A 54,727-nucleotide genomic window follows, 5' to 3' on the forward strand; every position below is an offset into this window, starting at 1 on the left:
GCTCTTCCGATCTGGGGCTGCGCAGCGCGGCACTAAGTAAGCATATGTGCTGATTTGATTTTAAAGTCGAGGCTTCTGGAGGAGCATGACCACAGTTGCTTCGCTGGTCTCCATGGCTGATTGCTTAAGTGATTATAAACAGGCGAATGGTGGCATTCCGCTACTGCGTGAAGAGGAAAAGGTTGAGCCTGGGCGAATGAATAGAAAATGGCGAGACTTTGACAACATCGCGAGCGTCAAACAGCGAAGGGGACGCCGTGCTTTCGTCCGGATAATGAATGGTAACCTTAGGCTCATTGTTAGTGTTGTCAAGCAATATAGTTTTCGGACAAGGGGTGACTAAATTGGCATGATTGATCTTGTTCAGGCAGGCAATAAGGGTCTTGTGCGAGCCGTGGAAAAATTTGATCCGACCAGGGGCTATCGCTTTCTGCCTATGGATATTGAGGGATTAAGCAATCTATAATTAGGTTTATTCAAGACAATGATAGATTCAGTAATGTCTGAGATTGCTTTCTGCAGATGAGCAAGAACTGATAGGCCACCGACTTTGTGTTAAAAAGCGAATGGCTTTTTGTCGATATTGCAAAATCAACGGGTAAGGCAAAGCAACATATTCAGCCTGTAGAGTGGCGAGCACCTAATAAGCTAAGGAGGGCTATTGAGCCAGCCCTGTACCTTGCGTAAGATGCTTGGCTGGAATTGCCGCATGCTCTACTGTCGTCGAGAAAATCCATTAGACACGGAATCACCGTTAAGCATCAACTTTTTACCGGCCAAACCATCCACTATATTGTCTCGACTGTGTATGCCTATCAGTTCTCTCTGATCCTTTAAAGCATCTTCAAGCAGGAATGCACAAAGGTTGGAAACAGAGCGGCCCTCTTCGTCTGATCTTTTTATCAAAGCCTCATGTACATTGTAGCTTAATGTAATTGAGATCCTGCGTGGTTGGCGCTGAAGAATTCGTAGTTTATCGTTCATTGCAGTACTTTATCGATCTGGGGGGGGGGGCAAAATTAAGCAGAAGCGGCACTCTTGCGAGTGGTGAAATAATCATATTCGTTTATCCCTGGGAGAATCTGCACTTATTTGGAGTATTTATGCTGCCCACGGCCTCAAGTTTATGCGGATTTTTGTAATCTGCTGCAGGGTGAGGCACAGCGCCGCAGTTTTTCCCGTGCATTGGCTAAAATCGTCTTAAGGCCTTGGCGCGCATCCAGGCTAGAGATCTTCCCCTGTCAAGTCATGTGGGTGCACATTAAAACTGCTTGTTTTTTCTATGATGCTCATCAAATTGCTGGAATTCAGCTTTATCAGCGGATCGGCAGCAGATGTGTGATCAGCCCTCTTTTAAATACCCACTAATCGAGCAGCCATAGCAACCTTGCACGAGCTGCCTCAGCAGGCCCGCAAGGTTGTATCAACCCGCAGATCACGCCTCCTAAGGCTCCTCAGCGTGCCTTGAATCGCCTTCCCTTCCACTCAACATGTCCTCGCTCGAGCTTGAAGATCGCGAGGATGAACACCCCTAGAAAGAACAGCACTGGAATCGGAAAGATCAGGTTGATCCAATGGAAGCGCCCTACCCGGCGGCTGAGCAGCAGCAACTGCACAGCAAAGGCGCCATAGATCAATGCATTTGGGCCGATCGCGGGGGGGCCCACCAGAGGCCAGCCCAGCAAGGCGGCAGGCAGACACCAGGCCGCCCAGAAGAGGCCCGAAAGCCACAGCAGCATCGCCAGCATCCAGGGCCAGCGAACTTCTCCGGCGGCCGTCGCAAAGTTCTTATCGAATCCGGCCACCATGTCGGCCAAACCGCCGGGATACATGCGATATGCGATCGAATCGCTGCCGAGCCAGGCGCTCACGGGCAGGCCGAGCTGCTCGTAGCGATGGGCTAGGAACCAATCCTCCACCACTTTGTCTGCCACTGCCTCATGGCCGCCGGCGCGCAGATAGTCGGCCCGACTGCTCACCATCGCTGGCCCGAAGGCAACCCCACAGCCCGGCCCCAGCCTTACCGCCATCAGCCCCACCAGGTTGAAGAGCAGAGAGAGCTGCTCGTAAGGCTTCTCTGTGCGGTGATAGGGCTGTACCGAGACCAGTCCTCCTTGCTGCTCGTGTTGGGCGAGTAGCCGCTGTAGGAACTGTGGGGCAGGCTCGGTGTCGGCGTCGAGAAAAACCAACACATCCCCTCGGCTGGCCTGCACCCCGTGGTGAAGAGCCCAGGTCTTGCCGCACCAGCCTTCGGGAAGAGGAGGTGGCTGAATCACCTTGATCGCAAGCGTGTCAGCACTCTGGCGGGCGATGGTGGCGGTACCGTCGCTGGAGTCATCGTCGACCACGATCACTTCAGCGGGCCTGAGAACCTGGTTGCTGAGGGCCGCCAGTAGATTCGGCAAGGTTGCTGCCTCATTTCGGGCAGGTATCAACACGGACACTGTTCGTTGGTGCAGCGGCATGGAGGCCGGAAGGGACGGCAGACTCAAGGCCAGAATCCAGCCCAGCAGCCAGCGCACCAGCAGCGACACCTCCAGCCAGCCAATTAACACTCAGTTACCTGAGGAGAATTTTCACCTTAGGGAGAGGGACTGGAACTATCAATCATTACCTCGGATTTGCAGCTGAATGACTTGGGCGGGTCTATCTGCTTGAGGAGCAGCACCTCTTAACCCTTCTCGTCCCGCTCCAATGCGCTGATGAGGCCGGTTCTGCTTGGATAGGATGGCGAAAACTAAATCAGCTACCACCGATGGATGGGAAATTATTTGTTGGTGGCTTGCTTTTGATCTTTCTGTTTTTGTATGTAGGAGTTTATCTGCTAACCAGAGGTCTAACCCCGCCGGTCTAGATTATCATTCGCTATCTTGTAAATAGCTTATGCGGTTAAGCTTGTCAAGTACAAGCATTTGATCTTTTGGCTGTTTCGGTAGTGATGTAGTTAATGGCAGCGCGGCATGGGGGATTCCCATGAAGGCCAAGCTTGATGCTGTCTTAATTGCGTAGTAGCGATTAATTCACTATCTCTGAAAGAGAGCTAAGCGCCTTTGCTGCTCCTGCCAGCATTAGCTTGGGCCGGTGCGGCGTTTACCCCATCGCCCACCATGGCGGCGCCGCATTCCCCCTGACGCTGCAGGCCTTAATAACTATTTGTGGCCTGGTGCTGCACAGGTTGATGTATCTGGTGCGCTCTCGGCCTTACCCGGAGGGGCGTGCAGCTCCACATGCTCTTGCTCGTTGGCATCGTTGCGGGCCACGATTGCAATGGCCGCCTCGCTGGCGCTGAGGTTTGCCGGCCTGTGGGTGGTGCCCGCTGGGATGAATAGAAAGTCGCCCGTTTGGTTGATCACCTACTTCGGCTTGGACACCGTTGAGCTTGGGCAATAGGTCCCCATTCCAGGAGCGATCGCTGCGGCTCAGGGTTTCTACCTTCACGCCAGGGCCAGAATCCCCAGCCTGGATTTTCTCTTCAAGGGTGCCGAAGTAGCTGATCGAAATCCTGGGTCCTTTCCAGCCTCAGATGTGAAGCGGCCTTCATGAAGTCTGATTGCCGCGGGTGAAGAGCCATTGCGGCAGCGGTATGGATGGTTGCCTTTTTGGTTTGGCGGAGAGATCGTGTGGACATCGGGATTCGGAGGCTCCACTGATGGAAGACACCCCCCCTGAGCATTTGCCAGGAGTGCGCTGACGATCCGGCCCCTGCTCCAACACTCTCGACGGATCTCTGACGTCTCTTGGCTGAAAAGCCTCCACTGCGCCGCCTTAGGTGCCCCGGATTAATCGAGACGTCCCACTGGTCACCTGGCCTCAGGTGCTTGCGTCAGCAGCTCCGCAGTACAACTGAAGACACCCAGATCTCACGATCTGATTGCTATCTAACTTGCGCCCAGCTGCGCCCCACCCCTCCGGGCAAACGCCACAGCTGGGTCAACAGAAGCCCGGGGCACGCGCTCCGGGCTTCCTAGTTTTTATGCCGCTTGGGAAAAGGCCATGACGGCGCCACCAGAGACTGATCAGCAGTCGATTGAGCGCCGGGCCCAAGAGCTGCTGGCCCAGCTCAGCGTTGCCGAGAAGCTTGCCCTGCTGGAGGGCGATACCGACTTCTGGCCCGGCATGGTGGAAATTGCCAGCCGCGACGCCTCCCACCTGCACCCCTGGCCAGCGGGAGTGTTGCCGCGCCTGGGGCTAGCCGGTCTGCAGTTTGTTGATGGCCCGCGGGGGGTGGTGCTCCAGGGCGGGGCGACTACCTTCCCCGCTCCGATTGCTCGCGGTGCCTGCTGGGACGTGGATCTGGAGGAGCGGATCGGCGTGGCCATGGCCCGCGAGGCCCGCAGTTTCGGGGCCAACTGGCTGGCGGCGGTGTGCGTCAATCTGCTGCGCCACCCCGGCTGGGGCCGGGCCCAGGAAACCTATGGCGAAGACCCGGTGCTGCTCGGCTGCTTGGGGGCGGCAATGACCCGCGGCATCCAGCGCCACGCCGTTGCCTGCGTCAAGCATTTCGCCCTCAACTCGATCGACAGCTCTCGCTTCCTGGTGGACGTGCAGGTGAGTGAACGGGTGCTGCACGAGCTTTACCTGCCCCACTTCCGCGCCTGCGTAGAGGCCGGGGCGGGCTCGCTGATGAGCGCCTACAACCAGGTGAATGGCGAGTGGTGCGGCCAGCACCCCGCGCTGCTCAACGAAATCCTCAAGCAGCGCTGGGGATTCAGGGGCTTCGTGGTGACCGATTTCATCTTCGGGATGCGCGATGGCGTTGCCGCGGTGCGGGCCGGCCAGGACTTGGAAATGCCCTTCCGCATGATCTTTGCCGGTTGCCTGGCGGCTGCCGTTGCTGATGGTCGGCTGCCGCAGCAGCGCGTGGATGACGCCGTGCTGCGCCAGCTGCGGGTGCAGCTCGCCGTGCCCCAGGGTCCCTATCCCACCAGCCTGCGCGGCTGCTCCGAGCACCGGGCCCTGGCCCGGGAGGCTGCCACCAAGTCGATCGTGCTGCTTCAAAACGAGGCCTTCCCCCATGGCCCCCCCCTGTTGCCCCTGGATCCGGCCCGCTCGCTGGCGGTGGTAGGCAGCCTGGCCGCCATCGCCAACCTGGGCGATCGCGGCTCCTCCGACACCCGGCCCGAGCCAGGCGTGGTGGTCACACCCTTGCAGGGGCTGCAGGCAGCGGCTGCGCCGGGGGCTGTGCGTTACGCCAGTGGCGAGCGGCTGGCTGAAGCCACTGCCCTGGCCGCCAGCTGTGAGGCGGCCCTGCTGGTAGTGGGCCTCGACTGGCGCCTGGAGGGGGAGCACATCCATCCCGGCGACATCGCGCCGATCCTGCGCCAGATACCGCCCCCCCATCCCCTGCTACGGCGCTGGTGGCCGCCGGTGGCCCGGGCCATTGCCGCCATCACCAGCTACGGCTCGGCGCGTCAGGGGGGCGATTTCGCCGCCGGCGACCGCACCAACCTGGAGCTGCCCGCTGAGCAGGTGGCCTTAATCGAGGCCGTGCTGGCGGCAAACCCCCGCACAGTGGTGGTGTTGATGGGAGGTGGGGCAATCTTGATCGAGGCCTGGCGCCGTGCTGTGCCGGCGATCCTGCTGCTCTGGTACCCGGGGGAGCGGGGCGGTGAGGCCTTGGCCGATGTTGTGTTCGGCCAGGTGTCGCCCAGTGGGCGCCTGCCCTTCGCCATTCCCACCAGCGCCGACCACCTGCCTGATTTCAAGCCCCGGGCTCCCCAGGTGCGCTACGACCTCTGGCACGGCTACCGCCGCCTGCAGCGAGAGGGCAATCCGGCCGCCTTCCCCTTCGGCTTTGGGCTCTCCTACGCAGAGCTGCGCCTCAGCCAGGCGGAGGCCGAGCTGCAGCCAGATCAAATTCGGCTGGCTGTAACTGCCCAAAATGCCGGCCTGCTGGCCAGTGAGTTTGTGGTGCAGGTGTACGCCGAACCGCCTGGGTTAGTGCTGGAGCGGCCCCAGCGCAGCCTGGTGGGCTTTGCTCGGGTGGCGCTGGAGCCAGGCAACTGCCGGCGGCTTCAGCTGCTCATTCCGCTGCGTCAACTGGCCTATTTCGATGAAGCCTCCAGCCACTTTTGGCTGGAGTCGGGTTGCCATCGCCTGCGGGTTGGCCAACACAGTGAAGATTGGGGGGTGCTGCTGGAGATCAATTGCGAGGCAACGGATCTGGGCCCCTGATCAGCCTTTGCCCAGCAGGCGCTGCAGCCGCAGGCGGTTGTAGCGCTGCACCCACAGGCAGGGCAGGTTGAAGGCGGTGGCAAAGGCGAGGTTGATCAGCACCCCCGCCGGCGGCAGCCACAGGGGGGTGATAGTCCAGAAAAGCCACAGGGCTAGATGCACTAGCTCGGCCCGGCGAGTTTCCAGCACCAGCCGCTCCAGCTTGATGCTCTCCCGGCCCACCAGGCTTGCCTTGGCGATCCCTTTGGGCAGGGCGTGGCCGGCATCGGGCAGCCAGGGCTTCCAGCTGCGGATCGCCAGCTGGCTCTCGAAGCCCTGACGGCTTTCGCTCCATGGCCGCCGCATAAACCAGTGCTCCCGCTCTAACCAAGCGGCTGGCAGCCTGTTGGCCAGGGAGCCCACGAGCAGGCTCCAGAGCAGCCAGCCCAGGGCGCTGGAGGTGGCTGTCATCAGCGGAGAAAGGTTTGTCATCAGGGCCGCAACAGCTCCTGGGCTAGTAGCTGCACCGATTTGGGAGCGCGCAGCAACTGGGGATGGGCCCACACCGGCAGCATCTGGGTGCGGCCCACAGGCAGCACGGCCCGCCAGCCGGGCAGTACGGCTAGGTCGATGGTCGAATAGAAGCTGCAGCAGTCGATCCCGGCCAGGGCGTCGAGGTTGCCGTTGAGCTCGGTGAGCAGGGGGCTGCCCGATTTGAGGTCGGCGATACCCGCCAGTAGGCGGCCCGGCCAGGGCTGGGCGGTGAGGGTGCCTTGCTGGGGACTTCCCACACTGGTGAAGCGCCTGGTGCGGTGTTGGCCGCCCAGCAGCTGGATCCAGGTCCGGGCGATTACGCCGCCGATCGAAAAGCCCAGCAGATCAATGGGTTGCTCCAGCCCGAAGGCCGCTTCGATATGACTACCGAGTAGTTCGGCCGCCTCGGAGATAGGGGTGAGGCCAAACCGCAGCGGTAGTTCGGGGATTAACAGCGGTTGGCGCTGGTTGCCCAGGCAGCGCTTAAGCGCATTGAAAACCGCGGGGCTGTCGAGCAGCCCGTGCACCAGAACCAGGGGGGTTGCATCGGCGATGGGACCACCATCCGATTCAATTACTCAATCTGACCTTTCCACCACGGTGCTGCGACCCAGCAGCAGATCCCGCGCCCCGTTAACCCGTTGCATTGTGTCGTGACTGCCACCGCGGTCTGGGTGGTGTTCGGCGGCGGCGCTCTTCCAAGCTCGGTTGACTTCGTCGGCGCCGATGCGCCCGGCCAGGGGCAGGTGTAATCGCTGACGCGCCACGATCGCATCAAGATCGGGATGCTTACCCAGAGGGCCCCAGTCGGCTTTGCTCAGCGCAGGGCTGCGCTTTTTGCCCCCTTTGCGTCGTGACTTGCTCTGGCCCGATCCGCCGAATCCCCGCTGGGACTGGCTTGTCTCTTCAGCTGGCGCGGCAGCGGCCCGTGGCGATCGGGTCGGTACCAGACCGGTCAAATTGGCTTGCATGGTCTGGGGCATCAGCTCTGCCGCGATATATCCACTGTCCTCCATGGCCGGCAAGCCCCGTGGTGGCCTAGGCGACGCTCATGGCTGGCTAGGGGCGAGATCTTTGTGCCTTGCGCTTCTGGAGCGTCTTATGACAAGGCTGCCGGGACCTCATCCTATCCAGTGTCAGATGGGTCTAAACTTAAGAAGAGGTGAGGCGCGCTTGCCGCGATCGGTCTTCTCTGGCCTGCGTAGTGGGGGTTTTATGAGATCGCTGACCAGATTTCGCCTGCGAAACAGGCCTCTGGCTGGGTTCGCCAACCTCCGCGAGGGTCAGCGTTGGCCAGTGGAGCAACCCATGGAGGGCTGGTTGCAGTGGGAGGGCAGGGTGCTGCCTGTAATTCCCGTTGATATCGCCAACTTCAGTGCTGGTGGCGTGGCGATATGGGTTGATCCGCAGCTCGATTTGTGTCCAGGCGGCCATGGCGTACTTATCACCCAGGCCCATGGCCGTGGCTGTGGCTACAGGCCGGTGAAGGGCTGCTGGCAAGTCAAGGGTGCCAATCGTTCTTTGGTGGGCCTTGCCTTCGAGCGCTGAGGCTGGCTTTCAGTTTTCAAGTAGTCGCTGAATCCGGCTGGATTGGGACCCGGCCACGCGCCCCTGGCCATCGGGGCTAAGGCTGGTTCTTGGCAGCTGGCGACTCGGTTTTACCTCTTTCACCCGTAGGGCATAAACGTGTAGGCCGATGGCCACCCCGAGCAGCAGCACCAGGCTGAAAGCTGTGCGGTGGCTGCCCTCGCTGCTTTGCATCGCCTGGGGTGCCGGATTGCTGATGACCCCAGTCTCTCAGGAGCAAGAGATGTGAAGACCTCCCCGATCCCAAACCAGGGCCAGCCAGCGCTCCTAGGATTTGCTTAAGAATTGAGCAGTGCAGAATTCGATGCGTGTGCCATCCCTGCTGGCTCTGGCGGCCCTTGTGGGCTTTGTGATCGTGGAGTTGGTGCTCTGACCGGCAGCCAAGAACACCGCCTTAAACAGTCAGGGCTTCTAGGGTCCGCTTTTACTGCGCCCCTGACCTGTGCAGGCACCCATGCTCCACTCCCTAGCCTTTCTCTTGACAAGGGTCCAGGAGTTGCCCGAAGAGGGCGTTGATTGGCAGGCTCTGGTTGCGGCCCAAGGCCACCAGGGTCCTGATCGCGGCCGGGGTCTGAGGCTGTTTCGGATGCCAGATCAATGGCAGGGCAGCCTCGATGAGTTGGTGGCTAATAGCTGCGCCACCATCGCCGGTGAAGATCCCCTCGGCTCAGCGCCAGAGCGGCGTTCCCTGATCTGCGATGCCGTTGTGACGCAGTTTGACGTGCCCTCCTTGTGGATCGGGGTCTACGCCGTTAGGGGCCCCGCCGAAGGCTCTTGGCTGCAAGTGCAGCAGGTGGAGCTGCTGGATCGCTTTCCGCTGGCTGAGGCAGCCAATGAGACCTGCTGGTTTTATCCCACCGATAACGGCTCTTACCTGTGCTGGGAAAATCAGACTGGCCTGACCCTCGCTCCGGGATGGTTGCCAGAGCAGGGCGGGCAGGAGCTTCCGATCGCCTATGACCGCGGCGAGGTGCACGTGCTCTGGTCGCTGATGGCCGATGACCAGGCGCTTACTTGTGTGGGCCTCACCTATCAGCGCCGGCGTATCGAATGGCCGTTGCTTGAGCGCAGCCCCGCACCCAGTGCCACCTGGACCAGCTTTGAGGTCGACACCATGGCCGACCCCAGCTACGTAGAACGCGCCCGCATCAGCGTTTTTCCGCAGTGAGCGGGCGCAGCCTGGCTCAACGCACGAACAGCATCTCCTGGTAGGTGGGTAGGGGCCAGAGGTTGTCGTCGACCAGGGCCTCCAAGCCGTCAACCGCCACGCGCAAGTCGGCCATCAACGGCACCAGGGTGTCGGCCGAGTAGCGCATGTGGGCTTCGGTGCCGTGGGGGGGATGGTCGATGGCGTTTTGCAGTTGGCCGCTGATGTCCATCAACGACTGGCACAGTCCAGCCACCTCCTTGGAGGTTTCCGGCGATACCTGGATGCCTAGGGAACTCTGCAGTTGCAGGGATTCAGCTAGTTCGCCGAGGTAGCGGATCGCCGCCGGATACACCTGGGTGCGGGCGATCTGGACGGCCAGCTTGGCTTCCACATCGATCGCCAGGATGTACTGCTCGGCGTAAACCTCGAAGCGGCTCTGCAGCTCCACGGCCGAGAGCACGCCGGTGCGCTCGAACAGCTCGCGCATTGATTGGCGCTCCAACACCGGCAGGGCATCGGCGGTAGTGCGCAGGTTTTCCAGGCCCCGCTCCTCCACGGCCATGCGGTGCCACTCATCGGAATAGCCGTTGCCGCCAAACACGACGGCGCCATGCTGTTCGATCAGGGTCTTGAGCACGGCCAGAGCCCCTTCCTCAAGGCCGTAGCCACTTCCCAGCTTTGCCTCCAGCTCGCTGGAGATCCAGGCGAGGGAATCGGCCAGGATGGTGTTCAGGGCCACAAGCGGGCCAGCCACCGATTGGTTGGAGCCGACGGCGCGAAACTCGAAGCGGTTGCCCGTGAAGGCAAAGGGCGAGGTGCGGTTGCGATCACCAGCGTCCTTGTCGAATTCCGGCAAGGTATCCACACCGAAGTCCATCACGCCGCCGAGGGCCGAACCGGAGAGCCGGCCCTCGCGGATCTGGTTGAACACATCCTCCAGCTGGCTGCCCAGATACACCGAGATAATTGCCGGGGGCGCTTCGTTGGCTCCGAGGCGGTGGTCGTTGCTGGCGGTGGCGATCACGGCCCTCAGCAGGGGGCCATACATGTGCACGCCGCGGATCACCGCTCCGCAGAACATCAGAAACTGCAGGTTTTTATGGGGCGTCTTGCCCGGATCGAGCAGGTTCCCCTGGGTGGCGTTGCCGATCGACCAGTTGACGTGCTTGCCAGAGCCGTTGATGCCGGCGAAGGGCTTCTCGTGCAGCAGGCAGGCCAGACCATGTTTCTTCGCCGTGCTGCGCAGCAGGGTCATGGTGAGCTGCTGGTGGTCGGTGGCTACGTTGGCGGCCTCGAAGAAAGGCGCAATCTCAAACTGGGATGGGGCCACCTCGTTGTGGCGGGTTTTGGCCGGAATCCCCAGGCGGTACATCTGCCGCTCCACCTCCTGCATGAAGACCTGCACCCGCTCGGGGATGGCGCCGAAGTAGTGGTCGTCAAACTGTTGGCCCTTGGCGGAGGGGCGACCGAACAGGGTGCGGCCGGCCAGCAGCAGGTCTGGCCGCAGGGGCACGTAGGCGCTGTCGATCAGGAAGTACTCCTGTTCGGCGCCGCAGCTGGAGTTGACCGGGGCAATGGTGGTTTCCCCCAGCAGGCTGAGCAGCCTGTGGGCCTGTTTGTTTACGGCTGCGATCGAGCGCAGCAGGGGGGTTTTTTTGTCGAGGGCCTCGCCGGTCCATGAGACGAAGACGGTGGGGATGCAGAGGGTGACACCGTTGGGCGTCTCCATCAGCCAGGCGGGGCTTGTGATGTCCCAGGCGGTGTAGCCGCGAGCTTCAAAGGTGGAGCGGATACCGCCATTGGGAAAGGAGGAGCCGTCGGGCTCGCCCTGCACCAGCACCTTGCCGGTGAATTCGGTGAAGACCGTGCCGTCGCCCTGGGGTGAGATGAAGCCGTCGTGCTTCTCGGCAGTGGAGTTGGTGAGCGGATAAAAAACGTGGGAGTAATACAGGGCACCGCGGGCGGTGGCCCACTCCTTCATCGCCTGGGCTACCACGTTGGCCACCGACACGTCGAGCTTGCTGCCCTCCTTGATGGTGCGCTGCACCGATTTGAAGATCTCCTTCGGCAGCGCCGCCTTCATCTTGTCGAGGGTGAATACGTCGCTAGCCCAGAGCTCATCGAGGGGCTGAATCGGAGCTGTAGGGGCGGCGGGGCGGCTGAGAATCTTTTCGAGGGCTTGAAGGCGTGGTTGGGAGGGCATGGGGAGTTCGCCACTGAACGTCATCCACCTACCCAAAGCTGTTCCCCCCGCCAAACTTTGCTGCGGTTGATACCAGCGGCGCGATTGGGCCTGGCTTTGCGTGTGCGGTAACCGTGACCACGCTGCTGCGAATTTGAGTCGCCAGCCCCAGACTTTCACTTTCCAGGTAGTCAGGGATGGCCTCAGCCGATAGCCAGGCTCTGAAGGAGTCGATGCAAGGGCATCTCTTCTTCAGTCAGGCCAAGTCCAGCTCCCTGGCCACCAGCCACGACCATTACCGCTGCCTGGCTTTGGCGGTGCGTGATCGCTTGCTCAAAAACTGGGTCGACACCGCCGACACATACACCCGCGAGCACGTCCGCACGGCCACCTACCTGTCGGCGGAATACCTACTGGGTCCGCACCTGGAAAACAACCTGGTGAATCTGGGCTTGGTGGAGGCAGCCCGGGAGGCCTGCACCAGCTTGGGCTTGAGCCTTGAGGAGCTGATCGCCGAGGAGCCCGAACCCGGTCTTGGTAACGGTGGCTTAGGGCGACTGGCCGCCTGCTTCCAGGAGTCGATGGCGACGCTGGAGCTGCCAGCGATCGGCTACGGCATCCGCTACGAGTTCGGCATCTTCCGCCAGCAGATCACCCCCCACGGCCAGGTGGAGAGCACCGATCCCTGGCTGGCCCATGGCAATCCCTGGGAGGTGATCCGGCCTGAGTGGAGCTATCCGGTGCAGATAGGTGAACACACCGTGATCGGCGTCGCCTACGACACCCCAATCCTCGGCTATGGCGTAAACACCGCCAATACCCTGCGGCTCTGGTCGGCGGTGGCTCCCGAGGCCTTCGACTTCGCCTCCTTTAACGCCGGCGATTACACCAGGGCGGTGCTGCGCAAAATGCAGGCGGAAACCCTTTCAAAGGTCCTCTACCCCAACGACGAGCTGGACCAGGGCAAGCGGCTGCGTCTGTCCCAGCAGATCTTCTTCGTCAGCTGCTCCCTGCAGGACATGTTCCGCATCCTGCGGGGCCAGGGGCTGGAGGTGACCGACTTCCACCGCAAGTTTGCGCTGCAGCTGAACGACACCCATCCAGCCATCGCCGTGGCTGAGTTGATGCGGCTGCTGATGGACGAGTACGGCATCGATTGGGATACCGCTTGGTCGATCACCACTGCCAGCATCAGTTACACCAACCACACCCTGCTGCCCGAGGCCCTGGAAACCTGGGGCGTGGAGCTGTTTGAGCAGCTTCTGCCCCGCCAGCTTGAGATCATCTACGAGATCAACACCCGCTTCCTGCGCATGGCCCGGATTCGCTATCCCGGCGATTCCCAGATCCTGCAGCGCATTTCCCTGATTGAGGAGGGCCCGCAGCGCCGGGTGCGCATGGCCCACTTGGCGGTGGTGGGCAGCCACCACGTCAATGGCGTGGCCGAGCTGCACAGCACCTTGATTAAGCAGCACCTGTTTGCTGATCTGGCCCGGATCTGGCCGGAGCGCTTCACCAATGTCACCAACGGCGTCACTCCGCGGCGCTGGCTGGCGGTGGCCAACCCACCGCTGTCGGCCCTGCTAGATGAGGCGATCGGCGATCGCTGGCGCACCCACCTCGAGGAGCTGCAAGGGCTTGCCGCCTATGCCGACGACCCTGCCTTCCTAGAGCGCTGGCAGGCGGTGCGCGACCTGGGCAAGCAGCGCCTCGCCCAGTACATGCGCCGCGAGCTGGGGGTGCTGGTTGATCACACCTCCCTGTTTGATGTGCAGGTCAAGCGCATCCACGAATACAAGCGCCAGCACTTGGCGGCCCTGCAGATTGTTGAGCGCTATCTGCGCATCCGCGCCGGTGAAGACCTGCCGCCGCGCACCTTTGTGTTCGGTGGCAAGGCGGCTCCGGGCTATGCCCTGGCCAAGTTGATCATCCGCCTGCTGGTCGGTATCGCCGACGTGGTCAACATGGATCCGGCCATGGATGGCCGCCTCAAGGTGGTGTTCCTGCCCAACTTCAGCGTCAGCTTGGGCCAGCTGGTGTATCCGGCGGTGGATCTCTCTGAGCAGATCTCCACCGCTGGTAAGGAGGCTTCCGGCACCGGCAATATGAAGATGGCTCTCAATGGTGCGGTCACGATTGGCACCCTCGATGGGGCCAACATCGAAATCCGCGATTGCGTTGGGGCTGAGAACTTCTTCCTCTTTGGCCACACCGCAGAGCAGATCGAGCAGCTGGGCCACAGCGGTTATCACCCGATGCCCTGGATCGAGCAGGACCCGGCCGTGCGCCAGGCCCTGGAGTTGATCGGCTCGGGCTATTTCAGCGAGGGTGATAGGGAGCTCTTCCACCCCTTGTTGGCCAGCCTCACCAGCCACGATCCCTTCCGGGTGATGGCTGATGTGGCCGACTACCGCCGCGCTCAAAACGCCGTAGATGAAGCCTGGCTCGACCGGGGCCGCTGGGCGCGGATGTCGCTGCACAACACGATGCGCTGTGGCTTCTTCAGCAGCGACCGCTCGATCGCTGACTACGCCGAGCGCATCTGGAAGGTGGGCCGGGTGCCGGTGCAGACCAGCGCCGGCGCCCCGGCGCCTTAGGCGCTCGGGGGCTCCGGCTTGTCGCTGTCCTTGAGCGAGGGGAAGCTTGAGCGGATCAGCTGGGCTACCTCCTGGTTCATCTGGGTGCGGAAGTTGGCAGCGGCGCCAGCTTCAAGCACCGGATAGGAGCGGGCCCCAACGTTGCGCAGGGGCTTCCAGCTGGTGGCTTCCTGCTGCTTGAGGGCGTCCAGCGGTGCGTCGAAGTCGAAGCTGAGCTCCCTTCCTTGGGCGGCGATGGCAGCGATCCAGTCCTCCCGGGCCGGCATCAGGGCCTTGGCCTTGAGGGTGTCAGGCAACCCCAGCACCGGCTCGTAGTGATCCAGGGCTCTTAACTCGGCCTCGAGCAGAATTACCCAAGCGGCCTCTTCGCCGGGCTGCAGGCCAAGGCCTTCGGCAGCGGCGAGCATGGCGTCTCGATAGAGACACAGCCAGCGGTAGTGAGATTTCTGCTGCAGTGTTTTTTTGAGCGAGCTCTTGCCATGGGCAACTCGCTTGGGCAGGGCCGCTTCAGCTCGCCGCAGCAACACCCGATCTTCCGGCTCCAGGTTGATGGCGCCCCACCGCTGCCGGTATTCCCACAGCTCCTCGTATTGGCGCACCTCCTCAGGCGTCCAGCCCAGGCCCTGCAGTTCGTCACCCCTGCTCGTTTCGTCCTTAGCCACCGGCACGCCTGTTGCTGTCGCAGGCAGCGTAGTGGCCGGAGCTCAACGCACAACCAGCACCGGGCAGCTGCTGTGGGTAAGAACCCGGTGGGTTTCGCTGCCCAGCAGCACCCCCTCCAGGCCGCGGCGGCCATGGGAGGCCATCACAATCAGATCAGCCCCATGGCGTTTGGCCGCCTCCACTATTGCCGCGTAGGGCATGGAGCTAACCACGGTGTCCTGGTCGCTGACCACCCCGGCGGCCTGGGCCACGGCTGCTGCTGCCGCCAGGATTTGCTCGGCGCCATGGCGAGCGGCTTGCACTAGGGCGGTCACCGTATTGGGGTCCACCAGCTCACCCACGCCCACAAGGGAGATGGGGAAGTTGGATTGGGCGTGGAAAAAGGTGATGCGAGCTCCCAGGTTGTGGCCCAGCGCCACCGCCTGCTGCACGGCCTTGTCTGAGAGCTCGGAGCCATCGGTTGGCACCAGCAGGTGGCTGTATGGCATTTACGGCGCAGGGGGGCGGTGGAGCTCCAGCCTGGGGCAGTTGGCGCCGCCTAGCAACTGCCTGAGCCCTTCCAGCCAGCCAGGTGGGCAGCGGCGCGGGAGCGGGCCAGAGCGCGGGCGCGGGGCAGGGCCGGTTCGAGTTGCTCGGAGCTGAAGGGCGGCAGGGGGCGGCTGCGCAGCCAGGCCCCCCAGCGGAATTCGTGGAAGGGAATCAGTGGGGCGGCGGCCAGCACCCCCTCCTGCTTCAGCTTCCACACCAAGCTGCGGTAAGGGTCGTCCTGCAGGCCTGTGAGCTGCTCTGGCAGGGCGCTGGGGGGCAGGGGCCCCAAGCCCCTGCCGTCATAGAGGTAGAGCCAGCCGCGTTGATGCAGGGCAGCAAGTACCTGCTGGGGGTCGGGGCTGTCGAGCTCGAGCACCACGTAGCCGAAGGCGGTGGCGCCGGGTTCGATCTCGATCAGGGCCCGTAGGCGGTGGTGGCGGTCGACCATCCACACGCTGCCATCAGCGCTGCGCACCAGCGGCACGGGCTTGCTGCCCAGGTAGGAGCGGCGTTCGCGGGCATTTTCGGCACCGAAATCGCGCAGCCTGCTGCGCACTTCAGCCAATCCCACGCAGAGCTGGGTGGGGCGCAGCTGGGCGATGGGTACCTCAAGCAGCTCACCCCCCGGGCGCGGGGCCGGCAATGGCTGGTATGGGGGAAGGCGCAGGGCCATGGCGGCTAGGCAGCCCGGATATCCCCATCCTGACCCGCTGCTTCCCGGAATAGGGTCGCCCTCAAGTGCGAGTGGCCATGGCTTCCCTCTCCCATCCCGAACTGAGTGCCGGTCCCCACGGCTCGATTGGGGTGCTGGTTTGCGGCCACGGCAGCCGCAATCGGCTGGCAGTGGCCGAATTTGCCGAGCTGGCCCAGGGGCTCCAAGAGCTGTTGCCCGAGGTGCCAGTGGAATACGGCTACCTGGAATTTGCCAGGCCGATCCTGCGCGATGGCCTGGAGGCGCTGCGGGCCCGGGGGGTAAGCCACGTGCTGGCCGTGCCGGCCATGCTGTTTGCAGCGGGCCACGCCAAAAACGACATCCCCTCGGTGCTCAATACCTACGCGGCAGAGACGGGTCTGCGCATCGACTACGGCCGTGAACTGGGGGTTGACCTCAAGATGATTCAGGCCGCCGGGGCCCGGATTCGCGAAGTCCTTGATGCGGCAGCCACAGAGGTGCCCCTGCACGAAACCATGTTGGTCGTGGTGGGCCGGGGCTCATCCGACCCAGATGCCAACTCCAATGTCGCCAAGGTGACGCGGATGTTGGTGGAGGGTTTTGGTTTTGGCTGGGGTGAAACGGTTTATTCCGGGGTCACCTTTCCTTTGGTGGAGCCTGGACTTCGCCAAGTGGTGAGACTTGGCTATCGCCGGGTTGTCGTTTTCCCCTATTTCCTGTTTTCCGGGGTGCTGGTGAGCCGGATCCAGCAGCACACCGAGCGGGTGGCCCAGGACCATCCTGAGGTGGAATTCCTGAAGGCCTCCTATCTGGCAGATCACCCCCTGGTGCTTGACACCTTTGTGGAGCGGGTGGCCGAGGTGGTGCGCGGTGACGCCAACATGAATTGTTCGCTGTGCAAATACCGGGCCCAGGTGCTGGGCTTTGAGACTGAGGTTGGGGCGCCCCAGCACAGCCACCACCACCACGTTGAAGGGCTCACCGACGGCTGTGACCTCTGTGAGCGCGAGTGCACAGGTGCCTGCCAACCCGATGGCGTGCCGATTCCAGTGGGCGGCCACACCCACGATCACGACCACTCCCCTGGGCACAGCCACGACCACGGTCACAGCCATCACCATCCGCCTTACCCCCACGCGGACCATCCACTTGGTCCCACAACCCTGCGCCAGGGCAGCAGCAGCTGAGCCTTCTCGGTTTGGCGTGGCTCAGTCTTCTCAGCTCGCTGGAAGTCTCGCGAGACTCCAGCTCATCAGTTCTGCTGATTGGTTATCCGTATTCCCCATTGTTGCCGTCTTTTCCCCGGTTTATTAGGGGTTTTCCCCAGAAACGAGGCTTTTAAGCCAGTTAAGGCCTGGCAGTTGGGGAATAACTGCTTTTGTTCAGTCTGGCCTTGACAGCACCACCAGCGGCCGCCCTTGCAGGCTTTGAAAATCCTCACTGCGCCGTTATGGAGCCGCCGGCACAGGCAATCTCAGTTGAGAACGGTGTGGTTTCGCCCTGGCTTTCAGGCTTTGACGGACCTGGCACCGATGTGGCCTACTGGGGCCTCCCCAAACTCTTATTTCGTAATGGCAGCCGAGCGCAGTTACCTCCAACGATGTATGGAGCAGCCCAGCTGCGCAGAAGGGTTAGTGGAGGCAGAAGCCGGCAGCATCAGCCTGGAGGCGGAGGTGCCAGAGGTGTTGTTCGATGGCATGCGCGAGTTCCTGCGCAGCCACCCCCAGTGGGATCAATACCGCTTGATCTCCTCAGCGCTGTCCAGCTTCCTGTTTCAGCACGGCTGCGCCGATCAGGGGGTGAGCCAGCACTACCTCAACGGCCTGTTCCTGCGCCGCTGAATTTTTCAAATCTGGTGGCAAATAACAAAAAAAAGGCGGAGGGGCCAACCTCCGCCTTAGACTCCCTTGCCCGACCCTTTGAGGTCGACGTTGCCATTGTGGGCAGGGTTGCTTAAGCCGGTTGTGGCGATAGACACCGGATCGCAACCGGGTTATGGGGCTCCTTGGCGCAACCTGGCGGCAGCGGCTTCGCAAGCGCGCCAGGTTATGGCCATTTCAGTGAGGGTTGGGCTCTGCCAGCCGGCCCGGGGCCAGCAGGCCCCATCGACTACCAGGACATTTGGGGCGCCCCAGCACTGGTTGAGGTGATTCACCACACCTGCCTCGGGCTGGCTTGCCATGCGGGCGCCGCCGAGTTCGTGGATGTAGTAGCCAGGTGGTGGCGCCTCGGGACTCACCGCCAGGCTGGTGCGGATCCAGGGCTCCAGCAGCGGCAGCACAAATAGCTCTTCGATGGGCCGGATCTGCCCCCCACCAGCTGCCACCACCGCCTCCATGCGCCGGTGCATGTGGGCCACCAGGCGCTGCTCGTTTGCACCCCAGCGGCAGTTGATGTGGGCGGTGGGTAGCCCCCAGGCATCGAGATGTTCGCCGTTCAAGGTCACCTGGTTGTCGGCGTTGGGTTGCACGTCGCCGTGACCGATCAGAAAACCCACCGCCTCGCCTCTGCGTCGCTGCAGCAGGGCGGGTGGATCAAAGCGCTGCAGGGCTGTCCAGAGGCCATAGCCGCCACTGAAATCAGCTTCGCTACCCGCATCCAGGTTGACCGTGTTGGGTATGAAGCAGCTACCGGCCCCAGAAAGTTCGCTGGGCCCATCAAGGGCTGGCACCCCGGGAATCGAAAAGAAGCGACTGCTGGAGATGTGGTCCATCAGATAGCGCCCGAGGCTGCCGGATGGATCGATTAGGCCGCCGCGTTGGTGGGCTTCGCTCGAGTGCAGCAGGATCCGCAGGGTCTCGATCGTTGAGGCGCAGAGCACCACCAAGGGCGCCTCAATGCGCTCGCGGGCTGCCGTTTTGCCATCTACCAGCACCACGCCCTGGGCCCGCTCGCCGTCGAGCAGTAGGTGGCTCACCACGGCGTTGCTGCGCACTTGGGTGCGCCCCGTTGCCAGGGCCCGTGCCAATGTGCGCCCCTGGCTGGCGGAGCGGGGCCAGCCCGCACCCCGGTGCAGGTTGAAGCCGCGCGAGTGGATCAGGGGCAAGCCAAGCTCGTTGCCGATGCGGCGCTGCAGGTGGCGCTCGCCTGGGGTGAAGGGCAGGGGCGCCTGGAAGTGGCCATCGGGCAGCTGGGGCAGGCCGTCGCAGGCTCCATGCACCTCCAGCAACTGCTCAAGGCGGGTGTAGTAAGGCGCTAGCTCGGCGCTGCCGATCGGCCAGCTTGCCCCCTGACCATCGCGCTCAGCCGCACCAAATTCGTAGTCGGAGAGGCGAAGGGTGATGCCTCCCCAGGTGAGGCTTTTGCCCCCCACCTGCCGGCCCCGGCTCCACAAAAACGGGGCGTCGTCTGGGGTGGAGTAGGGATTGAGCCGCTCATCGACGAACAGCTGGGGATTGTGTTTCCAGAAGCCCGGATGGTGGCGCTGCAGGCGTTGCTGGCCGCTGGCGATGCTGGCCACACGCCGGGCCGTATTAAGCGGTTCGCTGCCGAAGGCCTGGCGGGATGACAGCTCGGGACCGGCCTCCAGCACCAGCACCCTCAGCCCCGCCTCGGCCAGCACCATGGCAGCCACACCGCCGGTAGCGCCGGAGCCCACCACGATGGCGTCGGGCTGGGTCACGCTGGCGGGGATGGCCATTTTCTGGGCGGTGATCGCTGGGGCAGCGGAGGTGAATGTTCAAACAACAAAGCCCCGACAGGAGACTGCCGGGGCTTTGGGAAGTGGTGGCGGGGGCGAGATTTGAACTCGCGACCTTCGGGTTATGAGCCCGACGAGCTACCAGACTGCTCTACCCCGCGTCGACCTCTTAACCATACCAGTCGAAGTGCCTAGTACTGGCGCTCAGTCGAAGCGCAGCTCGCCGATCACTTCCAGGCGCAGATGGGGGGCTGGGATCAAGAAGCGAGTGCGCAGATCTTCGAGAGCTATCGGCGTTAGCCAGTCGAGCTGCTCGAGCAGGTGCAGGGCTACGGCTTGCTTGGCTCGGGCGGAGCCGTCTTCCACCTTGATCGCTACCCCCATGCCTTCGCCGACGCGGCTGAGGCACTGGATGCCTTCAGCTCCGCCCTTGCTCACCACTTGACCATGGCCGCCGCGCATCAGTTCGGTGTCAAAGCGCCCCTCCCCTGCCACCAGTTCGGGGTGGGCCAGCATTGCCCGGCTGAGGCGCTCCAGGTCGGCCTGGCTTCCGGCGCCCAGGTGGGCGTAGAGCAGGGCCATCTGGGCAAGTTGCAGCTGCAGGGTGGGGGCGCCGCAGTCGTCGCGGGCGGTGAGCAGCTCGGCGGCGGGCAGGGCGAGCAGATCGCCCACGCGCTTAAACACCTCCTGCTGCAAAGGATGCTCTTTTTGTAGGTAGCTCTCGGTGCTCCAGTTCAGCTGCCGGCAGGTGGCCAGGAAGGCGGCGTGCTTGCCGGAACAGTTGTGCTCAAGGGGGCTTTTGCCGCAGTCGGGCACGGGGCATTGCAGCTGCTCGGCCTCGATTTCAGCGCCCCAAAGCAGCTTGAAGGCCTCGCGGGCGTGCATGGCCGTGCCGATGTGGCTAGCGCAGGCGATCGCCAGGCCCCGCTCGCCGCAATTGCAATGGTCGGCTGCGCCACTGCTCACAAAAACCGTGGCCTGAAAGGGCTTTAGGGCAGAGCGCACAAAGCTCAGCTGCTGGGGATCGCCTGCCCGCATCAATACGCGGCCGCGGCCGTCGCAAACCACCGCGTGCACACGGTGGCGCGATTCGACGATGCCGTTGCGCAGCAGCCGCACCTCCAGGGGAGGGACGCCCCCGCGGGCGGTGCCACCAAAACTGGAGGACAGGGTCACAAGAGCCCAGGAGCTGATCTCAAAGAGCCTGACAGAGGCTGGCCCCCACTAGGGCCAGGATTACCGCCAGGGCTGCCCCCTGCTGCAGCCGCCGCAGCACCGGTTGCACCTGGTGCTGGGCCACCAGTAGGTCTTGCTGGCGCCAGGTCAGGGGCTTTTCCCACACCTGTCCGTCGTACCACCCCGATTCCTCGTATTCGACCCGCTCGGAAACCAGGCGGCGGTGCACGTAGTTCCATCCGAGCCACTGGCGCACCAGCAGCAGCATCGGCAGCGCCACTGCAGCCACCATGCCCGCCAGCACCAGCTGGGCCGGGTGGTGGCGCAACACCCAGCTGCCGCTAGCCACCAAGGTGGAGAGGGGCAGCAGCAACAGCCAGCTGGTGGCTAAGGGGCGCAACAGACCTGGCAGGTCGTGGGACGGCCAAACAAAAAACCAGGAGGCCAGCAACTGCTCGTATTCCTGCAGGGGCCGTTGCTCGGGGGGCACCGGGCACGGCATGGCGGTCAGGGAGAAATTGCTGAAGTTGAGCTTACGAAGCGCACCTGTTCACCGTGGCCCCAGAAGGATTCAAGGTCGTAGTAGGTGCGCTCGCTGGGGGTGAGCACATGCACGATCACTTCGCCGTAATCGAGCAGCATCCAGCGGCCTTCCTTCTGGCCTTCGCGCCGTAGGGGTAGCCGGCCGGTGGTTTCCTCGATCTGATCCTCAGCAGAGCGGGCGATGGCCCGCACCTGCACATCGGAGAGGCCGCTGCAGATCACAAACCAGTCGGCCAACGACGACACCTCGTCAACCCGGATCAGGCGAATGTCCACGGCCTTGCGGTCGTCACAGGCTTCTGCCGCCAGCTTGGCCAGCTGCTCGCTGTCGAGCTCCTGGTGGGTCGTGGGCCTGCCAGCGGGGGAATCAGCCATAGACGTTCTCACTGGTGACGGATTGACGCGAGCCCTGTTGCTGGGCCATTTCGGCCCGGGCCTTGCCGGCACTCTTGCGCAGTGCCTCTAGCCGGTCTTCGTAGAAGGCGCGCTTCTTTTTCTTGCGGGTCTGCTCCACCAGCTCCTTGAGGGCGCCGCCCAAACTCTTGTAGGCATTGGGCAGGGTGTAACCGAAGCGGGTGGCCAGGTCGATGGCCCGCTCATCGGCGGCGATGGCGTCCTGCAGCCGCTTTTCGGAGTTGTTTTTGAGGTAGAGGCGGTAGCCGGCAAAGCCGGACAGGCCCAGGGCCATCACCAGGAGGAGGCCGTCCTGCACCCACAGCTCACCGATGGCTCCACCCAGGCCGATTGCCAGGGCCGCCATCTCCCAACCGTCGCGGGGTACCGCATCGTTCTGGACGCGGCCCACCTCGTGCCAAAACAGCAGGTTGCGATGGTCTATCGCCAGCCCGTCCCAGCTTTCCAGGTCGACCTGAATTTCGACTTCATCGCGACCGATCTCCTCGATGGTGATCAGGGGCGGTTCCACCGAGGCGGCCGCTTCAACAAACACCCAGCTCTGTAATTCAGGGGGCAGCAGCCCTTTCAGGCGCTGGAGCTCACTCATCTAGGGCTTCCACGTTATCAATCACGTTAGCGATTCCAGCCCCAGCTGCTGCCAGGGGGGCGTGAGAGGCTAGGCAGGTTTGGCTTGCCCACCCCCTATGCCCCGCCGCACGGACCTCAGCCGCATCCTGCTGCTGGGCTCGGGGCCGATCGTGATCGGCCAGGCTTGCGAATTCGATTATTCCGGCACCCAGGCTTGTAAAGCGCTGCGGGCAGAAGGCTTCGAGGTGGTGTTGGTGAATTCCAACCCGGCCTCGATCATGACCGATCCGGACATGGCGGATCGCACCTACATCGAGCCACTTACGCCCGAGGTGGTGGCCCGGGTTATTGAGATCGAGCAGCCCGATGCCCTGCTGCCCACGATGGGCGGCCAGACCGCTCTCAATCTGGCGGTAGCCCTGGCTGAAAACGGCACCCTGGAAAAGCACGGGGTGGAGCTGATCGGCGCCAACTTGCAGGCAATCCGCAAGGCGGAAGACCGGCTGCTCTTTAAGGAGGCGATGGAGCGAATCGGCGTCGCGGTGTGTCCCTCCGGCATCGCCAACACCCTGGAGGAGGCGGAGCGGGTGGGCGAGGTCATCGGCAGCTATCCCCGCATCATCCGGCCGGCCTTCACCCTCGGTGGCAGCGGTGGTGGCATCGCCTACAACCCCGAGGAGTTCCGCGCCTTCTGCAAAAGCGGCCTGGAGGCGAGCCCCGTCTCCCAGATCCTGGTGGAGCAGTCGCTGCTGGGCTGGAAGGAATTCGAGCTGGAGGTGATGCGCGATAGCGCCGACAACGTGGTGATCGTTTGCAGCATCGAAAACCTCGATCCGATGGGGGTACATACCGGTGATTCGATCACCGTTGCACCGGCCCAAACCCTCACCGACCGCGAGTACCAGCGACTGCGAGATCAGTCGATCGCCATCATCCGCGAGATCGGCGTCGATACGGGCGGCAGCAATATTCAATTTGCGATCAACCCCGCCAACGGCGATGTGGTGGTGATTGAGATGAACCCGCGCGTATCGCGCAGCTCGGCGCTGGCATCGAAGGCCACAGGCTTTCCAATCGCCAAGATTGCCGCCCGCCTGGCGGTGGGTTACACCCTCGATGAAATCGTCAACGACATCACCGGTGCCACCCCGGCCTGCTTCGAGCCCACGATTGATTACGTGGTCACGAAGATTCCCCGCTTCGCCTTTGAGAAGTTCCGCGGTAGCCCGGCGGTGCTCACCACCTCGATGAAGTCGGTGGGGGAGGCGATGGCGATCGGCCGCTGCTTTGAGGAGTCGTTCCAAAAGGCGTTGCGCTCCCTGGAAACGGGCCATGCCGGCTGGGGCTGCGACCGCCCCGATGCCGCAAGTGACCTCACGCTTGCACCCGATCCCACCGCCCTGGAGCGGGCCCTGCGCACCGCCACGCCTGAGCGGATTTTCGCCGTGCGCGAGGCGATGCTCGTCGGCCGCAGCGACGACGAGATCCACCAGCTCAGCGCCATCGATCCCTGGTTTTTGGCCAAGCTGCGCTGCATCCTCGAAGCTGAGCAGCGGCTGCTGCGGGGCCGCCAGCTGCAGCAACTCGATGCCGCCGCCCTCCTGGAGCTCAAACAGCTGGGCTTCTCAGATCGCCAGATCGCCTGGGCCACTGGCAGTGATGAACTCACGGTGCGGCGCCACCGTCAGGGGCTGGGCATCAATGCCGTGTTCAAAACTGTCGATACCTGTGCGGCGGAGTTTGCCTCCAGTACGCCGTATCACTACTCCACCTACGAGCGGCCGCTGGAGCGGCTCAATGCGGCAGGTGAGCTGGAGATCGTGCCGCCCGAAAACGAGGTGCAGCCGGAGAGCCGCCGCAAGGTGATGATCCTGGGCGGCGGGCCAAATCGCATCGGCCAGGGCATCGAATTCGACTATTGCTGCGTGCACGCCTCCTTCGCTCTGCAGGCCGAGGGCTTCGCCACCGTGATGGTAAACAGCAACCCTGAGACGGTGTCAACGGATTACGACACCTCCGACCGGCTTTATTTCGAGCCCCTCACCCTCGAAGACGTGCTCAACGTGATTGAGGTGGAGCATCCCGAGGGGGTGATCGTGCAGTTCGGCGGCCAGACACCTCTCAAGCTGGCGATCCCGCTGCTGCGCTGGCTGGCTTCGCCCGAGGGGTTGGCCACCGGAACTCGCGTCTGGGGCACCTCACCTGAATCGATCGACGCCGCCGAAGACCGGGAGCAATTTGAGGCGATCCTGCGCCGGCTGGAGATCCGCCAGCCCCGCAATGGCCTGGCCCGCAGTGAGGCCGAGGCCCGGACCATTGCTGCGCGCGTTGGCTATCCAGTGGTTGTGCGCCCCAGCTACGTGCTGGGCGGGCGCGCCATGGAGGTCGTCTACGACGAAGCCGAGCTCAACCGCTACATGGTGGAAGCGGTGCAGGTGGAGCCCGACCACCCAGTGCTGATCGACCAATACCTAGATAACGCCATCGAAGTGGATGTGGATGCCCTTTGCGATCTGGAGGGGGTAGTGGTGATCGGCGGTGTAATGGAGCACATTGAGCCGGCGGGCATCCACTCGGGCGATTCGGCCTGCTGGCTGCCGTCGGTGAGCCTGAGCGAGGCAGCCCTGGCCACGATCCGCGAGTGGAGCCGGGCCCTAGCCCTGGCCCTCGGGGTGCGCGGCCTGATCAACCTGCAGTTCGCCGTGCAGTACGACCAGGAGCAGGGCGAGCGGGTGTTCATCATCGAGGCCAATCCCCGTGCTTCCCGTACGGTGCCGTTTGTGGCTAAGGCCACCGGCGTGCCCCTGGCCAAGGTGGCCAGCCAGCTGATGGCCGGCCGCACCCTGGCGGAGCTGGGGCTCATGGCCGAGCCCATCCCGCCTCTGCAAACGGTGAAGGAGGCGGTGCTGCCGTTCAAGCGCTTCCCGGGTTCCGACACGTTGCTGGGCCCTGAAATGCGCAGCACCGGCGAGGTGATGGGCATCGCCAGCAGCGCCGGCATGGCGTATGCCAAGGCCGAGTTGGCCGCAGGCGAGGCCCTGCCCACCAGCGGCACGGTGTTTCTCTCCACCCACGACCGCGACAAGCAGGCCCTGCTGCCGGTGGCGGAGCGGCTGGTGGGGCTGGGCTTTGACCTGATCGCCACCGGCGGCACCGCCGAGGCCCTTCGAGCCGCTGGCCTGCAGGTGGAATCAATCCTCAAGGTGCATGAGGGCCGTCCCAATATTGAAGACGCGATCCGCTCGGCCCGCATTCAGCTGATCATCAACACCCCGATCGGCCGCCAGGCTGCCCACGACGACAAATATCTGCGCCGGGCCGCCCTCGACTACGCCGTGCCGACGGTGACAACCCTGGCCGGGGCCCGGGCCGCTGTCGAGGCGATCACGGCGTTGCAGCAGCAGACGATTGAGGTGAATGCCCTGCAGGACATCCACCCCGGACTCACTCGTTAGGGTTAGGGACCCGATAGATCCCGCCTTGACAGCCAGCACCCAGGTCAGCAACCAGATCACCTCAGGCAGCGACTGCACGGCGGCTTTCCGGGCCGCCTATGAAAATCGCTACACCTGGGAGCCGGACTTCGGTGGCTATCAGGGCCGCTGCATTTGGGAACAAGACGGTGATGCGGGTCAAGAAGGTAAGCGGGTCGATGGAACTTTCGTGGTAGGCGCCGACCTCAAGGCCACGGTGGCTGGCGTCGCCGATGAGGAGATTCACAAGGCCCTGGCTTCCCAGCTGTGGGAGGTGGCGATCCACCGGGTGCGCCGCAGCTTTGAGCAAACCCATGGCGCTAACACCTTCACCGCTGGCGATACCGATGCCGTGGGCACCGAGGTGGTTGTGGGCGGCAAGAACACCGGTGACCGTTACCGGATCCAGAACGATGTGGTGACGATGGTGCACCGCCACATCCACGGCACCGTGGTGACGATCTTCACCGAGAGCACAACAGACACCGGCAGCGGCTACCTAAGCCGCAGCTACACCAGCCAGTACAGCGACCCCGCCAGCGGCGAAGCCAAGGGTGGCACCAGCCGCTTCACCGACACCTTTGTGCCGCTGACCGAGGCTGGCCCCTGGGTGCTGAGCGAGCGGGTGGTTGAGACCGAGGCCCATGGCGAAACTCCGGCCGGCCGCCAGGTGTTTCGTTTCGAGGATCTTGCCCCCTTGGCTTAAGCCAATAGGCCGCTGCTAGGCACAATGCAGCCATGTTTTCTCTTTGGATTGGTGCCTACGACCAGGGCCTGGCCTATGCCGGCCTGGCCCTGGGCACCTACCTGACGCTGCGCGTTCTCAACTTCCCAGACCTCACGGTGGATGGCTCCTTTGCCCTGGGAGGTGGCACTGCTGCGGTGTTGATCAGCCAGGGTGCCCCGGTGCCGGTGGCCTTGGGGCTGGCGATCTTGTTTGGCTGCCTGGCTGGCATGGTTACCGGCCTGATCCACACCCGGCTGGGTGTGAATGATCTGTTTGCAGGCATCCTCACCACCACGGGCCTTTATTCGATCACCCTGCGGCTGATGGGGCGCTCGAACATCCCCCTGTCTGAAACCCCAGCTGGAATTCTGGCCCTCCCCGATCTGGGCCTTGGCCTGGATGGTCAATGGGCCGTGGGATTAACCCTGGCGACCGTTGGGATGATCCTGCTGATCTCCTTCCTGATGGCCACAGATTTCGGCTTGTCTTTGCGCGCCCTGGGCAACAACCCCACCATGGCCCGCGCCAACGGCATCAACCAGCGCCGCGGGCTCACGGTGGGTATCGCCGCTGCTAATGGTCTGGTGGCCCTGGCCGGGGCGCTGGTTGCCACCTATCAGGGCTTTGCCGATGTGACCATGGGGATCGGCTCGTTGATACTGGGACTAGGCATGGTGATCATTGGCGAGGCGGTGCTGCGGCCGCGCTCGCTGCCCCGGGCCCTGTTGGCGGTGGCGGTGGGGGCGATTTTGTTCCGCACCATGATCGCCATCGCCCTGCAGTTGGGCCTCGAACCGGTTGATCTCAAGCTGGCAACGGCCTTGCTGCTGCTGATCGCCCTGGCCTTCGGACGGCTGCGCATACCGGGTCTTTCGGCAGACCAGGGGAGGCAGGAGCAATGAGTTCCACCCCTCATCTCAGCACCCCTCATCTCAGCACCCCTGGTCTCAGCGTTGAGGAGCTCAGCTGGGGCCATCCTCTGCCTGGATCGGGCTGGCGGCAATTGTTCAGCGGTTTCTCGCTGAGCTGCCCCCCCGGCCAGTTTCTGGTGGTGATTGGCAGCAACGGCTCCGGCAAGAGCACCCTGCTCAATCTGGTGGCTGGCACCCTGCGCCATAGCTCTGGCCGTATCCACCTGGGCGGTCGCCCCCTGCACCGCCTGCGAGATCACCAGCGGGCTCGCTGGATCGGCCGGGTGATGCAAAACCCTCTGGAGGGAACTTGTCCGGGGCTGACCGTGGCAGAAAACCTGCGGCTGGCGGAGCGGCGCAACAGGCCAGCCAGGTTTGCAGCAGGTTTTTTGATTAGTGCCTTTGGGGGCATCCATCCCAATGGCGGCGACCGCAGGCGCTACCGCGAGCTGCTGGGCGAGCTGGGCTTGCCCCTGGCCGACCGTCTCGATGAACCGGTGGGTCAGCTTTCCGGTGGCCAGCGCCAGACCCTCAGCCTGGTGATGGCAACCCTGGGTTCACCGGATCTGCTGCTGCTTGATGAGCACACCGCTGCCCTTGACCCCCGGGCCGAAGCAACGGTGATGGCGCTCACCGACAGGTTGGTTCGTCAGCTGGGCACTACCGCCTTGATGGTGACCCACAGCCTCGAGCAGGCCCTGAGACACGGCGATAGGTTGGTGATGCTGCATGAGGGTGGCTTGATCGGCGACTGGAATGCTGCCGAGCGTGAATATCTCGAACCGGCCGCGTTGCGGGCGATGTATGGAGCAGCCATAGTTGCGCCGCAGTCTTCCAGTGCCACTGATGGGTCTTCGGCGTCGTGAATTTCTGACCCTGGCAGGGGCCGGCGCCGTGAGCACGGTGGTGCTCTCCGCCTGCGGCAAGCTCGGCGGTGGCACCAAGGTTAAAGGCCCCACCATCGGCATGCTGCAGATGGTGGAAGCCCCGCCTCCAACCAACACCCGCAAAGGCTTTGAAGCGGCCCTGGCAGAAGCTGGCTACATCCCTGGCAAAAACGTCAACTTCATCCAGAAGGATGCCGCCGGCGAGCTGCCCAATACCACCTTGGTGATGAAGCAGTTTGTGGGCGACCAGGTGGACATGATCCTGGCGGTTGGCACACCGCCCCTGCAGGCCGCCATGAAGGTGGCCCCAGCAACCACTCCTGTGCTGTTCTGCTATTGCTCCAATCCCTGGGGTGCCGGCGCGGGCACGCCCCCGGGTGCCGTGGGTCAGCACAAGCCAAATGTGGTCGGCACGATCGGCACCAACCCGGTGGGCAAGGAGCTCGATTTGGCACGCCAAATCAACCCTGAGCTCAAGACCGTGGGCCTGATCTTCAACCCCGGTGAGCCCAACTCCGAATATGAAGCCAAGGTGCTCAAGGAGGAGGCAGCCAAACGCAACATCACCGTTGTGGAGCAGGCGGTGGCCAACTCCGGCGAAGTGCTGCAAGCCGCCCAAGTGCTGGCCGACAAGAAGGTAGAGGCCTTCGTGAAGATCGGCGATTACGCCACGATTCAGGGCTTCGGCTCGATCGCCAAGGTGGGCCTAGAGAAGAAGATTCCCGTGTATTCGGTGGATGCCGACGACATCAAGCTGCCCGGCTGCCTTGCCACGATCGGCTGGGCCTACTTCGATGACGGCTACGCAGCAGGCAAGCTGGCGGTGCGGGTATTGAAGGGAGAATCGCCGGCCAAGATGGCCTTCGAGCCCCTCACCAAAACGGAGTTGATGGTCAACAAGGCCACCGCCGCAGCGATCGGGGTAACCCTGCCTGAGGAGCTGATCAAGGAAGCTCAGAAGGTGGTGAGCTAGAGCCCACCCCCCATCGCATCAACCCTTTTCAAGGCAGGGGGGTGATGTTTTGCAGCTTGTCGTTGAGCTGGCTGGCCATAGCTTGGCGGCCAACGGCAAGCACTTTCAGAGTGTCTTCATGCATGCGCAGCTGGGCATCAGCTACTTGCATGCCACGCACCAGCTCCTTCATCTCATCTGGCAAGCCGTTGAGGTCGTAGCGCTTGCCCTCGAAGGTGAGCACGGGCGGCTGGTTGTCTGATTGCTGGGCGACGTTGTCCACGAGTGGCAAAAAATCTTCAGCCCTCAGGATACGGGTGGCAGGCCACCCGGTCGCTTGAAGAAAAACATCAGCAGCGGGCCCACCTGGGCTGCTTCCACCATCTCCCAGTTTTCCTTGCCGAGGGCATTTAGAAAAAACTGCAGCTGTTCGGCTGGGTGGCGTGGTTTGGTGGCTGCGGCGTCATATTGCTGCGGGAATTCTTTTTTAAGAAACTCCGGGCTCAGGGCGCCGCCGAGCCGCTCACTATCTGCCTTGGGTGAGGGAGGACCCGGCGGATTGCCGCTCTCCACGTTGATGTGGATCACCCGGTATTCCCAAGACATCAGGCTTGCAGATGAATGAATTGGCGCTCGCAGAGCTCGCGGTAGCGGCCCCCCTGCGCCATCAGCTCATTGTGACTGCCCTGTTCGACGATGCGACCGTCATCGAGTACCAGGATTCTGTCTGCACCCTGCACGGTGGCTAGCCGGTGGGCAATCACCAGCACGGTGCGGCCCGCCATCGCCTGCTCCAAGCCCCGCTGCACCGCCTCCTCCGCTTCGGCATCGAGGGCGCTGGTGGCTTCATCCAGCAGCAGCACCGCCGGGTTGCCGAGCACGGCGCGGGCAATGGCCAGCCGTTGCAGCTGGCCGCCAGAGAAGTTGCTGCCCCGCTCTTCGATGCGGCTGGTGTAGCCCTGGGGCAGGGCCTCGATGAAGCCGGCGGCGTTGGCGAGGCTGGCTGCCTGGCGGATGGCAGCCTCGCTGGCGGGCCGGCCGAAGGCAATCGCTTCGGCCACCGTGCCAGAAAATACACTGCTTTGCTGGGGCACCAGGGCTACGGCGCGGCGCAGCTCCCGCGCCCGCAGATCGGCTAGGTCGTGGCCATCCAGCAGCACCCGGCCCTGCTGGGCGGTGTTGAAGCGCAGCAGCAGGGAAAACAGGGTGCTTTTGCCGGCGCCGGAGGGACCCACCAGGGCCACTACCTGGCCAGGCCGCACCTGCAGATCCAGGTCGTGCAGCACCGGTTGGGCGGGGTTGTAGCCGAAGCGCACCTGCTCGAGCAGCAGCTCGCCGCGCACGCTGCCCAGCGGCTGGGCCGAGGCGCGGTCTGAAGCCTCCACCGGTTCGGCCTCGATCGCCCGCAGTCGCCGCAGCGAGGCCTGGCCCTGCTGAAACTCGTTGAAGTTCGTGGTGAGGTGCGAGATCGGGTCGATCAGCATCAGCAGGGCCGCAACGTAGCTGCTGAAGCCCTGGCTGTTGAGGCCACCGGCCTGAATCCGGGCGGCGCCGAGCAGCAGCACGGTGAGGATGCCGGCCGCTTCCAGAAAGCCAACCACCGGGTGCTGCAGGGCCAGCAGTTTGAGGGTGCGGTAGCGGGCCCGACGGTGCAGGTCGATTTCGGTGTCGAAGCGCTGCTGCAGCCAGGGCTCGGCCGCGAAGGCCCGCACTAAGGGCAGCCCACCGATCGCTTCGCCCAGCAGGCCCGCCAGCTCGCTCACCTGCTTTTGGCTGCGTTCGGCGGCGGTCATTACCCGGGCGCCAAAGCTGCTTACCAGCAGCACCACCACTGGCGCCAGCAGCAGGGTGGCCAGGGCTAAGGGCCAATCGAGCCACACCATGTAGCCGAGCACCACCACCAGCTGCAGGGCGCTGGGGGTGGTGTCTTGAATGGTTTTGTAGATCACCTCGCCCACCCGGTCCGCGTCTTCGGTGAGGCGATAGGTGAGGTCGCCGGCTGAGAGCTTCTCGAGGGCGCCGAATTCCAGCCGTTGCAGGCGGGCAAATAGGCCCCGCCGCAACTCCTGACTAACCCGCAGGGCCGGCCCGGCCAGCAGGGTGTCCTGGCCGAACTGGGCCGCCTTTTGCACCAAAAACAGTCCCAGGGCTGCGGCGATAGTGCGCAGCACCACTGGGAAGTTGCCAGCGCCGATGGCTGGAATCAGCTGGCCTGCCAGCCAGGCGAGCAGCGGCCAGCAAGCCACATAGATCACCATGCATAGCCCACCTGCCAGCAGGCGCCGGCGGTGGGGTTTCAGCAGCGGCCAGAGGTGTCGAAACCCGGCCGGCGAGGGTGCAAGCATGCCGTCACGCTATCGCTGCTCCCCCAAGCCGCCCCTTGAAACTCGATCAATTCCTCAAATACCAAGGCCTGGCGGGCACCGGCGGCGAAGCCAAGCTGCGCATTCAGCGCGGTGATGTGCGGGTGAATGGCGCCATCGAAACCCGTCGCGGTCGTCAGTTGGCCCCCGGTGATGCGGTCGACATCGACGGCCGCGAGCTGCTGTTTATGGGGACCAGGCCGCCGGCCCATTAGGTTTTCCTGACAGTGCTGGAGAGGGCCGATGCGTAAGGCCGTGATCGCGGGTAATTGGAAGATGCACATGACCTGCGCTGAGACGCGGGTATTTGCGGCCACGTTTCGGCCCCTGATTGCCGACTCCCCAGACGATCGGGAGGTGGTGATCGCTCCGCCTTTCACCTCGATTCCCACGCTCTGCCGCCACCTGGAGGGTGCTGGTGTGAAGTTTGCTGGGCAAAACGTGCACTGGGAAGACCAGGGGGCCTACACGGGCATGATCTCGGCGCCGATGCTGCTGGAGCACGGGGTGAGTTACGCCATCGTTGGCCACAGTGAGCCGCGCAAGTACTACAGCGAAAGCGATGAGCAGATCAACCTGCGCGCCCGCAATGCCCAGCGCCATGGCTTGATCCCGATCCTGTGCGTGGGAGAAAGCCTCGACCAGCGGGAATCCAATGAAACCGAGCGGGTGATCCACCGCCAGATCGAACAGGGCCTTGAGGATGTGGATCCCACCCAGGTGGTGGTGGCCTACGAGCCGATCTGGGCGATTGGCACCGGCAAGACCTGCGCCGCTGAGGAGGCCAACCGCATCTGCGGCCTGATCCGGGGCTGGGTGGGTAACCCCGGTGTCACGGTGCAATACGGCGGCTCGGTGAACCCTGCCACCATCGACGATCTGATGGCCCAGAGCGACATCGACGGCGTCTTGGTGGGTGGGGCTTCCCTCGATCCGGTGAGCTTTGCCCGCATCGTCAACTACGGACGCTGAGACTGGCTCCCTGAGACTGGCCCCCCGTGATCGATCAACCCCGTTTCGCCTGGGGCGAGCGCACCGCAGTGATGGGGGTGCTGAACCTCACCCCCGACTCCTTCAGCGACGGCGGCCGCCTTCCCAGCGTGGCGCACGCGGTGTGCGCCGCTGGGCGGATGCTGGCCGAGGGAGCCGATCTGCTCGACCTTGGCGCCCAGAGCACCAGGCCCGGCGCCGAGGAGGTGGGGCCCAAGCGGGAGCTTGAGCGGCTGTTGCCCGCTCTTACTGCTATTCGCGCTGCCCATCCAGGCGCCCTGCTCTCGATCGACACCTTCCATGCGGCGGTGGCCGAGGCGGCATTGGCGGCGGGCGCCCACTGGATAAACGACGTCAGCGGCGGCCGGCGCGATCCGGCCCTGTTGCGCTTGGCGGCGTCTGCTGGCTGCCCACTGGTGTTGATGCACAGCCGTGGCGATAGCCGCAGCATGGACTCCCTTGCCTACTACGGCGATGTGGTGGCGGAGGTGCGGGCTGGCCTATTGGAGGCCACTGAAATGGCTCTGGCGGCGGGTGTGCGCCCGCGGCAGCTGATCTGGGATCCGGGGTTGGGCTTCGCCAAGGACACCGACCACAACCTGGAGCTGCTCCGGGGTCTAGGCACCCTGGCGGCGGAAGGCTTTCCCCTACTGGTGGGGCCTTCGCGCAAGCGCTTCATAGGCGCGGTGTTGAACGAGCCCAGGCCCCGTGCCCGGCTGTGGGGCACGGCGGCGGTGTGCAGCCAGGCGATTGCCCAGGGGGCCCGCATCCTGCGAGTGCACGACGTTGGGCCAATCGTGCAGGTTGCCCGGATGGCCGATGCTTTGCGGGGCTAATCAGCCCTCTGTAACCCCCTCAATCCGGTCTTCGATTTCCTGATAAATCTCCTGCAACTGGGCGATGTTCTCATCGCTGGTTTCCCAGTAGCCGCGGCCATTTACTTCGAGCAGGGTGCCCACTATGCGGCGGAAGCTGTGGGGATTGAGCTCCAGCAGCCGCTTGCGCATCTCCGGATCGTTGATGAAGGTGTCGTTTGCCTCCTCGTATACGAAGTTGTCTACCGAGCCGCTGGTTGCACTCCAGCCCAGGGTGAAATTGAGCCGTTTGGCCACTTCGCGTACGCCCTCGTAGCCGGAATTAAGCATGCCCTCGTACCACTTGGGGTTGAGCAGCTTGGTACGGGAATCGAGGCGAATGGTTTCGCTCAAGGAGCGCACCTGGGCGTTGGCCGTGGTGGTGTCGGCTATATAACTCGCTGGAGCCTTGCCGTCGTCGCGCAAACCCTGGATGAGCTTGGTGGGGTCGGAGTCGAAGTAGTGACTCACGTCCGTGAGGGAGATTTCGGCGGAATCCAGGTTTTGGAAGGTCACATCAGCGGTTTTCATAGCTGATTCGAATACTTCGCGGTTCTGGTTCATCTCACCTGGGTTGTCGGCGTTGAAGGCGAAGGTTTTGCGGGAGAGGTACATCTCCTGCAGTTCGTTCTCTTCTTCCCAGGTGCTGTTCTCAACGGCCAGGTTGACGTTGGAGGAATAGCTGCCGCTGGCGTTGGAGAACACCCGGGTGGCGGCATCGCGCAGGGAGATGCCCTGGGAAGCGGCCTGCTCCTGGGAGTGCTTGCGCACGAAGTTCATCTCGAGGGGCTCATCGGCCTCGGCGGCCATCTTCACGCCCTGGTCGATTAGGCCCATCTGGTTGATGAACAGGTCGCGGAATACTCCAGAACAATTCACCACGACGTCGATGCGGGGCCGGCCGAGCTCCTCTAGGGAGATGAGCTCGAGCTTGTTGACCCGGCCGAGGGAATCGGCCACGGGGCGCACGCCGATGAACCAGAGGATCTGGGCCAGGGATTCGCCATAGGTCTTGATGTTGTCGGTGCCCCAGAGGACGCAGGCAATCGTTTCGGGCCAGGCGCCCTGCTCGACTTTCTGCCGCTCAATCAGGCGGTCTACCACCACCTTGGCGGCGGCGATGGCTGCCCGGGTGGGGATGGACTGGGGGTCGAGGGCGTGGATGTTTTTGCCACTGGGCAGCACGCCGGGGTTGCGGATCGGGTCGCCGCCAGGGCCGGGCAGCACATACTCGCCATCAAGGGCCCGCAGCAGGCTTTCCATTTCCATGTCTGCGCAGATCTGCTCCAGGCAGAAGCGCAGGTAGCCAAACAGCTTGTCGAGTTCGGCCTGGTCCACCCCGGGGAAGCCGGCAGCGTTGCAAGCGCCCAGCCAAGGGCTGGGCAGTTTGAAGCCGAAGCGCTCCAGCAGGTTGAAGAACCATCCGAACTGGCCCCGCAGGTTGACGCGGCCATCGGCGCCGGTGACGGATTTCACCATGGCGCCAACGGCAGCGCGGCAGACCTCGGTGATCGTGCGGTTGAGCTCCACATCGATGAGGACGCCGTCGTCATTGCCTTTGTAGACGTCGTCGATGGTGCGACCCAAGCTTTCCGCCAGCAGGGCTGGCAGGGAGCGGAGCCCATCCTCTTCTCGCTCCAGGGCTGCGATGTTGACCAGGGTGGCGATCGCTTCCTCGGCGGTGGGGGGCTTGCCGATGGTGTGGAGGCCGCAGGGCAACAGCCGGCTTTCGATCTCCATCAGTTGGCGATAGACCGCGCCCACAACCGCATCCCGGGCCTCGAGGTCGAGCTCAGAGGAATCCAGATTGGGCAGGTTGACGTCCTTGTCGAGGTTGCATTGACGTGCCGTTTCGACGAGGGCATTGACGATCTGCACTCCCCTGGAGCTTTCGCGCAGCTGCTGGTAGGAACCCACCAGTTCGCCAAGTTCTTTCAGACCTTTGTAGAGGCCAGCATTTTCCGCTGGTGGGGTGAGATACGAAATCGTGGAGGCGTAACCGCGACGTTTGGCGATCGTGGCCTCGGAGGGGTTATTAGCCGCGTAGTAATAGAGGTTTGGCAGGGCGCCGATTAGGGAATCGGGATAGCAGGTTTCGCTCATTCCCATCTGCTTGCCAGGCATGAACTCCAGCGAGCCGTGGGTGCCGAAGTGCAGCACCGCATCGGCCTGCCACACCTTCTCCAAATAGGTGTAGTAGGCGGCAAAGCCGTGGTGGGGACTAGCACTGCGGGAATAGAGCAGCCGCATCGGGTCGCCCTCGTAGCCAAAGGTGGGCTGCACACCCACAAACACGTTGCCGAAGTGGCGGCCGTAGATCAGCAGATTGGTGCCGTCGCTGTTCAGGTTGCCGGGGGGCTTGCCCCAGTTTTCCTCAAGGCGCTCGGAATAAGGGGTGAGCCGCTCGTATTCCTCCACGCTCATGCGGTGGGCGATCGAGAGTTCCGGTGCCCCCTGAAGAGCTTCAGGATCATTGATCACCGCCTCCATCAGCGCCTTGGGCGTGCGCGGCATGTTCTGCACGTCGTAGCCCTTGAGCTGCATCTCCTCCAGCACCCTGAAGATCGAGCCGAATACATCCAGGTAGGCCGCCGTGCCGACGTTGCCCTTATCAGGGGGGAAGCTGAATACGGTGATCGCCAGCTTCTTTTCAGCCCGGGGCTTGATCCGCAAGGAGGCCCAGCGAATTGCGCGCTCGGCGATCGCCTCAACCCGGTCTTGCAGGGTGTGGGCTTTACCGGTGGCGTCGTCGCGGCCACTGAGCACGATTGGCTCGATGGCGCCATCGAGTTCGGGGATGGCGATCTGCAGGGCCACCTGCACTGGGTGCAGACCGAGATCGCTCTCCTCCCACTCCTGGGTGGTTTGGAACACCAATGGCAACGCCACCATGTAAGGGCGATTCAGCTTTTTAAGCACCTCAATTGCCTTGGGGTGGTCCTGGCGGGCTGGTCCACCCACCAGGGCAAAGCCCGTCAGTGACACCACCCCATCCACCAATGGGAAGTCGGGGTTGAGCGGGTCGTAGAAGAAGGCATTCACCGGCTTCGTGAAATCGAGCCCACCGCAGAACACCGGAATCACGGTGGCGCCGCGATATTCCAGCTCCTGAATGATCGCCACATAGTGAGCTTCATCGCCGGTAACTATGTGGCTGCGCTGCAGCACTAGGCCGATCACCGGGCCATTGCGGGCCTGCTCGCTGAGATCGCCGCGGCTGGAATTCCAATTTAGATATTCCTTGAGATCTTCAAACATTCCCGGTGCTAGCGGGTGCCAGATACCCAGGTCTGGAAATACCTCGGGCTCTGCCACAACCACTGCAGCGCGGTCCCCCGCTTCTCCAGAGCCGCCACGGGGAAAGACGTATTTGTCGGCCAGCATCAACAGAAAATTCCTGAGATTGTCTGGCGTGCCGCCCAGCCAATACTGGAAGCTCAGCATGAAAGAGCGCGCATCTTGCGCCTTCTCCACCGGCAAGTATTTCAGAACCGTCGGCAAGGTGTTGAGCAGCTTCAACATCGCGTCTTGGAAGCCAGCTCCGCCCGCCTCCTTGCGCTTTTTCATGAAGCTGGCGATGGCGCTCTTGCTCTGGCCCAGCTGGGCCATCGAGAAGGTGCCGAGCTTGTTTAGCCGCATCACCTCCGGCATGGAGGGAAACACCACTGCTGCCTTGAGCCGGTCGCGGTGCGGTGCCACTGCTTCCACCACCTTCTGGGCCAGATCTTCAATGAAGATCAGCGAAGCGATAAACACATCCGCTGCAGCCACGTCCGCCTGGAAATCGACGTAGTTCTGGGGGTCGCGCAATTCCTCAATCAGGTAGCCACTCAGTTCGATCGCCAGGGGGCCGTTCTGGGCATTGAGCGAGTTGGCGGCCTGGGTAAGGGCGTTTTGATACTGGGGTTCGAGCACCACATAAACGGCTTTCATCACGGCACGGCCGTTCACGTCGCCGGGCGTAACGCGGCGGTTGGTGGAGCGAACCTGCGTGAACATCAGCACGAATAAGGGGTCATTGGGGAATCTACGGATGTATCCGCCTTGATGCGAGGTCTGGCCCCGCACGCGCCGCATAGGCTCGCTGCCAGCGCTTCACCAACACCATGGCTCCTGCACCCGATCCGGCCTCCGGGGCACCCATCCCCGTGGTGGTGGCCGGTGCCCTGGGTCGCATGGGCGCCGAGGTGGTGCGGGCCGTGCTTGCGGCCCCCGATTGCGCCCTGGTGGCCGCCATCGATACCACCCCTGACAAAGAGGGGGCTGATCTGGGCTTGGAGCTCGGCCTAGGCGAACTGGAGCTGGCGATCACCAGCGATTTCGAAGGGGCCCTTTGCCAAGCCAGCCAGGCGGCACGGCAGGGCGGCGCCGCCGTGCTGGTGGATTTCACCCACCCCTCGGTTGTCTATGAGCACACCCGCGCCTCGATCGCCTACGGCGTGCACCCGGTGATCGGCACTACGGGCCTCTCGCCCGGTCAGCTGGCTGATCTGGCCGGCTTCGCCCAGAAGGCGAGTATGGGCGGGGCCGTGATCCCCAATTTTTCGGTTGGCATGGTGCTGCTGCAGCAGGCCGCCGCCGCCGCCGCCCGCTTCTACGACTTCGCCGAGCTCACCGAACTGCACCACAACCGCAAGGCCGATGCCCCTAGCGGCACCTGCATCAAAACCGCCGAGCTGATCGAGGAGCTGGGTAAATCCTTCAACCCCCATCAGGTGCAAGAGCACGAAACCCTGGCGGGCTGCCGCGGTGGCCAGCGCGACAGCGGCCTGCGCCTGCACTCGATCCGCTTGCCGGGTCTGGTGGCCCACCAAGAGGTGATGTTTGGTGCTCCCGGCGAGACTTACACCCTGCGCCACGACACGATCGAGCGCTCCGCCTACATGCCCGGTGTGCTGCTCACCGTGCGCAAGGTGCGCCAGCTGGGTGGCCTGGTGTATGGCCTGGAGCGGCTGATCTGATGCTGCTTCCCCTGCGCCCCGGCGAGCTGCTGCGCCTGATCCCAGCGGTGGCCACCGGCCCCCAGTTCAACGCCTGCACCGGCAATCCCCGCAAGGTGCTGCAGCGGGTTCTGATCTCGGTGATCGGCGCGGTGATTGCCCTATTAATCAGCCAAACCCTGCTGTTCTCCAGCCAGTTCGGCCCGGTATTCCTGGTGGTGGGCTTTGTGTTTGCCCTCTACCTGCTCTGGGGACCGATCCTCGAGGCGGGCCAGAAAAATTCCACCCTGCGCCGCTATCCGGCTGCAGCCCTGTTTGAAGGCCAGATAGTCGATTTATATACCCGCGAAATCGTTGAGGAGCGCCGCGAACAGGCCAACAACGACGGCCGCCTAGAGCTGGTGGAAAACCGCCGCACCTGGCTCACCCTCGAGCTTGAGGACGAGGAGGGCTATCTCGGCAAGGTGCGCTTCCCCTTTGAAAAAAAACACCAGCAGATTCGTGCCGGCATGGTGGTGCGGGTGTTGGTGCTGAGCGAGCGCAAGGATTTTTCTCAAATAGGGGCGATCAGCGACGCCTGGCTGCCCCAGCTCAAGCTTTGGGTTGGTGAATACCCCTTCCTGCTACGACCGGCCTTTGAGGAGCTCTGCCTGAAGCGTTTCCGCTGATGCAGACGCAGCATTTTCCCGGGGCAGCAGTTACAAGCTGCAATATTGCGTTACACTTCTGGAAAGCACGCGTGAGGTTTCCATGACTCAGACCACTCCTTCGATCGAAGCTGCAACCATCCGCGGCGCCACCGTAACCACCGAAGACGGCGGCCGCCTCAATGCTTTTGCCACCGAGCCTCGCATGGAAGTGGTGTCAACCGAAAGCGGCTGGGGATTCCACGAGCGCGCCGAGAAGCTCAATGGTCGTATGGCCATGCTCGGCTTCATCGCCCTGCTTGCCACTGAATACGCCCTGGGTGGTGAGTCCTTCACCCGCGGCCTGCTTGGCATCGGCTGATCTGCCCGCTCTCGCAACAGCCTGAGCCTTTGCTACACCAATTGCCGCAGCTCCACAGCTGCGGCTTTTTTGTGCCCGATCCCCGGGCTGATCCTCCATCGCCATGGTCGAGTCCAAACCGGTTCTGCGGGCCCTAGTGAATGGGGCGGGCCCCACCGGTGCCCTCACGGCCCTTGCCCTGGCGGACGCTGGCTGGCAGGTGCAGATCAGCGATCCCCTGCCCGCCGCTGTGCTGCTCGAGCGCAGCCGCGCCTATGCCTTCACCCATTCCAGCCAGCGCCTGCTGGAGCAGCTGGGGCTGTGGTCAGCCGTGCAGGCGTTGCTGGTGCCCTTCCGCTCCCTGCAGCTCCTTGATCTGGCCACCCAGCGCCAGGTGCCTTTCTGCTTGGCGGATCTGGGCTCGCTGCGGGCGGCGGCACCGGCGGCGGCCGTGGGCTGGGTGGGACAGCACCGGCCGCTGATGACCCTGCTGCTGGAGCGCCTGGGCGCCCATCCCGCCATCACCCTGGAGTTGGGCACGCCGCCGCCGCACGCTGCAGCCAAGCAGCCGCAGCACGACCTGATCGTGGCGGCCGACGGGCCCCACTCCCCCAGCCGGGAGGCCCTCGGCATTGGCGTTATGCAGTGGGCCTATCGCCAAAACTGCCTCACCGCCCTGGTGCGACTCCGCGGCAGTGCCGACGACCAGGCCTGGGAGCTGCTGCGGCCCGAGGGGCCCTTTGCGGTGCTGCCCCTAGGCGATGGCCTGTTCCAGCTGGTTTGGAGTGCCCCAGCCCAGCGCTGCCGCCAGCTTGAAAGCCTTGGCGATTCAGCCTTCCTTGATGCCCTGGCTGGCGCCCTGCCAGACCAGCTGCAGCCCGATGCCCTGCTCGACGATCCGCGCGCCTTCCCGGTGGCCCTGCTGCTGGCCCGGAGCCTGCACCGCGGCCATACGGTGCTGGTGGGGGAGAGCGGTCACCGCTGCCATCCAGTGGGTGGCCAGGGGCTAAACCTTTGTTGGCGCGATGTGGCCACTCTGCATAGCCTGGCCCGGCGTGCAGCGGCCGGGCGGCTGGCCGTGCACCGCTTGCCGGCGGCCTATGCAAGGCGGCGTTGGCCGGATTTGCTGCTCACCCTGCTGGCTACCGATCTGCTGGTGCGGTTTTTCTCGAATCGCTCGCCCCTGCTGCTGCCCCTGCGCCACCTGGCCCTGCTGCTGCTGGCCAAGCTTGCTCCCCTGCGCCAGCTCAGCCTGTCCGCCATGACCGATGGCCCTTGCCAGCTGCTGCGCCGCTGATCAGCATGGGCTATCCGGGGCCGCATGCATGGTGATCAGCACCAGTTCCCAACCGCCGCCTTCGGCGGCGCTGCTGCGTCTGCTGCGCAATCAATTCGGACTGAGCGAGAGCGCCCTGGCCCTGGGATTGCGCCAGGCCCAGCAGGAGCAAGCGCCCCTGCCGGTGGTGCTGTGGCGCTTCGGGCTGATCAGCCTGGAGCAGTTCGATGCCCTGCTGAGTTGGCAGGATCAGGAATAGATGATCAGCGACTCCACGGGCTGATCTTCAGGCAGCTTGCGGCGCCCTTCCAGGGCCGCCAGTTCGGCCACAAAGCCGAAGCCGCACAGTTCACCACCAGCCGCAGCCACCAGCTCGGCGCAGGCCGCCGCGGTGCCGCCGGTGGCCAGCAGATCGTCGATGATCAGCACCTTGGATCCATCGGCCAGGGCATCGCTGTGGATTTCCAGCCGGTCGCTGCCGTATTCGAGGGCGTAGTCCACACTCGTAACTTGACCGGGCAACTTGCCGGGCTTGCGCACTGGCACAAAACCCAATCGCACGGCGGTGGCAAGGGCTGTGCCCACGATGAAGCCCCGCGACTCAATGCCCACGATCAGGTCGGGCTGCAGCCGCTCGCACACTGCGCTCAGCTGACGGATCACTTCCTGCCAGCCGTCCGGGTCGCGCATCAGCGGCGTGAGGTCGCGAAACAGGATGCCGGGCTTGGGAAAATCAGGCACATCGCGCACAAATTCCCGCAGGTCTGGGGCCATGAACGTGACGGTTGGGTGCACTTGCTGGCATCATCGCAGCCATGCCCCTTGATTCATTCGCTCCTGAATCGGCCGCCCGGCTTCCCCGCCGCGGCCTCGAACGCCTCGACCTGCTGTTGCTCAGCGCCGAGGCCCTCGACCTCAACGGCGGTGAGGCAATGGTGTGGATGAGCGAGCAGATGGGCTTCACCACCCTCTTCCCAAACCGGGTGGAACTGTGGAAACGCCGCTGCACCAACCCCCTGCGCCGCACCACTCGCCGCGAAGGTCTGGAGCCAGCTGAAACCGACGCCCTGATCCGCATTCTTTGCGCCTTGGCAGACCGCCTCTACCCCCTGCTGCGCGGCCTGCTCTCCAGCGCCGAGCCGCCTGAAGTGCTCAGCGAGCGTTGGAACCTATTCCGCAGCCGCCTGGCCGATCTGGTACGCCAGCGCATGAACCTCCGTCGGGGTGGCGTGCAGCTGTTGCTCGATCCCGAGTCAGGTGCCCGCGAGTCGCGGCTGCTGATCCAGGCCCTGGCCCTGGGCTCCGGGGTTGGCGGTTTTGAGCGGCTGCGCGCCAGCCTGCTGGATGCCCAGCCATGATCCAGACCCTGAGCCTGCAATGAAGCAAGTACTGCAGTTCGACCAACTCAGCTGCCGCCTCAAGGTGGAGGGTCTGCCGGATGTGTCGGTCGGCCAGAGCGGCCAGAACCTCGGCATCATCACGGGCTGGAGCTTGGCTTGGGCCGGTCGCCCCGAGCTTGAGGGTCGCAAGGAGCACCTGCTAGCCCTGATGCAGGTGGTGCTGCCCTACGCCCGCTACCTGATCAGCGGTGTGCCGCGTCGCTTTGGCGCCGATCCCGAGCCGGTGGAGATAGCTCCGGGGCCAGAGGGCGGCCATGGCCTGCTGCTGCGCAGTAGCCAGCCAGACACGCCCCCGCTGCAGCTCAATCTCGATGATGCCGAGCTGGCCGATCTGGTGCGGGTGCTGGATCAATTGCGCCTCGATTCGCGGCTGCAGTTGCCCCTGGAGCTGCCTGAGCCCATGCCCCTGAAGGGCCGCGAGCTGCTGGAACGCCGCCCCCTTGCCCAGCGCCTTGCAGCCCCGCTGGCAGGGCTCCTAGCTGTGGCCGTGGCCTCCGGGTTAGGGCTGCTGATACCAGAACCCAAGCCCGGGCTCGAGCCAACGCAGCGTCCAGCTGCCGCCCAGGCTAAGTAGTCGCTATTGACGTAGCCGGCTAGCTGGTCACACTTGGGTATCGATGAGAGAGTTTGAATTGGGTCCATGGCGGCACTGACCTGGTCGGAATTGCGGATTCGGGTGGCTCGACTTGGGGCCTCCCTCGATGTGGTCGTGCGCAGTGATCCGGAGGTTTGCGGGCTCAGCGGCGACGACTTCCGCATCTCCCTGCATCACGGCGGCCAGGGGGATTGCACCGTGGAAGATCTCTCCTTGATCGACTGCCCCAACGAGTTGGTGCTGATGGAATTCGAGCGCTGGATGCGCGGTGCCGGTTACGTCCTCGAGGTATGACCTCCCCCCGTAGCCGCGCCCTGCAATTGCCCACCACAGGCGCGTCGACACGACGGGTATTTCGCCGCCGCCACCGCCCGGCCCGCTGGCGTCAGGCCGCTATCGCCCTGCTGCTGGGCGCTGCCGGCGCCGGGCTGATGCTGGCCTTGCTGCAGTTACCGGAGCGCTTCGACACCTTTTTGGTGCTGAGCACCGCCCTAGCCAACCTGATCGGCGGGGTGCAGCAGGCGCTTTGGGGACTTGTGCAATTGCTGGCGGTGGTGCTTCTGGTGCTGGCGGCCATTGCGGCCCTTGGCCTGGTGGTTGCAGGGATCATCCGCCTGGTGCGAGCTCTATGGCCCCAGCCCAGCCGCCGCAACTAGGTCTGGAGACTCTCAGCAATGGGAAAACACAAGAAAAATGATAAAGGCAGCAACTCGAGCAAGACCCAACCACCCCATTTTGGCCCCCTCAGCGATCGCTACTACCCATCGCCTTTGCTGGAAGACCTGGCCAGCAATGGGGGCCGGCTAGATCGCAAGGTTTACGAGAAAGAGCTCACCAGGCTGCAGGTGGAGCTGGTGAAAATGCAGTACTGGCTAAAGGCCTCGGGCTTTCGACTGATCGTGCTGTTCGAAGGCAGGGATGCGGCCGGTAAGGGCGGCACGATCAAACGAATCACCGAACCGCTCAACCCCCGCGGCTGCCGGGTGGTGGCCTTGGGCACCCCCTCTGATCAACAGAAAACCCAGTGGTACTTCCAGCGCTACGTCGAACACTTCCCTTCAGCTGGGGAGATCGTCGTATTTGATCGCAGCTGGTACAACCGGGCTGGGGTGGAATCGGTAATGGGCTTCTGCGCACCAGCCCAAACGGAGGAGTTTCTGCAGAGCTGCCCGGAATTTGAGCGGATGGTGGTGCGCTCAGGAATCCTGCTGCTCAAGTATTGGTTTTCAGTGAGCGATGCGGAGCAGGAAAGCCGCTTCCAATCCCGTATCGAAGATCCCACCCGCCGCTGGAAGCTCAGTCCGATGGACTTGGAGGCCCGCAACAAGTGGGAAAGCTTTTCAGCCGCTAAAGATCTGATGTTTGCCCACACCAACATCCCCGAAGCGCCTTGGTTCACCGTGGAGGCAGACGATAAACGCCGCGCCCGCCTCAATTGCATTCACCACCTGCTCAGCAAGGTCCCCTACGAAGACATGACACCGCCAGCTATCAAGCTGCCGCCCCGCAAGCCACCTAAGGGCACGGCCCGTCCGCCACGCAACGAGCAGTTCTTCGTGCCAAACCAATATCCCTAGCCGTGTAGGCGCGCAAACCAGAGGCCAGCCAGCTGGTAGGAGCTCCACAGGAACGCCACTAGAAACAACCAATTCAGCCAGGGGGGACGCTGGGGACTCTCTGGGGCCATGAACAGCCAGGCTGGGTTGGTAGTCCCCAGATTCGCACCACAGGAATTTGTAGGCCATAAAAAAGCAGGGATTGCTCCCTGCCTGATCACCACTCCCTTCGTGGCGCTCAGGAGCAGCCTAGAAAAGATGGGATCAAGTGAGCCAAACCCATATCTTTTGAACCGCATCACGCAACGTGACGGTCTGGGCCGGCGCATTGGCCTGGGGCGGCAATCCCCGTAATATGCCGCAACTTCACTGATCCGATCTGGCCTGGAAATGGGCAACCCAATCAGTCGTGAACTGTTTTTGGCAAGGGCCCGATCCCGTTTTGGCGATCAATACGACTACGCAGCCATCCTCTATAAGAGCTACAAGTCCCCAATCAAGATTTGCTGCAATAGGCATCCAGTCAAAGAGATTTCGATCACCCCCGAGAAGCACCTTCAAACCACCGGCGGCTGCAAATACTGCCTAAGGGAGAAGCGCATAATCAATCTAGAAAGGGAGCTCAACCGCGCCTGCGCTGAGCCCGCCGCAGCGATCCGCCCCTTCAGCCACCTTCATGACTGATGCCAGACCAGCCCTGCAAGCACTTGCGGGGCTGGGTTCTGCTGATGTCATTGGAACGGAGAGGGCGGGATTCGAACCCGCGGAAGCTTTCACTTCGCTGGTTTTCAAGACCAGAGCCATCAACCACTCGACCACCTCTCCAGAGGGTCGGTGCGGCAGTGCCACACCGATATTTCATCTTAAATGGTCAGTTGTTTCCCGGTTTAGCCAAAGGCAGTAGGCATTTGTCTGAATCGCAGCCAGCTGGGCCTGCCTCCACCAGCTCACCGCGGTCGTAGCGCTGAAGAGCTTCAAAGAAGCAGGTGGTGCTGCGCCGGGCGGCCACCTCAGCGTTGAGACGCAGGTAGGTTGCATGGTCGATTGGTTCAAATGGCAGCCGCGGGAACGTGGCATTTGCATCAAAGCGGGCCAGCAGGGCTGCGGATATATAGCCCTCGCCTTGATCGATTGCCTGATAAATGGCATCTGCTAGTTGTTCTATTTCGTTTTCGCGGAACTCCACCGTGGCTGAGGTGTTGTGGGCTGTGTAGTGCTTCTGCACCTGCATGTAAAAGTCGAATTGGGCCAAGGCTGAGAAGTTGTTGATCTCAACCGCATCGGCACCGGGAATATTTGCCCAGCTCACTTCGGTGGGGATTTCCACCAGCCACTCGGTGCAGCGGGGATCAAACGCATCATCCAGCAGGCGGCCCTGTTCGTCCTTATCGCTTTGCGAGGGCACGATCGTGTAGCCGTAGTCCATGCAGGCAAGGGCCACCGGATCGTTCTTGCGGAAGGTGATGCGGCGGATGAAGCGCTGGGCTTTGGGGGGGTGCCAGCCAGGGGATGCTCCGGTGAGCAGGCTCTTGGTGCCAGCGGGCTGCACGGTGGTGCAGCGGTTGGGGCGGCGTAGGCCGTGACGATCGCAGTAGTCCCAAACCGCCGTATTGACGATCTGCTTCCAGCTGCTCAAGAATTCGCCCTCCTTTGCCTTGAAGGCCAGGCCTTCGGCCGTGTTGGGCCGCCCCGCTTCCCACCAGGTGAGCCAGGGGGTGCCAAAGGCGTGCACAAAGAAGTCAAATAGGCCGGTGAAGCTCACGCCCACGATCGGATCCCAGGCGCGGCTCTGGCGGTAGCGCTCCACCTCGAAGCGATGGTTGAGCAGGCAGGCCACGGCCAGGCCGGCGGCACGGAATGCCTCCTCCTGGGACACCAGATCGGCGGGGTCGATCTGGTTGAGGTGGATTTCAGCCAGATTGCAGTGGAAGTCGGCGCCGAGGATCTCGCCGCAGGGGTTTAGCCCGTACCGGCCTAAGCGGTGCTCCAGCTCCGCCGCGCCGATTTCGGGGTGGTGGGTGGTGAGCCAGCGGCCGGCTTGCTCGCGGCCTTGGTCGCAGTAGATGCCGATGAACTCTGTGCGCAGCTCTGGGGTGCTGAGCACGTCGGCGTTTGAGCGGGCGATGGCTTCGGGAGCGAACTGAATCGCGCCCTCACCGCTCTGGAACTGCTTAACAACCGCCTCCAGCACCGTGGCCCGGTCGGGCCGGTTGTGGAAGACCCGGGTGTGATTGGCCATGCGCAGGGAATCCCTTTCCGGATCGATGCTCCAGTTGCCTTCGCTGTCCTGCTGCCAGAGGTTCTCCTTAGCTCCGGCGGCGGAGTTGTCGTCGGCGCAGAACTGGCGCATGCCGGCGCTACGGCGGATGTTGCCGGCCACGATCGTGACGGCAGCCTCATCGATCAGTAGGCAACACTCCACCGAGGTGAGCTGGCGGCCTTGGGCCTTATTGAGGATCTGGGCTACGCGGCCGTAGAGGTCCTTGAGTTTCACCGGGTTGGCCATGCCACCGAAGCCCTTTAGGGTTTCGCCCACGGGACGCACGTCGGAGAGATCGACGCTGATCTCGATCGGGATGGCGGGGTCAAAGCGCTCGTCGCTGCAGAGATTGAGCAGCAGCTGGTAGCTGTCCACCCAGCCACGGCGGGTGTCACCCACCTTGATGGCTACCCGGTTGGCCTCGATGTTGTGGCTGGTGTGCTCCTGGCGTTGGCCAGCTGGCGTGGCACCGATGTCGGTCACAGCGGCGATGCTGAGCCGGTTGCGCACCGCCGGCAAGCGCCCGATCAGGTGGGGCTCAATGATGGCGCCGGTGCCGCAGCCCATCATCGCCAGGTCCATCATCAGACCGAAGGCTTCCCAGTCCACCAGGTTGGTGGAGGTGCAGTTGTAGGCGCCGGAGAAGTTGTGCTGCTGCTCGATCCATTCGGTGCCGCCGATCCACAGCCAGCGCCCTGAAGGCAGAGCTTTCTGCTGCTGCTGCATGCGGCGCATCAGCTCAACCTCCGCCTCGCTGAGGTTGCCCAGCTTGCTCAGGCCGCCGAGGTTGCGCTCAGCCACCTGGTGCCAACTTTCCCGGCCGGTCTCGGTCTTGCGGCTGTAGGTCCGGTAAAAAACCGGGTTGGCAGCTGGAGCGGTGGCTGGGAAATCGAGAGCCTCGCCCGCCGGCTTGCCGCTGGCAGCCGCATATGCCTTTTCAGCAGCAACGGTTTCGGCGTTCTGACTGGCGGCTGTAGGGGGCGTGGCTGAGAGCGTCACAGGCAGTACGGCCCGAAGGTGAGCCGAACCATAACGCCACAGGTGGGGTGTGCAAGATCTGGCAGACACCAGCGACAGTGCGCCGCCCAGCAAGGCTGCGCCACAATGGATTTGGAAATCCTGGATTTGATGCAGCGCATTCCGGAGCCGGAGCTGATGGATGAGGTAGGCCAGGTGCTGGCCTATGCCCAGGCCGATTTCGCCGCCTCCGATGCGGCGATGGTGGAGCGGCTGGCCCAGCTCTGCGGTGAAGATCCCGGCACGACGTTGGTGGATCTGGGTTGCGGCCCGGGCAACATCAGCTTGCTTCTGGCCGATCGCTGGCCTGCTGCAAAGGTTTTAGGGCTCGACGGGGCGCCACGGATGCTTGCGGTAGCGCTCGAGCGCCTGGCCGGAGCGTCGCCGGATCTGGCGGCTCGGCTGCGATTTGAGCAGGCCCTGCTGCCCCTTGCTGCCGCAGGCGAGCTTGAAGCCCACTTCTCGGCGGTGGTGAGCAACAGCTTGTTGCACCACCTGCATGATCCGGCGGCGCTTTGGCAGACGGTTATCCAGCTAGGCGCCCCTGGGGCCTTTGTTTATGTCCAAGACCTGCGCCGGCCCGATAACGGCGAGGCAGTTGAGGGCCTGGTGGCCGCCGAGATGGCGAGCGCCCCGGAGGTGCTGCGGCGCGACTATCGCGCGTCCCTGCATGCGGCCTTCACGGTGGTGGAGGTGGAACAGCAGCTGGAGCAGGCCGGGCTGGCCGCCCAGCTCCAGGTGGCGCCGCGACAGGAGCGCTACCTGGAGGTGTGGGGCCGGCTCAATTAAGCGGCCTGGCAGGCTGACCTAATGATCAGCAGCACAAGCAGCACTCCAGAACTGCAGGCCCTGGCCGAGGCCGTGGCCCGGCGGCGTAACTTCGCGATCATTTCCCACCCAGACGCGGGCAAGACCACCCTCACCGAGAAACTGCTGCTTTACGGGGGCGCGATCCAGCAGGCCGGCGCCGTGAAGGCCAAGGGGGAGCAGCGCAAGGTGACCTCCGACTGGATGGAGCTTGAGAAACAGCGCGGCATCTCGATCACCTCAACGGTGCTGCAGTTCGACTACAGCGGCAGCACGATCAACCTGCTGGATACCCCCGGCCACCAGGACTTCTCAGAAGACACCTACCGCACCCTGGCGGCCGCTGACAACGCGGTGATGCTGGAAGACGCGGCCAAGGGCCTAGAGCCGCAGACGCGCAAATTGTTTGAGGTGTGCCGCATGCGGCGCATCCCGATCTTCACCTTCATCAACAAGATGGACCGGCCGGGGCGCGAGCCCCTTGAGCTGCTCGATGAGATCGAGCAGGAGCTGGGCCTGGCCTGCTGGCCGGTGAACTGGCCGATCGGCAGCGGCGACCGCTTTCGCGGCGTGATCGATCGCCGCAGCCACGACGTGATCCTGTTTCAGCGCGCCGAGCGCGGCCGCCAGAGCGAGGAAAAGCTGCTCACGGTGCAGGAAGCCCGCGATACGGGGGCCGTGGAGCCGGAGCTCCTGGCTCAAGCCCTTGAGGAACTGGAGTTGCTGGAGGGGGCTGGGGCCGACCTCGACCTAGAGCTGGTGCACGCCGGTGAGCTCTCGCCTGTTTTCTTTGGTTCGGCGATGACCAACTTCGGCGTGCGGCCGTTTCTTGATGCCTTTTTGGAGCTGGCCCAGAAGCCGGTGGGCCGCGCCAGCAATGCCGGTGAGATCGATCCGATCGGCCCCGGTTTCAGCGGCTTTGTGTTCAAGCTGCAGGCCAACATGGATCCGCGCCACCGCGACCGGGTGGCCTTTGTGCGGGTGTGCAGCGGCAAGTTTGAAAAGGACATGACGGTGCAGCACGCCCGCACCGGCAAGGCCATTCGCCTATCGCGCCCCCAGAAGCTGTTCGGCCAGGACAGGGAGGTGGTGGAGGACGCCTACCCCGGCGACGTGATCGGCCTCAATAACCCGGGCATGTTCGCCATTGGCGACACCCTTTATCTGGGCCAGAAGGTGGAATACGAGGGGATTCCTTGCTTCTCGCCGGAGATCTTTGCCTGGTTGCGCAACCCCAACCCATCGACGTTCAAAAGCTTCCGCAAGGGTGTCAACGAGCTGCGCGAGGAGGGAGCGGTGCAAATCCTCTACGACACAGATGAAAGCAAGCGCGATCCGATCCTGGCGGCGGTGGGCCAGCTGCAACTGGAGGTGGTGCAATACCGGCTTGAGCACGAATACGGCGTGCAGACGCGGCTTGAACCGCTCGGTTTTGCGGTGGCTCGCTGGGTGGCGGGCGGCTGGCCAGCGCTGGAGCAGGTGGGGCGGATCTTTAATTGCAAGACGGTGCGGGATGCCTGGAACCGGCCGGTGCTGCTGTTCAAGAACAGCTGGAACCTGGGTCAGCTGGCGGAGGAGCACCCCGAACTGGAGCTGAGCGCCGTGGCGCCGGTGGTGAGCGGAGTGGAGCCGATCAATCTTTAAGCCGTGCCGGCGCCCGAGCCCCTGTCAAGCAGGGGCGATACCGGCGGCGGCCCCAAGCGCTCCATATCCTCACCCCATTCGGCAAGAGCCATGGCTTCCTTCCTGTCTCTGTGGAAGGCCTGCGGACCGGTAGCTGTGCCCCTGCTGCTTTTATCAGTGGCGGTATTCACCGTGGGATTTGATCGCTGTGCGTTTTGGTGGCGCTGGTTTGCCCGTGGTCGCCGCTCGTGGCGGCAGCTGCGGACGGCGCTGGCGCAGGCACCTTCTCCGGAGGTGCGCCTTCAGTTGCTTGACGACTGTGACCACCAGATGACTTGGGGTGAGCCCTTGCTCCAGGCAGCAGTGGTGCTGGCTCCGCTGCTGGGCCTGATCGGCACGACGGCTGGCTTAATGGCGGTGCTGAAGCAACTAGGCAGCCAGCTGCTGCTGCCGCCCGGCGCTCCCTTGGCCGGCTACGGCGACGTGTTGCTTCCCACCCTGCTTGGTCTGCAGATCACTTTTGTGGCGATGGCGTTGCTGTTGCTTAACCAGGGGCTGCGCCGCTGGCAGCTGCGTCATTGCGCCAACCCCTGATGCAGCAGTCAAGCGCCGCACAACCAGGGCTCTTAACCGCCTTGGTACCCCTGGTGGCAACCAGCATCACCGTGTTGCTGGCGGTTGCTGCCCTGCCCAGCCTGTTGCAGCAAGACAAACTGCGACTGCACCCCGAGCCCGCTGTTAGCGGCGGTGATGTGTTGGTTGTGGCCCGCGCCGCATCCGGCCGCTGGATTCTCAACGGTGCCCCCCAAGCGGATGAGGGCCTGCTTCGCCAACTGCAGGCCCGCCCGTCCGCGGTGGTGGCTGTGCGTTTCCAGCCCTCGGCTGGCTTAGCCAGCGCTGAGGTGGCCGCCTCTCTCGATTGGTTGCAGCACCACTCCCGCTTGCCGGTGCTGGTGGAGTGGCCGGGAGGAAAGCGGTGAAGCAAGCCTGGCTGCTGCAACCCTTCTCCCATGCGCTGCTGGCAACGGCTCTATGCGCTTTTTCCCTGGGCCTGCTGCTGCTGCCCCAGGTGAGGCTGCAGCGCCCGTTGGCCCAGGGGGTAATCAGCCTGCACCTCGCTGCCGATGGTGGTCTGAGGCTCTGGAACCAGCCTATTGCCGCCGCCGAGCTGCGGCGCTTGCTTGCCGCTCCGGCCCTGCGCAGCAGGGCGAATCGCTTGCGGATCGTGCCCGATCCCGACACCCCCTGGGGTGACGTCCGCCGCCTGCTCAGCCAGCTCGATTCCTTGCCACTGCACCTTGAAATCCAACTTCCTGCACCTACACCCAAAGCTGGCTGAGCCGATGGTGCGGCGCTGGGCTCCTGCCCTGCTGGCCGCCCTGATTTGCCAGTTGCTGCTGCTGATGGCCCTGCCCCAGCCCGGAAGCGATGGCCGCCGCGCTCGCCGGGCCGTGCTGGAAGAGGACACGGCCACCCTGCTGCGCTGGAGCCGCACGGCTTCAGGCTTGGGCACGACTAGCTCCCTGGCCACGATTCCTCTGCAAGGTCTGGCAGGCCTGCCGCCGCCGCCACCCTCCAGCCTGCCCACTGGTGCTTTCGCCGGCGACTCCCAAAGCGAGCAGGGCCGCCGCCAGCCCGTTGCGGCCGCTAGCGGGCCGCCAACTACAACCAATCTCGGAAACCTGCCGCGCCAGCCCAGCGAGGCATTTCGCCTGGCCCGGCAAGTGGCCATGGGTGGGCGGCCCAGGGAAGCTGGCGCCGCCTTGGTGGCCCTGCAGCGGCGCCAGTGGTGGCTGCTTCCCGGCCAGGAGCGTGCCCTTCTAGCCCTATGGGATGGAGGCAAGGAGCAGGAATTACCAGCGAGCCTGGGCACCTTGCCCGAAGACATCAGCCTGCGCCTCAGCAGTCCCAGCGCCGCCGCGCCCCTGGCCCTCGCCGAGCTCCATGGCCGCTCCTTAATAGATGGATATCGGCTTTGGCTCTTCTGGCAGCAGGGCGAGAGCCTCTGGCTGTTGCGGGGGGCTTTGCTGGGGCCACCAACGCCACCCCCACCCGCCCTAACCGGGTCTTAAACCCGGGACTACCGAGCCTTTGCTTGGCAGCGCAGCTGACTCCATAGCGTTGTGCCAGCCCACTGGCTTGCTCCTCGATGGTGTTCACGCCCTCTCTTCAGCCGGGTCGCAGCGATAGCTTCCGCGATCTGCTTGAGACCAGCTACGAGAAGCGCAGCTTGGTGCACCTTGCGGCTGGAAGCCAGGTGCCCCTGCTTAAGCGCAGCGTTTGGCTGGTTGTGCGGGGCATGGTGAAACTCACCGCGATTTCGATCCATGGTGATGAGTTGCTGCTGGGGTTAGCCGGCCCTAACGAGCCCTTCGGCGATCCCCTCACCAATGTTGAGGCCTATGCGGCCAACACCTTGGTAGATAGCGACCTGCTCTGCGTCAGCTGCGAAGAAATTCAGCGCTCACCCAATCTGGCTATGGGCCTGCTTCAGGGCATGGCCTCTCGCTACCGCCAAAGTGAGGCCCTGCTTGCCCTGCTCGGCCTGCGCCGCATCGAAGATCGGGTGCGCGGGTTCCTTGAGTTGCTCGCCAACGACTACGGCCAGCCCTGTGAACAGGGCCTGCGCCTTCAGGTGAAGCTCACCCACCAGGAGCTGGCCAGCACCCTCAGCACCACCCGGGTCACCGTTACTCGGATTCTCGGCGCCCTGCGCGATGAGGGCTGGCTCCACATCGATAGCCAGCGACGGCTTGTGGTGAGCCATCTCCCCCAGCAGCGCAACCAGCATCGATGAATCAGCCGTCCATACGGCTGTTGCTCGTTTACTCCGACTGCACCGCAGCGACCTGCCTGCATCAAAAGCTTGGCGATGAGGGCTACGAAGTAACCGTTTGCACTGATGCAGAGCAGGCGAACTCCAAGTTGGGGCCAAGTTTCAACTGGGATTTGCTTGTGCTGGATGGCAGCCTGGGCGAAGCTGCCCGACAGCTGTGCCGCCAGGTGCGCTCGGCCCGCAAGCCGATTCCTGTGCTGCTGCTATGCCCTGGAGTCTCCGAGACCGACCGAGTACGGGGCCTCGAGGATGGCGCCGATGACGTGCTGCCCAGTCCCTTTGGACTGGCGGAATGCCTGGCCCGCTGCCGGGCCTTGGTGCGCCGCCACCAACTCGGCTCGGAAAACTCGCTTTCCCTGCGCTGCGGCCGGGTTTCCATGCTTGTGGAGGAACACCGGGTGTGCCGCGATGGTGCCGAGGTGAGCCTGTCGCCACGGGAATTTCGACTACTTCACTTCTTTTTGAAGCATCCACGCCGGATCTGGAGTCGCGATCAACTGCTCGCTCGGGTGTGGGGAGAAAGCGAGGCCGTGGAGCTCGATCCCAAGACCGTGGATGTGCATATCCGCTGGCTGCGCCTCAAGTTGGAAGAGAATCCCGCCCAACCCAGCTTGATCACCACGGTTCGTGGTCAGGGTTACCGCTGTGGTTGAAGCAACATTCTGGGGGGTTGAGCTGGCCGGCGAGAATGGCGACATGCAGCCTTCCTTGCTCGTAGTCGAAGACGACGAAACGATTCGCGAAACGATTCGCGAAGCCCTGGAGCTGGAGGGGTTCAGCGTCCAGGCCTGTGGCAATGGCCGCGACGCCCTGCAAATGCTGCAGCGGGCGCCCGATGGCCAACAATTTTCCCTGGTGGTGCTGGATTTGATGCTGCCGGGGCTGGGTGGGCTGGATGTTTGCCGGCAGCTACGACAACACAGCAACCAAACGCCGATCCTGGTGGTGAGTGCCCGTGACACCGAAACCGACCGGGTGCTGGGGCTCGAGGTGGGTGCCGACGACTACCTGGTCAAACCCTTTGGCATGCGGGAGCTGGTGGCTAGGTGCCGGGCCCTGCTGCGGCGCTCGTCTAGCCAGCCCAGCCGGGCCAAGGTGCTGGAGCACGCCAACCTCTGCATCTACCAGGACGAATGCCGGGTGACGCGGGACGGAGTGGAGGTAAACCTATCGCCGAAGGAATATCGATTGCTGGAGCTGTTTATGCAAAATCCACGGCGGGTCTGGAGCCGCGATCAGCTGCTGGAGCAACTTTGGGGTATCGACTACATCGGCGACAGCAAAACCGTTGATGTGCACATCCGCTGGTTGCGGGAGAAGTTGGAGGAGAGTCCATCAGCCCCAGTGCATCTGATTACGGTGCGGGGGTTTGGTTATCGCTTTGGCTAGAGCCCTTGAGCTGCTGCTCGCGTTGAGCCTGGGGATAGGGCTAGGCCTGCTTACCAGCCCCCTTATCCGGCCTGGAGTGGCCTCCTGGCGGCGTCGAGCTGGCCTGAACCGCCCCCTGCCCCCAGCCCGGCAGCTGCTGAGCTGGATGGATTCCGCCGCCATTGGCTGGATCCTCCTGGATCGCCAGGGCCTGATCGGCCATATCAACCCAAGGGCGGAGCGGATCTTGCAGCTTGATGCCGGCCGCCTATTGCTCAGCCAACCCTTCGGTGATGTCTGCCCAGATCCAGACTTAGCCAGCAGCATCCGCATCGCCCGCCGCCAGGATCGCCCCCAGCGGCTGGAATTGCACTCCGGCGGCCATGACCTAGATGCCATGGTGGTGCCGGGACGAGATGGCTGGTTGGTGGTGCAACTGCAGAGCCGCCGCTCCCTTGATGCCCAGCTCGAGCAGCAGGAGCGCTGGGTTAGTGA

General features: G+C 63.5%; 58 protein-coding genes and 2 tRNA genes (1 of these 60 cut by a window edge). 36 read left to right on the forward strand and 24 right to left on the reverse strand.

All coding sequences use genetic code 11. The annotated features are described in order from the left end of the window. The first annotated feature begins 349 nt into the window (after window positions 1-349). Entirely contained in the window at window positions 350-466 is a 117-nt protein-coding gene (locus KBZ22_RS14425; protein ID WP_106632988.1) for a sigma factor, read from the forward strand. Window positions 467-714: 248 nt separating this feature from the next. Here KBZ22_RS14425 and KBZ22_RS11135 read toward each other — a convergent pair whose 3' ends face one another. From KBZ22_RS11135 to KBZ22_RS11145, 3 genes are all read right to left on the reverse strand, one after another. After that, window positions 715-984, reverse strand: a complete 270-nt coding sequence (locus tag KBZ22_RS11135) for a ribbon-helix-helix domain-containing protein (protein WP_106632987.1) — start codon at window positions 982-984, stop codon at window positions 715-717. Between the two features lie 470 nt (window positions 985-1,454). Then, window positions 1,455-2,555: a glycosyltransferase family 2 protein gene (locus tag KBZ22_RS11140; RefSeq protein ID WP_241518355.1), complete on the reverse strand. Its 1,101-nt coding sequence runs from the start codon at window positions 2,553-2,555 to the stop codon at window positions 1,455-1,457. Window positions 2,556-3,149: 594 nt separating this feature from the next. Beyond that, on the reverse strand, window positions 3,150-3,353 hold the full coding sequence (locus KBZ22_RS11145; RefSeq protein ID WP_106632986.1) for a hypothetical protein: 204 nt from the start codon (window positions 3,351-3,353) through the stop codon (window positions 3,150-3,152). A 640-nt stretch (window positions 3,354-3,993) separates the two neighbouring features. On the opposite strand from KBZ22_RS11145, the gene KBZ22_RS11150 reads away from it, so the two are divergent. After that, entirely contained in the window at window positions 3,994-6,174 is a 2,181-nt protein-coding gene (locus tag KBZ22_RS11150; protein WP_106632985.1) for a beta-glucosidase, read from the forward strand. Here KBZ22_RS11150 and KBZ22_RS11155 read toward each other — a convergent pair whose 3' ends face one another. From KBZ22_RS11155 to KBZ22_RS11165, 3 genes are read right to left on the reverse strand one after another with little or no spacing between them, the layout of a single operon-like run. After that, on the reverse strand, window positions 6,175-6,645 hold the full coding sequence (locus KBZ22_RS11155; RefSeq protein ID WP_106632984.1) for a hypothetical protein: 471 nt from the start codon (window positions 6,643-6,645) through the stop codon (window positions 6,175-6,177). After that, window positions 6,645-7,214 carry a triacylglycerol lipase gene (locus KBZ22_RS11160; protein ID WP_106632983.1) on the reverse strand — a complete coding sequence of 190 codons (570 nt, stop codon included), beginning with the start codon at window positions 7,212-7,214 and terminating at the stop codon, window positions 6,645-6,647. The genes KBZ22_RS11155 and KBZ22_RS11160 overlap by 1 nt, the downstream gene beginning before the upstream one ends. A 51-nt stretch (window positions 7,215-7,265) precedes the next feature. Further along, a complete protein-coding gene (locus KBZ22_RS11165; protein ID WP_193486321.1) occupies window positions 7,266-7,703 on the reverse strand; it encodes a molecular chaperone DnaJ in 438 nt (145 codons plus the stop codon). A 280-nt stretch (window positions 7,704-7,983) separates the two neighbouring features. Here KBZ22_RS11165 and KBZ22_RS11170 point away from each other — a divergent pair, with 280 nt between their 5' ends. Continuing rightward, window positions 7,984-8,235, forward strand: a complete 252-nt coding sequence (locus KBZ22_RS11170) for a hypothetical protein (protein WP_206603515.1) — start codon at window positions 7,984-7,986, stop codon at window positions 8,233-8,235. A gap of 9 nt (window positions 8,236-8,244) precedes the next feature. Here KBZ22_RS11170 and KBZ22_RS11175 read toward each other — a convergent pair whose 3' ends face one another. After that, window positions 8,245-8,448, reverse strand: coding sequence for a hypothetical protein (locus KBZ22_RS11175; RefSeq protein WP_106632981.1), 204 nt, complete (start codon window positions 8,446-8,448; stop codon window positions 8,245-8,247). A 280-nt stretch (window positions 8,449-8,728) separates the two neighbouring features. On the opposite strand from KBZ22_RS11175, the gene KBZ22_RS11180 reads away from it, so the two are divergent. Then, window positions 8,729-9,442, forward strand: coding sequence for a hypothetical protein (locus KBZ22_RS11180; protein ID WP_106632980.1), 714 nt, complete (start codon window positions 8,729-8,731; stop codon window positions 9,440-9,442). Window positions 9,443-9,458: 16 nt separating this feature from the next. Here KBZ22_RS11180 and KBZ22_RS11185 read toward each other — a convergent pair whose 3' ends face one another. After that, entirely contained in the window at window positions 9,459-11,627 is a 2,169-nt protein-coding gene (locus KBZ22_RS11185) for a glutamine synthetase III (RefSeq protein ID WP_255022022.1), read from the reverse strand. Window positions 11,628-11,803: 176 nt separating this feature from the next. Between KBZ22_RS11185 and KBZ22_RS11190 the strand changes: the two genes are divergently transcribed. Beyond that, complete coding sequence (locus KBZ22_RS11190; protein WP_255022023.1) at window positions 11,804-14,203, forward strand: glycogen/starch/alpha-glucan phosphorylase; 2,400 nt, start codon at window positions 11,804-11,806, stop codon at window positions 14,201-14,203. Here the strand turns inward: KBZ22_RS11190 and KBZ22_RS11195 are convergent. Genes KBZ22_RS11195 through KBZ22_RS11205 form a run of 3 tightly spaced genes read right to left on the reverse strand, consistent with a single transcriptional unit; the run spans window position 14,200 to window position 16,067 of the window. Then, on the reverse strand, window positions 14,200-14,871 hold the full coding sequence (locus tag KBZ22_RS11195) for a hypothetical protein (RefSeq protein WP_315858612.1): 672 nt from the start codon (window positions 14,869-14,871) through the stop codon (window positions 14,200-14,202). The two genes, KBZ22_RS11190 and KBZ22_RS11195, sit on opposite strands and share 4 nt — an antisense overlap. 36 nt (window positions 14,872-14,907) lie before the next feature. Further along, window positions 14,908-15,354, reverse strand: coding sequence for a universal stress protein (locus tag KBZ22_RS11200; RefSeq protein ID WP_255022024.1), 447 nt, complete (start codon window positions 15,352-15,354; stop codon window positions 14,908-14,910). Window positions 15,355-15,404: 50 nt separating this feature from the next. Next, a complete protein-coding gene (locus tag KBZ22_RS11205) occupies window positions 15,405-16,067 on the reverse strand; it encodes a ParB-like protein (protein ID WP_106632976.1) in 663 nt (220 codons plus the stop codon). A 77-nt stretch (window positions 16,068-16,144) separates the two neighbouring features. Between KBZ22_RS11205 and KBZ22_RS11210 the strand changes: the two genes are divergently transcribed. Further along, a complete protein-coding gene (locus tag KBZ22_RS11210) occupies window positions 16,145-17,254 on the forward strand; it encodes a sirohydrochlorin chelatase (RefSeq protein ID WP_255022025.1) in 1,110 nt (369 codons plus the stop codon). Between the two features lie 417 nt (window positions 17,255-17,671). After that, window positions 17,672-17,908 (forward strand): DUF2811 domain-containing protein, encoded by a 237-nt coding sequence (locus tag KBZ22_RS11215; RefSeq protein WP_254942009.1) that lies wholly within the window; start codon window positions 17,672-17,674, stop codon window positions 17,906-17,908. A gap of 152 nt (window positions 17,909-18,060) precedes the next feature. Here KBZ22_RS11215 and KBZ22_RS11220 read toward each other — a convergent pair whose 3' ends face one another. The 6 genes from KBZ22_RS11220 to KBZ22_RS11245 all read right to left on the reverse strand — a co-directional run bounded on the left by KBZ22_RS11220 (window position 18,061) and on the right by KBZ22_RS11245 (window position 22,429). Next, a complete protein-coding gene (locus KBZ22_RS11220) occupies window positions 18,061-19,707 on the reverse strand; it encodes a GMC oxidoreductase (protein ID WP_255022026.1) in 1,647 nt (548 codons plus the stop codon). Between the two features lie 84 nt (window positions 19,708-19,791). Continuing rightward, window positions 19,792-19,868 (reverse strand) — tRNA-Met (locus KBZ22_RS11225). A gap of 43 nt (window positions 19,869-19,911) precedes the next feature. After that, window positions 19,912-20,883, reverse strand: coding sequence for an asparaginase (locus KBZ22_RS11230; protein WP_255022027.1), 972 nt, complete (start codon window positions 20,881-20,883; stop codon window positions 19,912-19,914). A gap of 19 nt (window positions 20,884-20,902) precedes the next feature. After that, the gene (locus tag KBZ22_RS11235; RefSeq protein WP_255022028.1) at window positions 20,903-21,385 is read right to left on the reverse strand and encodes a CGLD27 family protein; all 483 of its coding nucleotides are present in this window, start codon (window positions 21,383-21,385) and stop codon (window positions 20,903-20,905) included. Window positions 21,386-21,390: 5 nt separating this feature from the next. Next, window positions 21,391-21,801, reverse strand: a complete 411-nt coding sequence (rsfS, locus tag KBZ22_RS11240) for a ribosome silencing factor (RefSeq protein ID WP_255022029.1) — start codon at window positions 21,799-21,801, stop codon at window positions 21,391-21,393. Then, window positions 21,794-22,429 (reverse strand): DUF3318 domain-containing protein, encoded by a 636-nt coding sequence (locus KBZ22_RS11245; RefSeq protein ID WP_106632970.1) that lies wholly within the window; start codon window positions 22,427-22,429, stop codon window positions 21,794-21,796. Before KBZ22_RS11245 ends, rsfS begins: the two co-directional genes overlap by 8 nt. 97 nt (window positions 22,430-22,526) lie before the next feature. Here KBZ22_RS11245 and carB point away from each other — a divergent pair, with 97 nt between their 5' ends. From carB to KBZ22_RS11270, 5 genes are read left to right on the forward strand one after another with little or no spacing between them, the layout of a single operon-like run. Beyond that, window positions 22,527-25,865 (forward strand): carbamoyl-phosphate synthase large subunit, encoded by a 3,339-nt coding sequence (gene carB, locus KBZ22_RS11250; RefSeq protein ID WP_255022030.1) that lies wholly within the window; start codon window positions 22,527-22,529, stop codon window positions 25,863-25,865. A 25-nt stretch (window positions 25,866-25,890) separates the two neighbouring features. Next, a complete protein-coding gene (locus tag KBZ22_RS11255; protein WP_255022031.1) occupies window positions 25,891-26,589 on the forward strand; it encodes a DUF3386 domain-containing protein in 699 nt (232 codons plus the stop codon). A 32-nt stretch (window positions 26,590-26,621) separates the two neighbouring features. Beyond that, complete coding sequence (locus tag KBZ22_RS11260) at window positions 26,622-27,512, forward strand: ABC transporter permease (protein WP_255019027.1); 891 nt, start codon at window positions 26,622-26,624, stop codon at window positions 27,510-27,512. After that, window positions 27,509-28,387, forward strand: coding sequence for an ABC transporter ATP-binding protein (locus KBZ22_RS11265; RefSeq protein WP_255022032.1), 879 nt, complete (start codon window positions 27,509-27,511; stop codon window positions 28,385-28,387). The genes KBZ22_RS11260 and KBZ22_RS11265 overlap by 4 nt, the downstream gene beginning before the upstream one ends. Next, window positions 28,368-29,381, forward strand: a complete 1,014-nt coding sequence (locus KBZ22_RS11270; RefSeq protein WP_255022033.1) for an ABC transporter substrate-binding protein — start codon at window positions 28,368-28,370, stop codon at window positions 29,379-29,381. Before KBZ22_RS11265 ends, KBZ22_RS11270 begins: the two co-directional genes overlap by 20 nt. 28 nt (window positions 29,382-29,409) lie before the next feature. On the opposite strand, the gene KBZ22_RS11275 is transcribed toward KBZ22_RS11270, so the two are convergent. The 3 genes from KBZ22_RS11275 to KBZ22_RS11285 are packed head-to-tail and all read right to left on the reverse strand — an operon-like array spanning window position 29,410 to window position 31,705. Beyond that, window positions 29,410-29,643 carry a DUF6447 family protein gene (locus KBZ22_RS11275; RefSeq protein WP_106632964.1) on the reverse strand — a complete coding sequence of 78 codons (234 nt, stop codon included), beginning with the start codon at window positions 29,641-29,643 and terminating at the stop codon, window positions 29,410-29,412. 23 nt (window positions 29,644-29,666) lie between these two features. Continuing rightward, the gene (locus KBZ22_RS11280) at window positions 29,667-29,966 is read right to left on the reverse strand and encodes a hypothetical protein (RefSeq protein WP_106632963.1); all 300 of its coding nucleotides are present in this window, start codon (window positions 29,964-29,966) and stop codon (window positions 29,667-29,669) included. Next, a complete protein-coding gene (locus KBZ22_RS11285) occupies window positions 29,966-31,705 on the reverse strand; it encodes an ABC transporter ATP-binding protein (RefSeq protein ID WP_255022034.1) in 1,740 nt (579 codons plus the stop codon). The genes KBZ22_RS11280 and KBZ22_RS11285 overlap by 1 nt, the downstream gene beginning before the upstream one ends. A gap of 35 nt (window positions 31,706-31,740) precedes the next feature. Here KBZ22_RS11285 and KBZ22_RS11290 point away from each other — a divergent pair, with 35 nt between their 5' ends. The 3 genes from KBZ22_RS11290 (at window position 31,741) to folP (ending at window position 33,549) form a co-directional block, all read left to right on the forward strand. After that, complete coding sequence (locus KBZ22_RS11290; protein ID WP_106632961.1) at window positions 31,741-31,938, forward strand: RNA-binding S4 domain-containing protein; 198 nt, start codon at window positions 31,741-31,743, stop codon at window positions 31,936-31,938. A gap of 28 nt (window positions 31,939-31,966) precedes the next feature. After that, window positions 31,967-32,695: a triose-phosphate isomerase gene (gene tpiA / locus KBZ22_RS11295; protein ID WP_106632960.1), complete on the forward strand. Its 729-nt coding sequence runs from the start codon at window positions 31,967-31,969 to the stop codon at window positions 32,693-32,695. A gap of 71 nt (window positions 32,696-32,766) precedes the next feature. Then, the gene (folP, locus tag KBZ22_RS11300) at window positions 32,767-33,549 is read left to right on the forward strand and encodes a dihydropteroate synthase (RefSeq protein ID WP_255022058.1); all 783 of its coding nucleotides are present in this window, start codon (window positions 32,767-32,769) and stop codon (window positions 33,547-33,549) included. Here the strand turns inward: folP and KBZ22_RS11305 are convergent, their stop codons facing one another. Beyond that, window positions 33,550-37,566, reverse strand: a complete 4,017-nt coding sequence (locus KBZ22_RS11305) for a magnesium chelatase subunit H (RefSeq protein WP_255022035.1) — start codon at window positions 37,564-37,566, stop codon at window positions 33,550-33,552. A gap of 107 nt (window positions 37,567-37,673) precedes the next feature. On the opposite strand from KBZ22_RS11305, the gene dapB reads away from it, so the two are divergent. The 5 genes from dapB (at window position 37,674) to KBZ22_RS11330 (ending at window position 41,029) form a co-directional block, all read left to right on the forward strand. Further along, window positions 37,674-38,528, forward strand: a complete 855-nt coding sequence (gene dapB / locus KBZ22_RS11310) for a 4-hydroxy-tetrahydrodipicolinate reductase (RefSeq protein WP_254942754.1) — start codon at window positions 37,674-37,676, stop codon at window positions 38,526-38,528. After that, window positions 38,528-39,175 carry a hypothetical protein gene (locus KBZ22_RS11315; RefSeq protein ID WP_106632998.1) on the forward strand — a complete coding sequence of 216 codons (648 nt, stop codon included), beginning with the start codon at window positions 38,528-38,530 and terminating at the stop codon, window positions 39,173-39,175. The genes dapB and KBZ22_RS11315 overlap by 1 nt, the downstream gene beginning before the upstream one ends. A gap of 82 nt (window positions 39,176-39,257) precedes the next feature. Beyond that, window positions 39,258-39,515 (forward strand): high light inducible protein, encoded by a 258-nt coding sequence (locus KBZ22_RS11320; protein ID WP_254999607.1) that lies wholly within the window; start codon window positions 39,258-39,260, stop codon window positions 39,513-39,515. 103 nt (window positions 39,516-39,618) lie between these two features. Next, window positions 39,619-40,791: an FAD-dependent monooxygenase gene (locus KBZ22_RS11325; protein ID WP_255022036.1), complete on the forward strand. Its 1,173-nt coding sequence runs from the start codon at window positions 39,619-39,621 to the stop codon at window positions 40,789-40,791. A gap of 28 nt (window positions 40,792-40,819) precedes the next feature. Further along, window positions 40,820-41,029, forward strand: coding sequence for a DUF2949 domain-containing protein (locus tag KBZ22_RS11330; RefSeq protein WP_106633024.1), 210 nt, complete (start codon window positions 40,820-40,822; stop codon window positions 41,027-41,029). Here KBZ22_RS11330 and KBZ22_RS11335 read toward each other — a convergent pair. Beyond that, complete coding sequence (locus KBZ22_RS11335) at window positions 41,020-41,544, reverse strand: adenine phosphoribosyltransferase (protein WP_255022059.1); 525 nt, start codon at window positions 41,542-41,544, stop codon at window positions 41,020-41,022. The genes KBZ22_RS11330 and KBZ22_RS11335 overlap by 10 nt on opposite strands. Window positions 41,545-41,585: 41 nt before the next feature. On the opposite strand from KBZ22_RS11335, the gene KBZ22_RS11340 reads away from it, so the two are divergent. From KBZ22_RS11340 to KBZ22_RS11365, 6 genes are all read left to right on the forward strand, one after another. After that, on the forward strand, window positions 41,586-42,128 hold the full coding sequence (locus KBZ22_RS11340) for a DUF3038 domain-containing protein (RefSeq protein ID WP_254942751.1): 543 nt from the start codon (window positions 41,586-41,588) through the stop codon (window positions 42,126-42,128). Window positions 42,129-42,147: 19 nt separating this feature from the next. After that, window positions 42,148-42,744, forward strand: a complete 597-nt coding sequence (locus KBZ22_RS11345) for a DUF4335 domain-containing protein (protein WP_254942750.1) — start codon at window positions 42,148-42,150, stop codon at window positions 42,742-42,744. A gap of 66 nt (window positions 42,745-42,810) precedes the next feature. Then, complete coding sequence (locus tag KBZ22_RS11350; protein WP_254942749.1) at window positions 42,811-43,059, forward strand: hypothetical protein; 249 nt, start codon at window positions 42,811-42,813, stop codon at window positions 43,057-43,059. After that, window positions 43,056-43,421, forward strand: a complete 366-nt coding sequence (locus tag KBZ22_RS11355; RefSeq protein ID WP_255022037.1) for a hypothetical protein — start codon at window positions 43,056-43,058, stop codon at window positions 43,419-43,421. Before KBZ22_RS11350 ends, KBZ22_RS11355 begins: the two co-directional genes overlap by 4 nt. Before the next feature lie 18 nt (window positions 43,422-43,439). Continuing rightward, window positions 43,440-44,342, forward strand: a complete 903-nt coding sequence (gene ppk2 / locus KBZ22_RS11360) for a polyphosphate kinase 2 (RefSeq protein WP_255022038.1) — start codon at window positions 43,440-43,442, stop codon at window positions 44,340-44,342. Between the two features lie 369 nt (window positions 44,343-44,711). After that, window positions 44,712-45,005 carry a hypothetical protein gene (locus tag KBZ22_RS11365; protein WP_255022039.1) on the forward strand — a complete coding sequence of 98 codons (294 nt, stop codon included), beginning with the start codon at window positions 44,712-44,714 and terminating at the stop codon, window positions 45,003-45,005. 56 nt (window positions 45,006-45,061) lie between these two features. Here KBZ22_RS11365 and KBZ22_RS11370 read toward each other — a convergent pair. Continuing rightward, window positions 45,062-45,146: transfer RNA gene (locus tag KBZ22_RS11370), tRNA-Ser, on the reverse strand. A gap of 46 nt (window positions 45,147-45,192) precedes the next feature. Further along, window positions 45,193-47,580 carry a ribonucleoside-triphosphate reductase, adenosylcobalamin-dependent gene (gene nrdJ / locus KBZ22_RS11375; protein WP_255022040.1) on the reverse strand — a complete coding sequence of 796 codons (2,388 nt, stop codon included), beginning with the start codon at window positions 47,578-47,580 and terminating at the stop codon, window positions 45,193-45,195. 105 nt (window positions 47,581-47,685) lie between these two features. Here nrdJ and KBZ22_RS11380 point away from each other — a divergent pair, with 105 nt between their 5' ends. The 10 genes from KBZ22_RS11380 to KBZ22_RS11425 form a co-directional block, all read left to right on the forward strand. Further along, a complete protein-coding gene (locus KBZ22_RS11380; protein WP_255022041.1) occupies window positions 47,686-48,387 on the forward strand; it encodes a methyltransferase in 702 nt (233 codons plus the stop codon). Window positions 48,388-48,408: 21 nt separating this feature from the next. Then, window positions 48,409-50,049, forward strand: a complete 1,641-nt coding sequence (locus tag KBZ22_RS11385; RefSeq protein ID WP_254941928.1) for a peptide chain release factor 3 — start codon at window positions 48,409-48,411, stop codon at window positions 50,047-50,049. Window positions 50,050-50,139: 90 nt separating this feature from the next. After that, window positions 50,140-50,622: a MotA/TolQ/ExbB proton channel family protein gene (locus KBZ22_RS11390; RefSeq protein WP_255022042.1), complete on the forward strand. Its 483-nt coding sequence runs from the start codon at window positions 50,140-50,142 to the stop codon at window positions 50,620-50,622. Between the two features lie 53 nt (window positions 50,623-50,675). Further along, window positions 50,676-51,008 carry a hypothetical protein gene (locus KBZ22_RS11395; protein WP_255022043.1) on the forward strand — a complete coding sequence of 111 codons (333 nt, stop codon included), beginning with the start codon at window positions 50,676-50,678 and terminating at the stop codon, window positions 51,006-51,008. Beyond that, entirely contained in the window at window positions 51,005-51,367 is a 363-nt protein-coding gene (locus tag KBZ22_RS11400) for a biopolymer transporter ExbD (RefSeq protein WP_106633011.1), read from the forward strand. Before KBZ22_RS11395 ends, KBZ22_RS11400 begins: the two co-directional genes overlap by 4 nt. Further along, entirely contained in the window at window positions 51,327-52,100 is a 774-nt protein-coding gene (locus KBZ22_RS11405) for a hypothetical protein (RefSeq protein WP_255022044.1), read from the forward strand. The genes KBZ22_RS11400 and KBZ22_RS11405 overlap by 41 nt, the downstream gene beginning before the upstream one ends. A gap of 77 nt (window positions 52,101-52,177) precedes the next feature. Next, on the forward strand, window positions 52,178-52,825 hold the full coding sequence (locus KBZ22_RS11410; protein WP_106633013.1) for a Crp/Fnr family transcriptional regulator: 648 nt from the start codon (window positions 52,178-52,180) through the stop codon (window positions 52,823-52,825). Beyond that, window positions 52,822-53,517 carry a winged helix-turn-helix domain-containing protein gene (locus tag KBZ22_RS11415; RefSeq protein WP_255022045.1) on the forward strand — a complete coding sequence of 232 codons (696 nt, stop codon included), beginning with the start codon at window positions 52,822-52,824 and terminating at the stop codon, window positions 53,515-53,517. The genes KBZ22_RS11410 and KBZ22_RS11415 overlap by 4 nt, the downstream gene beginning before the upstream one ends. Before the next feature lie 43 nt (window positions 53,518-53,560). Next, window positions 53,561-54,253 carry a response regulator transcription factor gene (locus KBZ22_RS11420; protein ID WP_255022046.1) on the forward strand — a complete coding sequence of 231 codons (693 nt, stop codon included), beginning with the start codon at window positions 53,561-53,563 and terminating at the stop codon, window positions 54,251-54,253. A gap of 76 nt (window positions 54,254-54,329) precedes the next feature. After that, window positions 54,330-54,727, forward strand: the 5' portion of a protein-coding gene (locus KBZ22_RS11425; RefSeq protein WP_255022047.1) for a cell wall metabolism sensor histidine kinase WalK. 673 nt of this gene lie beyond the right edge of the window; only the first 398 of its 1,071 coding nucleotides appear in the window; its start codon is at window positions 54,330-54,332; its stop codon lies beyond the right edge, outside the window.

Origin of the sequence: Cyanobium sp. L1E-Cus, from assembly GCF_024345755.1 — a bacterium.
GTDB classification, from domain to species: Bacteria; Cyanobacteriota; Cyanobacteriia; order PCC-6307; family Cyanobiaceae; genus Cyanobium_A; species Cyanobium_A usitatum.

Coding starts and splice junctions, on each gene's coding strand:
- KBZ22_RS11315 (WP_106632998.1), top strand. CDS start 38,528: ATGCTGCTTCCCCTGCGCCCCGGCGAGCTGCTGCGCCTGATCCCAGCG.
- KBZ22_RS11380 (WP_255022041.1), top strand. CDS start 47,686: ATGGATTTGGAAATCCTGGATTTGATGCAGCGCATTCCGGAGCCGGAG.
- KBZ22_RS11345 (WP_254942750.1), top strand. CDS start 42,148: ATGAAGCAAGTACTGCAGTTCGACCAACTCAGCTGCCGCCTCAAGGTG.
- KBZ22_RS11165 (WP_193486321.1), bottom strand. CDS start 7,703: ATGGAGGACAGTGGATATATCGCGGCAGAGCTGATGCCCCAGACCATG.
- KBZ22_RS11190 (WP_255022023.1), top strand. CDS start 11,804: ATGGCCTCAGCCGATAGCCAGGCTCTGAAGGAGTCGATGCAAGGGCAT.
- rsfS (WP_255022029.1), bottom strand. CDS start 21,801: ATGGCTGATTCCCCCGCTGGCAGGCCCACGACCCACCAGGAGCTCGAC.
- KBZ22_RS11265 (WP_255022032.1), top strand. CDS start 27,509: ATGAGTTCCACCCCTCATCTCAGCACCCCTCATCTCAGCACCCCTGGT.
- KBZ22_RS11420 (WP_255022046.1), top strand. CDS start 53,561: ATGCAGCCTTCCTTGCTCGTAGTCGAAGACGACGAAACGATTCGCGAA.
- KBZ22_RS11245 (WP_106632970.1), bottom strand. CDS start 22,429: ATGAGTGAGCTCCAGCGCCTGAAAGGGCTGCTGCCCCCTGAATTACAG.
- KBZ22_RS11285 (WP_255022034.1), bottom strand. CDS start 31,705: ATGCTTGCACCCTCGCCGGCCGGGTTTCGACACCTCTGGCCGCTGCTG.
- KBZ22_RS11415 (WP_255022045.1), top strand. CDS start 52,822: ATGAATCAGCCGTCCATACGGCTGTTGCTCGTTTACTCCGACTGCACC.
- KBZ22_RS11390 (WP_255022042.1), top strand. CDS start 50,140: ATGGCTTCCTTCCTGTCTCTGTGGAAGGCCTGCGGACCGGTAGCTGTG.
- ppk2 (WP_255022038.1), top strand. CDS start 43,440: ATGGGAAAACACAAGAAAAATGATAAAGGCAGCAACTCGAGCAAGACC.
- KBZ22_RS11215 (WP_254942009.1), top strand. CDS start 17,672: ATGGAGCAGCCCAGCTGCGCAGAAGGGTTAGTGGAGGCAGAAGCCGGC.
- KBZ22_RS11185 (WP_255022022.1), bottom strand. CDS start 11,627: ATGCCCTCCCAACCACGCCTTCAAGCCCTCGAAAAGATTCTCAGCCGC.
- KBZ22_RS11355 (WP_255022037.1), top strand. CDS start 43,056: ATGACCTCCCCCCGTAGCCGCGCCCTGCAATTGCCCACCACAGGCGCG.
- KBZ22_RS11305 (WP_255022035.1), bottom strand. CDS start 37,566: ATGTTCACGCAGGTTCGCTCCACCAACCGCCGCGTTACGCCCGGCGAC.
- KBZ22_RS11135 (WP_106632987.1), bottom strand. CDS start 984: ATGAACGATAAACTACGAATTCTTCAGCGCCAACCACGCAGGATCTCA.
- KBZ22_RS11410 (WP_106633013.1), top strand. CDS start 52,178: ATGGTGTTCACGCCCTCTCTTCAGCCGGGTCGCAGCGATAGCTTCCGC.
- KBZ22_RS11280 (WP_106632963.1), bottom strand. CDS start 29,966: ATGTCTTGGGAATACCGGGTGATCCACATCAACGTGGAGAGCGGCAAT.
- KBZ22_RS14425 (WP_106632988.1), top strand. CDS start 350: ATGATTGATCTTGTTCAGGCAGGCAATAAGGGTCTTGTGCGAGCCGTG.
- carB (WP_255022030.1), top strand. CDS start 22,527: ATGCCCCGCCGCACGGACCTCAGCCGCATCCTGCTGCTGGGCTCGGGG.
- KBZ22_RS11155 (WP_106632984.1), bottom strand. CDS start 6,645: ATGACAAACCTTTCTCCGCTGATGACAGCCACCTCCAGCGCCCTGGGC.
- KBZ22_RS11220 (WP_255022026.1), bottom strand. CDS start 19,707: ATGGCCATCCCCGCCAGCGTGACCCAGCCCGACGCCATCGTGGTGGGC.
- KBZ22_RS11205 (WP_106632976.1), bottom strand. CDS start 16,067: ATGGCCCTGCGCCTTCCCCCATACCAGCCATTGCCGGCCCCGCGCCCG.
- KBZ22_RS11235 (WP_255022028.1), bottom strand. CDS start 21,385: ATGCCGTGCCCGGTGCCCCCCGAGCAACGGCCCCTGCAGGAATACGAG.
- KBZ22_RS11210 (WP_255022025.1), top strand. CDS start 16,145: ATGGCTTCCCTCTCCCATCCCGAACTGAGTGCCGGTCCCCACGGCTCG.
- KBZ22_RS11320 (WP_254999607.1), top strand. CDS start 39,258: ATGACTCAGACCACTCCTTCGATCGAAGCTGCAACCATCCGCGGCGCC.
- KBZ22_RS11180 (WP_106632980.1), top strand. CDS start 8,729: ATGCTCCACTCCCTAGCCTTTCTCTTGACAAGGGTCCAGGAGTTGCCC.
- KBZ22_RS11270 (WP_255022033.1), top strand. CDS start 28,368: ATGGGTCTTCGGCGTCGTGAATTTCTGACCCTGGCAGGGGCCGGCGCC.
- KBZ22_RS11200 (WP_255022024.1), bottom strand. CDS start 15,354: ATGCCATACAGCCACCTGCTGGTGCCAACCGATGGCTCCGAGCTCTCA.
- KBZ22_RS11175 (WP_106632981.1), bottom strand. CDS start 8,448: ATGCAAAGCAGCGAGGGCAGCCACCGCACAGCTTTCAGCCTGGTGCTG.
- KBZ22_RS11150 (WP_106632985.1), top strand. CDS start 3,994: ATGACGGCGCCACCAGAGACTGATCAGCAGTCGATTGAGCGCCGGGCC.
- dapB (WP_254942754.1), top strand. CDS start 37,674: ATGGCTCCTGCACCCGATCCGGCCTCCGGGGCACCCATCCCCGTGGTG.
- KBZ22_RS11335 (WP_255022059.1), bottom strand. CDS start 41,544: ATGGCCCCAGACCTGCGGGAATTTGTGCGCGATGTGCCTGATTTTCCC.
- folP (WP_255022058.1), top strand. CDS start 32,767: ATGGGGGTGCTGAACCTCACCCCCGACTCCTTCAGCGACGGCGGCCGC.
- KBZ22_RS11325 (WP_255022036.1), top strand. CDS start 39,619: ATGGTCGAGTCCAAACCGGTTCTGCGGGCCCTAGTGAATGGGGCGGGC.
- KBZ22_RS11385 (WP_254941928.1), top strand. CDS start 48,409: ATGATCAGCAGCACAAGCAGCACTCCAGAACTGCAGGCCCTGGCCGAG.
- tpiA (WP_106632960.1), top strand. CDS start 31,967: ATGCGTAAGGCCGTGATCGCGGGTAATTGGAAGATGCACATGACCTGC.
- KBZ22_RS11350 (WP_254942749.1), top strand. CDS start 42,811: ATGGCGGCACTGACCTGGTCGGAATTGCGGATTCGGGTGGCTCGACTT.
- KBZ22_RS11340 (WP_254942751.1), top strand. CDS start 41,586: ATGCCCCTTGATTCATTCGCTCCTGAATCGGCCGCCCGGCTTCCCCGC.
- KBZ22_RS11260 (WP_255019027.1), top strand. CDS start 26,622: ATGTTTTCTCTTTGGATTGGTGCCTACGACCAGGGCCTGGCCTATGCC.
- KBZ22_RS11365 (WP_255022039.1), top strand. CDS start 44,712: ATGGGCAACCCAATCAGTCGTGAACTGTTTTTGGCAAGGGCCCGATCC.
- KBZ22_RS11330 (WP_106633024.1), top strand. CDS start 40,820: ATGGTGATCAGCACCAGTTCCCAACCGCCGCCTTCGGCGGCGCTGCTG.